56 protein-coding genes, 3 pseudogenes and 1 riboswitch (2 of these 60 cut by a window edge) are annotated in these 57,671 nt (G+C 28.8%); of the genes and pseudogenes, 40 read left to right on the forward strand and 19 right to left on the reverse strand.

Annotated features, from left to right (window positions below):
* Nucleotides 1-125, reverse strand: partial view of an Arm DNA-binding domain-containing protein gene (locus tag IC213_RS21360; RefSeq protein ID WP_413926646.1) — the 5' portion only. Its footprint begins 61 nt before the window's first position; 125 of the gene's 186 nt are visible here — the first part of the coding sequence; its start codon is at nt 123-125; its stop codon lies beyond the left edge, outside the window.
* Nucleotides 126-432: 307 nt separating this feature from the next.
* Between IC213_RS21360 and IC213_RS15255 the strand changes: the two genes are divergently transcribed.
* The 6 genes and pseudogenes from IC213_RS15255 (at nt 433) to IC213_RS15285 (ending at nt 4,298) form a co-directional block, all read left to right on the forward strand.
* Nucleotides 433-675: a hemolysin XhlA family protein gene (locus IC213_RS15255; RefSeq protein WP_227825102.1), complete on the forward strand. Its 243-nt coding sequence runs from the start codon at nt 433-435 to the stop codon at nt 673-675.
* Between the two features lie 3 nt (nt 676-678).
* Nucleotides 679-1,493, forward strand: a pseudogene (locus tag IC213_RS15265) (N-acetylmuramoyl-L-alanine amidase).
* Nucleotides 1,494-1,743: 250 nt separating this feature from the next.
* Nucleotides 1,744-2,844, forward strand: a pseudogene (locus tag IC213_RS21365) (DUF6765 family protein); the annotation flags it as partial.
* Nucleotides 2,845-2,889: 45 nt separating this feature from the next.
* On the forward strand, nt 2,890-3,372 hold the full coding sequence (locus IC213_RS21370) for a jacalin-like lectin (RefSeq protein ID WP_413926650.1): 483 nt from the start codon (nt 2,890-2,892) through the stop codon (nt 3,370-3,372).
* A gap of 294 nt (nt 3,373-3,666) precedes the next feature.
* A complete protein-coding gene (locus tag IC213_RS15280; RefSeq protein ID WP_219674377.1) occupies nt 3,667-3,966 on the forward strand; it encodes a hypothetical protein in 300 nt (99 codons plus the stop codon).
* Between the two features lie 32 nt (nt 3,967-3,998).
* Nucleotides 3,999-4,298 (forward strand): hypothetical protein, encoded by a 300-nt coding sequence (locus IC213_RS15285; RefSeq protein ID WP_227435422.1) that lies wholly within the window; start codon nt 3,999-4,001, stop codon nt 4,296-4,298.
* 245 nt (nt 4,299-4,543) lie between these two features.
* On the opposite strand, the gene IC213_RS15290 is transcribed toward IC213_RS15285, so the two are convergent.
* Nucleotides 4,544-4,744, reverse strand: a complete 201-nt coding sequence (locus tag IC213_RS15290) for a cold-shock protein (protein ID WP_021384215.1) — start codon at nt 4,742-4,744, stop codon at nt 4,544-4,546.
* Nucleotides 4,745-4,970: 226 nt separating this feature from the next.
* Nucleotides 4,971-5,147 (reverse strand): hypothetical protein, encoded by a 177-nt coding sequence (locus tag IC213_RS15295; protein ID WP_227435413.1) that lies wholly within the window; start codon nt 5,145-5,147, stop codon nt 4,971-4,973.
* A 52-nt stretch (nt 5,148-5,199) separates the two neighbouring features.
* A riboswitch (cyclic di-GMP riboswitch) is annotated at nt 5,200-5,296 on the reverse strand.
* Nucleotides 5,297-5,504: 208 nt separating this feature from the next.
* On the opposite strand from IC213_RS15295, the gene IC213_RS15300 reads away from it, so the two are divergent.
* The 11 genes from IC213_RS15300 to IC213_RS15350 all read left to right on the forward strand — a co-directional run bounded on the left by IC213_RS15300 (nt 5,505) and on the right by IC213_RS15350 (nt 13,564).
* Nucleotides 5,505-5,882 carry a BlaI/MecI/CopY family transcriptional regulator gene (locus IC213_RS15300; RefSeq protein ID WP_227863233.1) on the forward strand — a complete coding sequence of 126 codons (378 nt, stop codon included), beginning with the start codon at nt 5,505-5,507 and terminating at the stop codon, nt 5,880-5,882.
* 106 nt (nt 5,883-5,988) lie between these two features.
* On the forward strand, nt 5,989-6,156 hold the full coding sequence (locus IC213_RS15305; protein ID WP_227435400.1) for a BlaI/MecI/CopY family transcriptional regulator: 168 nt from the start codon (nt 5,989-5,991) through the stop codon (nt 6,154-6,156).
* Between the two features lie 661 nt (nt 6,157-6,817).
* The gene (vanR, locus tag IC213_RS15310; protein ID WP_227435395.1) at nt 6,818-7,513 is read left to right on the forward strand and encodes a VanR-ABDEGLN family response regulator transcription factor; all 696 of its coding nucleotides are present in this window, start codon (nt 6,818-6,820) and stop codon (nt 7,511-7,513) included.
* Nucleotides 7,514-7,548: 35 nt separating this feature from the next.
* A complete protein-coding gene (locus IC213_RS15315) occupies nt 7,549-8,064 on the forward strand; it encodes a VanZ family protein (protein ID WP_227435392.1) in 516 nt (171 codons plus the stop codon).
* Nucleotides 8,065-8,092: 28 nt separating this feature from the next.
* Nucleotides 8,093-9,151, forward strand: coding sequence for a sensor histidine kinase (locus tag IC213_RS15320; RefSeq protein ID WP_227435390.1), 1,059 nt, complete (start codon nt 8,093-8,095; stop codon nt 9,149-9,151).
* Nucleotides 9,152-9,284: 133 nt separating this feature from the next.
* Nucleotides 9,285-10,172, forward strand: a complete 888-nt coding sequence (locus IC213_RS15325) for an ABC transporter ATP-binding protein (RefSeq protein ID WP_227435388.1) — start codon at nt 9,285-9,287, stop codon at nt 10,170-10,172.
* Entirely contained in the window at nt 10,173-11,420 is a 1,248-nt protein-coding gene (locus IC213_RS15330) for an ABC transporter permease (RefSeq protein ID WP_255619087.1), read from the forward strand.
* A gap of 339 nt (nt 11,421-11,759) precedes the next feature.
* Nucleotides 11,760-12,131 (forward strand): DUF2089 domain-containing protein, encoded by a 372-nt coding sequence (locus IC213_RS15335; protein ID WP_227435386.1) that lies wholly within the window; start codon nt 11,760-11,762, stop codon nt 12,129-12,131.
* Between the two features lie 61 nt (nt 12,132-12,192).
* Complete coding sequence (locus IC213_RS15340) at nt 12,193-12,654, forward strand: SHOCT-like domain-containing protein (RefSeq protein WP_227435384.1); 462 nt, start codon at nt 12,193-12,195, stop codon at nt 12,652-12,654.
* A gap of 18 nt (nt 12,655-12,672) precedes the next feature.
* Nucleotides 12,673-12,936 carry a hypothetical protein gene (locus IC213_RS15345; RefSeq protein ID WP_227483375.1) on the forward strand — a complete coding sequence of 88 codons (264 nt, stop codon included), beginning with the start codon at nt 12,673-12,675 and terminating at the stop codon, nt 12,934-12,936.
* 163 nt (nt 12,937-13,099) lie between these two features.
* Nucleotides 13,100-13,564: a VOC family protein gene (locus IC213_RS15350; RefSeq protein WP_227483374.1), complete on the forward strand. Its 465-nt coding sequence runs from the start codon at nt 13,100-13,102 to the stop codon at nt 13,562-13,564.
* Between the two features lie 416 nt (nt 13,565-13,980).
* Here the strand turns inward: IC213_RS15350 and IC213_RS15355 are convergent, their stop codons facing one another.
* Nucleotides 13,981-14,673, reverse strand: coding sequence for a FadR/GntR family transcriptional regulator (locus tag IC213_RS15355; RefSeq protein ID WP_227435378.1), 693 nt, complete (start codon nt 14,671-14,673; stop codon nt 13,981-13,983).
* Between the two features lie 24 nt (nt 14,674-14,697).
* Nucleotides 14,698-15,885 carry an MFS transporter gene (locus IC213_RS15360; RefSeq protein ID WP_227863234.1) on the reverse strand — a complete coding sequence of 396 codons (1,188 nt, stop codon included), beginning with the start codon at nt 15,883-15,885 and terminating at the stop codon, nt 14,698-14,700.
* Between the two features lie 341 nt (nt 15,886-16,226).
* On the opposite strand from IC213_RS15360, the gene IC213_RS15365 reads away from it, so the two are divergent.
* The 5 genes from IC213_RS15365 (at nt 16,227) to IC213_RS15385 (ending at nt 22,038) form a co-directional block, all read left to right on the forward strand.
* The gene (locus tag IC213_RS15365; RefSeq protein ID WP_227836359.1) at nt 16,227-18,098 is read left to right on the forward strand and encodes a beta-glucoside-specific PTS transporter subunit IIABC; all 1,872 of its coding nucleotides are present in this window, start codon (nt 16,227-16,229) and stop codon (nt 18,096-18,098) included.
* 85 nt (nt 18,099-18,183) lie between these two features.
* Nucleotides 18,184-19,590, forward strand: a complete 1,407-nt coding sequence (locus IC213_RS15370; protein WP_227863235.1) for a glycoside hydrolase family 1 protein — start codon at nt 18,184-18,186, stop codon at nt 19,588-19,590.
* 24 nt (nt 19,591-19,614) lie between these two features.
* Nucleotides 19,615-20,463: a PRD domain-containing protein gene (locus IC213_RS15375; RefSeq protein ID WP_227825111.1), complete on the forward strand. Its 849-nt coding sequence runs from the start codon at nt 19,615-19,617 to the stop codon at nt 20,461-20,463.
* A 426-nt stretch (nt 20,464-20,889) separates the two neighbouring features.
* Nucleotides 20,890-21,369, forward strand: coding sequence for a GyrI-like domain-containing protein (locus IC213_RS15380; protein ID WP_227483370.1), 480 nt, complete (start codon nt 20,890-20,892; stop codon nt 21,367-21,369).
* A gap of 312 nt (nt 21,370-21,681) precedes the next feature.
* Complete coding sequence (locus IC213_RS15385; RefSeq protein WP_227834825.1) at nt 21,682-22,038, forward strand: VOC family protein; 357 nt, start codon at nt 21,682-21,684, stop codon at nt 22,036-22,038.
* 196 nt (nt 22,039-22,234) lie between these two features.
* On the opposite strand, the gene IC213_RS15390 is transcribed toward IC213_RS15385, so the two are convergent.
* The gene (locus tag IC213_RS15390; protein WP_227863236.1) at nt 22,235-23,566 is read right to left on the reverse strand and encodes an MATE family efflux transporter; all 1,332 of its coding nucleotides are present in this window, start codon (nt 23,564-23,566) and stop codon (nt 22,235-22,237) included.
* 120 nt (nt 23,567-23,686) lie between these two features.
* Here IC213_RS15390 and IC213_RS15395 point away from each other — a divergent pair, with 120 nt between their 5' ends.
* The 4 genes and pseudogenes from IC213_RS15395 to IC213_RS21375 all read left to right on the forward strand — a co-directional run.
* Nucleotides 23,687-24,580, forward strand: coding sequence for a LysR family transcriptional regulator (locus tag IC213_RS15395; RefSeq protein WP_227863237.1), 894 nt, complete (start codon nt 23,687-23,689; stop codon nt 24,578-24,580).
* Nucleotides 24,581-24,916: 336 nt separating this feature from the next.
* Nucleotides 24,917-25,771, forward strand: a complete 855-nt coding sequence (locus IC213_RS15400; protein WP_227863238.1) for a helix-turn-helix domain-containing protein — start codon at nt 24,917-24,919, stop codon at nt 25,769-25,771.
* Between the two features lie 251 nt (nt 25,772-26,022).
* Nucleotides 26,023-28,140 (forward strand): UvrD-helicase domain-containing protein, encoded by a 2,118-nt coding sequence (locus IC213_RS15405; protein WP_227863239.1) that lies wholly within the window; start codon nt 26,023-26,025, stop codon nt 28,138-28,140.
* Nucleotides 28,141-28,260: 120 nt separating this feature from the next.
* A pseudogene (locus IC213_RS21375) lies at nt 28,261-28,533 on the forward strand (DUF4368 domain-containing protein); the annotation flags it as partial.
* A 396-nt stretch (nt 28,534-28,929) separates the two neighbouring features.
* On the opposite strand, the gene IC213_RS15415 reads toward IC213_RS21375, so the two are convergent.
* From IC213_RS15415 to IC213_RS15425, 3 genes are all read right to left on the reverse strand, one after another.
* Complete coding sequence (locus tag IC213_RS15415; RefSeq protein WP_227863240.1) at nt 28,930-29,715, reverse strand: type II CAAX endopeptidase family protein; 786 nt, start codon at nt 29,713-29,715, stop codon at nt 28,930-28,932.
* A gap of 56 nt (nt 29,716-29,771) precedes the next feature.
* On the reverse strand, nt 29,772-30,437 hold the full coding sequence (locus IC213_RS15420) for a TetR/AcrR family transcriptional regulator (protein ID WP_227435338.1): 666 nt from the start codon (nt 30,435-30,437) through the stop codon (nt 29,772-29,774).
* Between the two features lie 167 nt (nt 30,438-30,604).
* On the reverse strand, nt 30,605-32,575 hold the full coding sequence (locus IC213_RS15425; RefSeq protein WP_227863241.1) for an ATP-binding cassette domain-containing protein: 1,971 nt from the start codon (nt 32,573-32,575) through the stop codon (nt 30,605-30,607).
* A gap of 335 nt (nt 32,576-32,910) precedes the next feature.
* Here IC213_RS15425 and IC213_RS15430 point away from each other — a divergent pair, with 335 nt between their 5' ends.
* The 4 genes from IC213_RS15430 to IC213_RS15445 all read left to right on the forward strand — a co-directional run bounded on the left by IC213_RS15430 (nt 32,911) and on the right by IC213_RS15445 (nt 38,226).
* The gene (locus IC213_RS15430; RefSeq protein ID WP_227863242.1) at nt 32,911-33,627 is read left to right on the forward strand and encodes a hypothetical protein; all 717 of its coding nucleotides are present in this window, start codon (nt 32,911-32,913) and stop codon (nt 33,625-33,627) included.
* Between the two features lie 28 nt (nt 33,628-33,655).
* On the forward strand, nt 33,656-34,591 hold the full coding sequence (locus IC213_RS15435; RefSeq protein ID WP_227863243.1) for a penicillin-binding transpeptidase domain-containing protein: 936 nt from the start codon (nt 33,656-33,658) through the stop codon (nt 34,589-34,591).
* A gap of 294 nt (nt 34,592-34,885) precedes the next feature.
* Nucleotides 34,886-35,569 (forward strand): ABC transporter ATP-binding protein, encoded by a 684-nt coding sequence (locus IC213_RS15440; protein ID WP_227435330.1) that lies wholly within the window; start codon nt 34,886-34,888, stop codon nt 35,567-35,569.
* The gene (locus tag IC213_RS15445) at nt 35,566-38,226 is read left to right on the forward strand and encodes an ABC transporter permease (RefSeq protein ID WP_227863244.1); all 2,661 of its coding nucleotides are present in this window, start codon (nt 35,566-35,568) and stop codon (nt 38,224-38,226) included. Before IC213_RS15440 ends, IC213_RS15445 begins: the two co-directional genes overlap by 4 nt.
* A 122-nt stretch (nt 38,227-38,348) precedes the next feature.
* Here IC213_RS15445 and IC213_RS15450 read toward each other — a convergent pair whose 3' ends face one another.
* From IC213_RS15450 to IC213_RS15465, 4 genes are all read right to left on the reverse strand, one after another.
* The gene (locus tag IC213_RS15450) at nt 38,349-39,530 is read right to left on the reverse strand and encodes a sensor histidine kinase (protein WP_227831718.1); all 1,182 of its coding nucleotides are present in this window, start codon (nt 39,528-39,530) and stop codon (nt 38,349-38,351) included.
* Nucleotides 39,530-40,192 (reverse strand): response regulator transcription factor, encoded by a 663-nt coding sequence (locus IC213_RS15455; protein WP_227435324.1) that lies wholly within the window; start codon nt 40,190-40,192, stop codon nt 39,530-39,532. The genes IC213_RS15450 and IC213_RS15455 overlap by 1 nt, the downstream gene beginning before the upstream one ends.
* Before the next feature lie 114 nt (nt 40,193-40,306).
* Nucleotides 40,307-40,504 carry a hypothetical protein gene (locus tag IC213_RS15460; RefSeq protein ID WP_227435321.1) on the reverse strand — a complete coding sequence of 66 codons (198 nt, stop codon included), beginning with the start codon at nt 40,502-40,504 and terminating at the stop codon, nt 40,307-40,309.
* Nucleotides 40,505-40,665: 161 nt separating this feature from the next.
* Nucleotides 40,666-41,304: a TetR/AcrR family transcriptional regulator gene (locus IC213_RS15465; RefSeq protein ID WP_227435320.1), complete on the reverse strand. Its 639-nt coding sequence runs from the start codon at nt 41,302-41,304 to the stop codon at nt 40,666-40,668.
* 167 nt (nt 41,305-41,471) lie between these two features.
* Between IC213_RS15465 and IC213_RS15470 the strand changes: the two genes are divergently transcribed.
* The 5 genes from IC213_RS15470 (at nt 41,472) to IC213_RS15490 (ending at nt 45,565) form a co-directional block, all read left to right on the forward strand.
* On the forward strand, nt 41,472-42,080 hold the full coding sequence (locus tag IC213_RS15470) for an MBL fold metallo-hydrolase (protein WP_227863245.1): 609 nt from the start codon (nt 41,472-41,474) through the stop codon (nt 42,078-42,080).
* A 118-nt stretch (nt 42,081-42,198) separates the two neighbouring features.
* Nucleotides 42,199-42,909: a PadR family transcriptional regulator gene (locus tag IC213_RS15475; protein WP_227863255.1), complete on the forward strand. Its 711-nt coding sequence runs from the start codon at nt 42,199-42,201 to the stop codon at nt 42,907-42,909.
* A 101-nt stretch (nt 42,910-43,010) separates the two neighbouring features.
* Nucleotides 43,011-43,769, forward strand: a complete 759-nt coding sequence (locus tag IC213_RS15480; RefSeq protein ID WP_227863246.1) for an ABC transporter ATP-binding protein — start codon at nt 43,011-43,013, stop codon at nt 43,767-43,769.
* Nucleotides 43,770-43,772: 3 nt separating this feature from the next.
* On the forward strand, nt 43,773-44,513 hold the full coding sequence (locus tag IC213_RS15485; RefSeq protein ID WP_227863247.1) for an ABC transporter permease: 741 nt from the start codon (nt 43,773-43,775) through the stop codon (nt 44,511-44,513).
* A complete protein-coding gene (locus IC213_RS15490) occupies nt 44,513-45,565 on the forward strand; it encodes an ABC transporter permease (RefSeq protein ID WP_227860725.1) in 1,053 nt (350 codons plus the stop codon). Before IC213_RS15485 ends, IC213_RS15490 begins: the two co-directional genes overlap by 1 nt.
* A 129-nt stretch (nt 45,566-45,694) precedes the next feature.
* On the opposite strand, the gene IC213_RS15495 is transcribed toward IC213_RS15490, so the two are convergent.
* Nucleotides 45,695-46,354: a CatA-like O-acetyltransferase gene (locus IC213_RS15495; protein ID WP_227863248.1), complete on the reverse strand. Its 660-nt coding sequence runs from the start codon at nt 46,352-46,354 to the stop codon at nt 45,695-45,697.
* Nucleotides 46,347-46,925 carry a TetR/AcrR family transcriptional regulator gene (locus IC213_RS15500; RefSeq protein ID WP_227851382.1) on the reverse strand — a complete coding sequence of 193 codons (579 nt, stop codon included), beginning with the start codon at nt 46,923-46,925 and terminating at the stop codon, nt 46,347-46,349. The genes IC213_RS15495 and IC213_RS15500 overlap by 8 nt, the downstream gene beginning before the upstream one ends.
* 318 nt (nt 46,926-47,243) lie before the next feature.
* Here IC213_RS15500 and IC213_RS15505 point away from each other — a divergent pair, with 318 nt between their 5' ends.
* Entirely contained in the window at nt 47,244-49,322 is a 2,079-nt protein-coding gene (locus IC213_RS15505; protein ID WP_227863249.1) for a penicillin-binding transpeptidase domain-containing protein, read from the forward strand.
* 428 nt (nt 49,323-49,750) lie between these two features.
* Here the strand turns inward: IC213_RS15505 and IC213_RS15510 are convergent, their stop codons facing one another.
* Both IC213_RS15510 and IC213_RS15515 read right to left on the reverse strand, forming a co-directional pair.
* Nucleotides 49,751-51,553 (reverse strand): BlaR1 family beta-lactam sensor/signal transducer, encoded by a 1,803-nt coding sequence (locus tag IC213_RS15510; protein WP_227483352.1) that lies wholly within the window; start codon nt 51,551-51,553, stop codon nt 49,751-49,753.
* Between the two features lie 2 nt (nt 51,554-51,555).
* Complete coding sequence (locus IC213_RS15515; RefSeq protein WP_227435294.1) at nt 51,556-51,942, reverse strand: BlaI/MecI/CopY family transcriptional regulator; 387 nt, start codon at nt 51,940-51,942, stop codon at nt 51,556-51,558.
* 261 nt (nt 51,943-52,203) lie between these two features.
* On the opposite strand from IC213_RS15515, the gene IC213_RS15520 reads away from it, so the two are divergent.
* From IC213_RS15520 to IC213_RS15530, 3 genes are all read left to right on the forward strand, one after another.
* On the forward strand, nt 52,204-52,881 hold the full coding sequence (locus IC213_RS15520) for a flavodoxin family protein (RefSeq protein WP_227863250.1): 678 nt from the start codon (nt 52,204-52,206) through the stop codon (nt 52,879-52,881).
* A gap of 11 nt (nt 52,882-52,892) precedes the next feature.
* Nucleotides 52,893-53,318 carry a MarR family transcriptional regulator gene (locus IC213_RS15525; RefSeq protein WP_227435289.1) on the forward strand — a complete coding sequence of 142 codons (426 nt, stop codon included), beginning with the start codon at nt 52,893-52,895 and terminating at the stop codon, nt 53,316-53,318.
* A 69-nt stretch (nt 53,319-53,387) separates the two neighbouring features.
* Nucleotides 53,388-54,167 (forward strand): EFR1 family ferrodoxin, encoded by a 780-nt coding sequence (locus IC213_RS15530; protein WP_227863251.1) that lies wholly within the window; start codon nt 53,388-53,390, stop codon nt 54,165-54,167.
* A 155-nt stretch (nt 54,168-54,322) separates the two neighbouring features.
* On the opposite strand, the gene IC213_RS15535 is transcribed toward IC213_RS15530, so the two are convergent.
* Nucleotides 54,323-54,946: a uracil-DNA glycosylase family protein gene (locus IC213_RS15535; protein WP_227435286.1), complete on the reverse strand. Its 624-nt coding sequence runs from the start codon at nt 54,944-54,946 to the stop codon at nt 54,323-54,325.
* A gap of 372 nt (nt 54,947-55,318) precedes the next feature.
* Between IC213_RS15535 and IC213_RS15540 the strand changes: the two genes are divergently transcribed.
* The gene (locus tag IC213_RS15540; protein ID WP_227855842.1) at nt 55,319-55,834 is read left to right on the forward strand and encodes a hypothetical protein; all 516 of its coding nucleotides are present in this window, start codon (nt 55,319-55,321) and stop codon (nt 55,832-55,834) included.
* A gap of 354 nt (nt 55,835-56,188) precedes the next feature.
* Here the strand turns inward: IC213_RS15540 and IC213_RS15545 are convergent, their stop codons facing one another.
* A protein-coding gene (locus IC213_RS15545; protein ID WP_227863252.1) for an FtsX-like permease family protein crosses the window boundary here: on the reverse strand, nt 56,189-57,671 show its 3' portion. 992 nt of this gene lie beyond the right edge of the window; the window shows 1,483 of its 2,475 coding nt (coding positions 993-2,475); its start codon lies off the right edge, out of view — the gene reads right to left on this strand; the stop codon is at nt 56,189-56,191.

Here is a 57,671-nt window from a genome sequence, read left to right on the forward strand (position 1 = left end):
GCTTTTTCGGCTTCTTTTTTAGTTTTGCCACCAACTCTTTCTATCTTTTTTCTTTTACCATTAATAGTCCCTAAGTCAAAGTAATAATACCATTTTTCACCACGTTTTCTTATTCCACCTTTCATAATTTTTTCTCCTCTCAAAATTAAATACTCTAACTATATTAGATCAATTAAATATATTCTAAAAAATATATATTTGAATTGTTCATTGTATTTTAACTAGCATAAATTTTTCTTATTTCTTTTCTCCATTTCTTTTTTACCATAAATATCACATAAGTAAGTAGTATATAGAGTCTATAAATCTAGCAACTAAAGAACTAGTAATAAAGATATGCCAGTCAATTTAAGCAATGAAGAACCAGTGATATTAAAAAAGGACTTAATTAAACCTAAGTCTTTTTTTTATATAAAAAATAAAGAGGCTTACATGAATGAAGAACTTTTCAACGCAGATTTAAAAAGACATGAAACAAGAATAAATAAACATGGTGAAGAAATAGACGAATTAAAGATAGCGAATATAGAATCTAAAGCAGAGTTAAAAGCATTATGTGAGAACTTAAACTTACTTACAAGTATGTTAAAGTGGTTGATTGGGACAATGATTACAACACTTGTAGGGTTCTTTATATTTGCAATACAGAAAGGAATATTTTTAGGAGGAAAATAAATAATGAAAATATGTATTACAGTAGGACACAGTATTTTAAAAAGTGGCGCATGTACTTCTGCTGATGGAGTAGTTAACGAGTATCAATATAATAAATCTCTTGCACCAATATTAGCAGATACATTCAGAAAAGAAGGACATAAGGTGGATGTAATAATCTGCCCCGAAAAGCAGTTTAAAACTAAAACAGAAGAAAAGTCGTATAAAATGTGGGATATGACTTACTCATAGAGTTACATCTAAATGCAAGTAATGGTCAAGGAAAAGGTTCAGAGGTGCTATATTATAGTAATAAAGGTCTAGAGTATGCAACTAGAATATGTAAGAAACTAGGCACAGTATTCAAAAATAGAGGTGCTAAATTAGACAAAGGATTATATATTTTAAATAGCTCCAAGCCTACAGCCATATTAATTGAAAGTTTCTTCTGTGACAATAAAGAGGATTATGAGAAGGCTAAGAAACTTGGGGATGAAGGAATGGCCAAATTAATTGTAGAAGGCGTATTGAATAAAACTATAAATAATGTAGAGGTGGGCAAAATGTATAAACACACAATAGTGTACAGTGGTGATGATAAGGTATCAGCAGACATCTTAGGACTATATTACAAGAGGTCAAAAGAAAGTTATTTAGTAGTAGACATAAAAGACTATAAGCCGCATCAAACACAAAATTTGCATGTAATTGGTGGAGTAACTTGCAATAAGATGAAAGAAATGAGTAAGACCACAGGAGAAAAGTTTACTCAGATATATGACAATGATGTGTGGTCTACAATGGATAAGGCTAGAGAGTTTGTAAAAGAAATATTGTAAGTTTTAAATATTTATTTAAACATGTGTGAGGATAAAAAGAATGTATATCAAAGTTCTTTTTATCTGCTTTTATTATAAATGTATTTATTAAAATTATAAGAATATGTTTTTGGCTATTTATACGCTTTTAATGACCAGTTATGCAAAAAAGTATTGAATATTTATAATATTTTGTATATTGTTGAAGGTAAATCTATATAAATAAATTTACATAGATTTATTTTTAAAAATAAAATTAAGAGGTGATTTTATGAATTTAGATTTTCATTATTATGGGACATATCTTGCAGCCAAGATAACAGGTTATGATGATAATGAGTCAAATACAATCGCTTATGCTGCACAATATGTAGATGAATCGAGTAAAAGTATGATTCTTGATGATGTAAACTTTACATTTCCTACAATACAGACTAATTCAGAATTTGAAAAATATTATGCAGATTTTACTTCATGGGGTTATAAATGGAATATTGACAGTTTGAATTAAATAAAGATAGTGTGGATACCATTTCATTTTTTACCTGGGAATTTAAATAAACAATACAACTATAATGGTGTTAAGGAAAGCAAAGGTCTTACAACAAACTGGAAGTTTAAAGATGGAGATGAACAGAAATTTAGATTGATGTGTTTGCTAAATAGTGAAACTGTGTCAGCTATTATAAATGACCTAATCTATTTTCATAATACTGAAGAATATAAGTTACAATTTATTGGTATGAGAATGCATGTACTTGCTGATACATGGGCACATATGTATTTTATTGGTAAGCCAGAATGGTATATTAATGACGTTAAAGAATTTATTGCTGAAGAGAGCAAATACATAGAAGAAACTAAATGGACTAAAGCAGAAGAGTATCGTAATAATGGTTGGCATTCTATTAATTTCACAGGAACTCCTGATGTTGGTGGATATGAAGGAATTGCATATCTTGGGCATGGAAGAATGGGTCATATACCAGATTATGGATATCTTAATTACAGATATATTCCAAATTGGAGTTGTACTGATGATAAAGTGAAGATACAAAAAAATAATCAAGATAATTTCTTTAAAGCATTTTGTCAAATGGTATATGCACTAAAGTGTATTAAGAATGGTACTGATTTTAGTCTAAATCAATATGAGAGTTTAACAGAAAATCAGAAAACAGAAGTTACAAAAGTAATAATAACTAGAAAAGATGACCAGTCAGATGCATGGGAAAAAGCAATAAAAGCTTTAGGATATAGTTCTTTAGATAAATTTGATAAGAATAAATGGAAAAATGAATTTATAAAATCTTCTAATAAAGAAAAGACAGATTATTATTATTTTAATTTGGTTGCAAAAAAACATGTAGACTATGTAATTGACTTTTTAGAGGAAAAAGAAGTACTGTTAGAAGAAATGTGTAGTAAATATTGTGAATTTAAAACTTTTGATGATACCCAATTTGCTAAAAATAAAAATAGAGTAACAAAAATTATACTTAGAGGAGCTTATATAGCTGATTCTATACAATTTGTATATGATGGAAAATATAAGACGCCAGTACACGGAGAAGCATTAGGAGGAAATGAAACATCTATGGTTTTAGATGCTGATGACTATATAATTAAGATAAGTGGTTCAGTAGGATTATATGAAGGTGGAGAACCGTATCCTAATTCACCAACTAGAACAATCGGAAAAATAACTTTTTTAACCAAAAAAGGAAAAACGATAACAGCAGGGTGTGAAACTATGTTTAAATCATATGGGACTTTTACTCTAGAACCACTTGCAGGTAAACAAATTTTTGCGCTTCAAGGTTCATATTTAATACGTAAATTAGAATCAGAAACTAACAAGCGATATTTAGATTGTTTGGGAATTGCAAGTACAAAATAACTACAGATTAATTAACTGTTGTTATTTTATACTTAAGAAAATAACATAATATTTTACATTTATAATGAGAGTGTTTCCTATATGAGGGTAAATATAAAAATATTACATATATTAGAGTTCTTGTAAGTAATTCATCAAATAAAAAATATAAATATTTTTGTTGTTTTTTTATATAAATAGCATCTATTTGTCCACTTATGCCTTTTCAATGACTAGTTATACAAAAGTATTGAAAATTATGAATATTAATATTATTATGAATATAAGTCGAATATACATATTAGGAGGTTTTTTATGAATACTTTGTGTGGTGGATGGTCAGATTTTAAAGTAGTAGAAAAAGAAAATTTAGAAATATTTAACGAGGCTATAGGAATGTTAAAAGGTGTTGATTATGAACCGCTTATTGTTTCTACTCAAATTGTAGCTGGGATGAATTATAGCTTTATTTGTAATGCTACTTTAGTTACCAAAAATCCAAGAAGTTTTTTAGCAGAGATTGTTGTTTTTAAACCTCTATCTTGCGAAGAAAACAATAAAGCAATAATTACTCATATTAATGAGATACATAATTATACACATACACACAGATAATAAAAAATATTAATCTAGTGAGGAGTCACAAAATGAGACTAAATATAACTCAACAAAATACTATAGAGGTTGAAAATAGTAAAAAAGAAGATGTATATTTTGTAATAGTTGGCGAGGTTTTTTTTGAACGCCATGGTAATACATTCAATAATATCACAAACAACAATGTAGATAATTATGAAGTTGAAGTGTTGCCAACTGATAATATTAATTTAGAACTTAAAATAACATCCTCAAGAAATACAAATCGTGTTTATGTAATTGTTGAGGACAAGCAATACAATCATGGTGCAGTATTTTTAAATCCGACATTAAAAGAGGAAGATAAATAGATTAAATTAAAGTAACTGTGTCTGTAAAATGTAAATTTTATTAATACAGTTACTTTTATGTGATATAATAAAAAAAATAGAAGTGTACTACCAATACACTTCTATAGCTGCAATTAAGCACTCTCATGTTGGGGAGTGCTTTTTTCATTTCTCCAAATAACCTTGTTTTTTTCATCAATAATTATCTTATATATACTAGCAATAAAAAAAGACCCTAAAAGAGTCTTTCCCGAAAAATCTATATATTATAATATAGTTATATTTTCTGCTTGAGGACCTCTAGCACCTTTAACTATATCAAAGCTTACTTGTTGACCTTCTTCTAATGATTTAAATCCTGAAGTTTGTATAGCTGAGAAATGAGCAAATACATCATCTCCACCTTCTATTGATATAAAACCAAATCCTTTTTCATTATTAAACCATTTCACTATTCCATTATTCATTAAAAATACTCCTATTAACCTATATCAAGATATACTTGATTTAATTGTGTATTAACACAAATACTATTGTATCATAGATTAATAGAAATGTCTACTTAATTATATTTTTTAGTTAACATTTTTGGTTATTCTTAATATTAAAAATATATTTGAGCGTTTTATATTGGTATATATTAATAGAAATGTAGATAAAACTAAAAAGGGTTCTCTAGAAAACAAAATCTATTTAATTATACTTACTTACCAATACCATCACTTGATGTAAGCAATTTTCTACTACATTTTCTCCATACTCTAATATAAAATCATCTAACTGTGTATCTATAAAATCACAATAATCATATGAACTACCAATATATGCAGTCAACATGTGTGTACATCTATCCATTTTATCTCTAAACATATATTATTATCCCCCTAAAAAACTTTCATAAAAACAAAAAGAACAATATCTTTTTGGCAACTGGCTGACATAACTTATAAGATATTTTACAAGTCTTAGCCCCTATAGCTTTGCGTCACTAAATTTCTCTAGTTTTGCCTATTTAGTTTTATTCTACAATTTAATAATACAATGTAATTAGTTATTATTCAACATATGTGTTTGAAAATTGAATAAGTTTATAAATATGAATAGTATTTTTTATATATAAAAACAAACTAAAATAGTAGAATATATGTAAAATTTTACCTGTAGTTTTTGTATTAAAAAGCTTCTATTATTAGTTTAAGTTAGACTGAACGAGGGAGCGACATTAAGATGGAAGAAGAAATGTTAATAGAAAAATTATTAAGAGCCGAACTAATAGTAATGGAGTATTTATGGAAAAAAGATTCTGAAATGTCTAAAAAAGAAATTGTAAAAGATATAAAACAGATGTATGTATGGCATAAAAGTACAATAAAAACACTACTAAAAAGATTGGTTGACAAAGGTTATTTGGTTAGAGATATTATAAAGTTTCAATCTCATTATAAAATAATAATAGATAACAAAGAATATTACGCTTTTAAGAAAAAAGTACTAAAATCTAGTAAAAGTAGAAAAATAATGCATTCACTTACTACTACACATAAAACCGTAAGTAAAGAAAAGTTAGATTCACTAGAAGAGTATTATAAAAACTTAAAAGAATAATATGGTAAATTTTGGATGAGAGTATTTGGATAAATTCTCTTGTTTTGAAAACTTTATTGAGATAGAATTTATTTATACATAAGTTGGTAATGGAGGGGTATATAATATGAAAATTAGTAAATTACCAGAAGCAGAGTTAAAAGTTATGAGATATATTTGGGAATCAGATAGAATATTAACATCAAGAGAAATTGTTGAAGCTATGGAAGAAAAATATAAATGGAAAGATACTACTACATTTACAGTATTAAAAAGATTACAAAGAAGAGTTTAGAAACTTAAAAGATGAGGAATAAAAAATGGTGGCAAATTATGTTTTGCCACCATTTTGCCACCGTTTCAAAATAACTTGTTTTTTATTAAAAAGTTTAATATAGTATTATACAGTGCAGTAGTTTCAATTACTGTAAAAATAAGATAGGTTAGATAGTTTCAAGAAATATGCAATAGTTTCAACGTTTCAAGAAACTCTATATTGCGAGACTTTAGTATTGATACAACGAGTTGATATGTAGAAATTCTATGTTTTAGGCAATTTTGCAAGTATATCGTCTTCACAGGTGATGCTGATAAAATCAGAAATAAGGTCATTAAAAACTATATCAATGTTTCTGTGGTGTTGATATAGAGTGTGAGGATACAACGAAATAAAGATGGAGAATCAAAGGAGTACTGTGAAAATGGTACTCCTTTTCTCAGAGGATTTCAGAGCTCAGGGTACAAAAACTCTGTAAAGAAAATGAATACCAAGTATTATACCTTTTAGTCGTATCTGGTGGATATAAAAAGAAGCAGAAAAACCAGAAGATAATCGTAAAAAGTTGTAGAGTTAGGAAATTCTTAATAATTTCTTATGCAGAAAATCATAAATAGTAAAGATTCTTTTGATACAATAATAAAATATCTTGTATATGCGCGAAAGGAGGAAAACAGTTATGAATGATAAAATTCTTGTAGTAGATGATGAACATGATATAGCGGACTTAATAGAGGTCTATCTGCAAAATGAAAACTATATCGTATTTAAGTATTATTCAGCTAAGGAAGCTCTTGCTTGTATAGAAAATACAGAGCTTGACCTTGCTATTTTGGATATTATGATGCCTGATGTAAATGGATTTGATATTTGTCGAAAAATACGTGAGAAGTACAATTTTCCAGTTATTATGCTAACTGCAAAAGATGAGGAAACTGACAAAATCACAGGATTAACTTTAGGAGCTGACGATTATGTCACAAAACCTTTTCGTCCCCTTGAATTAATTGCTAGAGTAAAGGCACAGCTGCGTAGATATAAAAAATACAATCCTATACAAGAAGAATCTGATACAAGTTCTGTTTTATGTTATTTAGGTTTAGAAATTAATACTAAGACATATGATTGTCTAATTGACGGAAATCCTATTTCACTTACACCAACGGAGTATTCCATACTTTGTATTTTGCTACAGAACAAGGGAACTGTTGTTAGTTCAGAGGAATTATTTTATAAAATATGGCAAGATGAGTATTATAGCAAAAGTAACAATACAATCACTGTTCATATACGACATTTGCGTGAAAAAATGGGTGATACTATTGAAAAACCTAAATATATCAAAACTATATGGGGAGTCGGTTATAAAATTTAACTACAACTCACTATGAGGAGAGGAAAAATTACGCTATGAATAAAAAAAAGAAACATTTAAAAATAATTAGTTGTGTATTATTCATACTTTATTTAATTTTATTAGTATGGATTATATTGTTTAAACTACAATTCAGAATAAGCGATATAGGTTACACAAGGAGTATCAACTTGATTCCATTTCATTACTCTACTTCTGTTGGAGAACAGTTTCATTTTGAGGAAGTGAGAGATAATATTTTAATTTTTATTCCTTTCGGAGTTTTACTTTCCATGTTGTCATCAAGAATGAAACTACAAAATAAAGTTCTTATTATTTTTGGAAGCAGTTTTATCCTTGAAATGATTCAGTATATTCTTGCTATCGGAAGTACAGATATTACAGACTTAATCACCAATATGTTTGGTGGAATAATTGGTATTGGTCTATATGCATTACTGCTGAAAATACTAAAAGATAAGCAAAAAACAGATATAGTAATTTCAACTCTAGCTGGAATCTTTGCAGTTCTTTTTTTAGCACTGATGACAGTTCTTCTGTTATCCAATTAATAAATGTATAGATATGGAGGTGATAGCAATGACAAATATTGGTACAGAAAAGAAATTACGTATGAAACTATTTATAAGCTTAATTATATATACCTTAGCTGGGTATATTTTGGTAATATTATTCGATTATGGATTCAGTAGATTTTCAAACACATTTTTTCCGTGGCTACATCTTAGAATTGACTTAATTTATTTTCTATATTTGATTATAGGTTTTTTCTGTATTTTTTATCATTACTGGAAAAAACCATGGGGATATTTGCAGGAAGTCATGAATGCCACTAAAGTAATATATCAACTAAATGACAGCACCATTGAATTATCTGAACCACTCAAAGATATGGAAAAGCAGATGAACCAAATAAAAATGGCTGTTCTACTTAGCCAGCAAGCTGTAAAAGAAGCTGAAAACAAAAAGAATGAATTAGTCATGTATTTAGCTCATGATATTCGCACACCTCTTACCTCTGTAATAGGTTATTTAAGTCTGCTGGATGAAGCACCTGACATGCCTATAGAACAGAAAGCAAAATATGTTGGAATTGCTTTGAAGAAGTCTATGCGTCTGGAAAAGCTTATTGATGAATTTTTTGAAATCACAAGGTACAATACACAGCAAATTCAACTAACAAAAACAAATGTAGATTTATACTATATGCTTGTGCAACTCATTGATGAGTTTTATCCTGTATTATCTGCTAAAGGAAATTCTGTTATACTCAACGCAAATGAGAATTTGATGGTTTATGCTGATTCTGAGAAACTAGCTAGAGTGTTTAACAACATGCTCAAAAATGCTGTTGCATACAGTTATCCTAATACAGAAATTCTTATTTACGTTCAAAAGGAACAGGATAAGATTAAAATTAAATTTGAAAACCAAGGACATACTATTCCACCAGAACAATTATCTACAATTTTTGAAAAATTTAACCGTTTAGATGATGCTCGTAAATCGGACAGTGGTGGTGCAGGTCTTGGGCTTTCTATTGCCAATGAAATTATTCTTTTACATGGTGGAGAAATTTTGGCTCAAAGTGAAAATGATAGGATTATTTTTATTGTATTACTTCCAATTCAATCTTAGGAAAACATTAATTAGATATTAGGATTTTCTTAGGAATTTATCCTGTTAATATTAAAGTTTAAAACGTCCTTGTTTAGTAAAATAAAACTGAACAAGGACGTTTGTCTTTGTATTACAAAAAAGGAGAAAAGACATGGAATTAACAATTACAAATCTTAAAAAAAATTTTAAGAATAAAACCGCAGTTGATGATGTTTGTTTAAATCTTACACCTGGTGTGTGGGGGCTTCTTGGAGCTAATGGTGCTGGTAAGACTACGCTTATGAAAATGATTGCGAATATTCTAAAACCAACTAGTGGAAAAATTGTTTTTGATGGTAAGGATATTCATTCAATGGGAGAAGAATACAGAAATCTATTCGGTTTCTTGCCACAGGATTTTGGTTTCTTTCAAGATTTTACAGTAAAGGACTATTTGGAGTATGTGTCTGCATTAAAGGACGTTCCTGCTAGAGAAACAAGAAAAAAGATTGACAGTCTGCTGCATACACTTACCTTGACTGATGTCAAAAATAAAAAAATTATCAAGTTATCTGGTGGAATGAAACGTCGAGTGGGAATTGCACAAGCAATGTTAAATGACCCGAAACTTCTAATAATGGATGAACCAACAGCTGGACTTGACCCTGGAGAGCGAGTTCGTTTCCGAAACTTTATTTCAGAGTTCTCTCATGACAGGATTGTCCTTATTTCAACTCATATCGTATCTGATATTGAGTATATTGCTACTCAAAATGCCATTATGAAATCAGGAAGAATTCTTGATGTAGGGACAACAGATGAATTGGTCAAACAAGTTACAGGTAAAGTTTGGAATTGTATCATACCTGCTGAAAAGATGCCTATGTATGAAATGCAGCTTCGTATTATTAATCAACGTAGTGAAGGTAATAATCAGGTATCAGTTCGTTATTTGGCAGATGAAGCCAAAACAAGTGACTCAATAATGGCTTCGCCCCGTTTGGAGGACTTATATTTATGGTTATTTCCGCAAGAGGAAATAAGTGAGGAGGGAAAGTAAATGATTCGTATTTATCGTCTTGAAATAAAACGTGTGTTGAAATCACGTCGTTCTATCATTTTATTACTTATTTCACTATTCATGTCTGTTGTGATGGCTTGGCTTCCGGTATTGTATGAGGACATCAATCAATATGATAAAAACGGCAACAAGGTAGCAGAATTAAATGGTCTGGAAGCAATTGCCTATAAAAAATCACTTCGCTCTGAAAATAATGGAGAAGTTACTATGGAAAAACTCAAAGAAGCTTTGAATATCTATCAAAGTGTAGTTTTGCCATATGGAGAAGACAGCCTTAGTAGTGGTGAATTCCCTACAGATATTTATATAAAAAAGGTATTTCCCATTCAATCTCTATTGGCAAGACTGCCAGAAGCCTATTCTAATCCAAAGACTGGTCAGGGAATAAGCTTAATGGATATTTCTCCTAATAAATTAGATGGTTTTTATGAGCAGACTACGCAACATCTTAAAGATATCATGCAGATGGAGCAAAAGAAATATCCAACCGCACAGAAACATGCGATACAAAAATATGTAGAAGTAAATACGCCTTTTCAGCTTTATACTGGATATTCAAGAGATGCATTTGATTATATTATTCTATTTATTTTTCTCCTAGTCATTCTTTGTACAGCGGCTGTGACCCCTACGTTTTCTAATGAATACCAAACGGGTTCAGATAGTATTTTGCGCTGTACAAAACATGGACATTCTCGATTGGCAATTGCAAAGATTATGGCTGCACTTACTATTTTTACTGTAGCATTTGTCATATGTATTTCAATTCATTTGACAATTTCAAATCTAGCATTTGGAACTGAGTGTATGAAAACATCTATGCAGATGCTATTTTCAGTTATCAGTCTGCCTGCACTTAATTTAGGGCAGCTTCAGATTACTTTGGCAATAGGAGGGCTTATTTCACTGCTGGCAACTGTCAGTTTCACACTGTTTTTATCAGCTAAATGCAAGGATTCACTCTCTGTTATCCTAATTGCTATTGTAACATGTTTACTTCCAATATTTACGTATTCGGCTGGAGCCAATTGGCTTACTTTTATCTTACCATCAGCAGGAATAGGTATGCAAAATAGTTTACTGTACCAATTGACTAGCTTTAATTATCTGCATATTGGACAGGCAAGCATCTGGTCACCCTATGTCATAATAGTGGCATCAATAATTGAAATTCCTGTATTTCTTCTTCTTGCTATACGGGCTTATAACAAACATCAGGTTATATAAATCAACATTCTGTGAACAACTGTTTAGTAGTTAAAAACCTTTGTTTAGGAATAGAAATGTTTCATCTTAAATATAGGTGTTAGTAAAATGGTGGCTCTGAAATAAAATCAAAGTAGCCATTTTCTAATGTGTATTTAAAACATATTATCAATGATACAAAAATTAATCGAAAATGAATAGTTCCTCAATTGGTACATCTACTATTCTTGACATATCTATTGCTGATTTTAGATATGTATTAATTATTTTAATATAAATATTAATTATTTTAATGTATATATTGACTTTATTAATTTTTTGATTTATATTATAAACATTAGATAGAAAGAAGGTGATGTGATGTATCAAGTTATCAGCCGCTGTCCTGTCTGCGGAAGAAAACTTAAAGTTGTCAAGCTACAATGTGAAAACTGTGATACAGTGATTGAAAATGATTTCTGCCTCAGTGCATTTGACTATCTATCTGCAGATGATTTATTCTTTGCAGAAACATTTTTAAAATGTCGTGGTAATATAAAAGAAGTGGAAAAAGAACTAAAGATTTCTTATCCAACTGTTCGTTCTAGGTTAGATGATATTATCCAAAAACTAGACGGAAAATCTAATGTGACATCTTCTTCTGATTCACATAAAAAGGAGATTTTAGATGCACTGGAAAAAGGAGAAATCACTCCAGCAGAGGCATTAGAACAAATAAAAGAAAATAAATGAAGCTCTATCTCTATTTCTGACAGTAGTCAGGAGTAGTGACCAAAATATGAGGCTATTTCTGTTGGAATGGATACAGAAGAGCAGAAATGAGGAAAATAATATGGATGAAAAAATGAGGATTTTAACAATGGTAGAGGAGGGAAAGCTTTCTGCCAAAGAGGCAATTGACTTGATTGATGCATTAGATAAAACTACATCTCAAGAGGAGTATACGAATTATTCAGAAGACTTTGATAGTCAAGCTTTTACTAAACAAAGCAGTACTTCATATGAAAATAAGATGTTGAAGATTATTGTGGACACTCCAGATGGTGATAAAGTAAATGTGCAACTTCCTGTAAAGATTATACGTCAAGTGTTGAAAATGACAGGTAAGTTGCCAATTAAGAGTGAAGATTTGCAAGGTATAGACCTAGATGCTCTTACTACCTCTATTCTTGAATGTCTGGATAATGAAACACTTGGCAATATCATAGAGGTTGACTCTGCTGATGGCACTACAGTTAAAGTTTTTATAAAATAATACTAGGAGAATAGGTTTATGCGCATTATTGTCCGCTCAAAAGAAACAAATTTGTGGCTACCCATACCATTGTTTCTAGCAAATACTGCAGTTCTTTTGTTGCCAGAATCGGTTATTGAAGAGATTAAAAAATCACTTCCAGAGCCATATCAGGAAGTCATTAACAAAAAATTTCTACAGGAACTCGTTCGAGAATGTCAGTCTGTTCTTAAGCAGTACAAGGGACTTGAGATTGTTCATGTGGAAACTCAGGATGGCACTTTTGTATCCATTCGCTTATAAAGTAGTGTTTATTTTGTATATTACTATTATTTAGAGAACTTACATTTACTGAGAACACTTATATTTATTGACTTAAAAATGACGAAAACATGTCCGTTTTTTACAATATTTTTTTCTAGTACTAATGTTATAATCTATTTACTAATGTTGATGGAGGTAACTTATGAAATATGCAGGTTGTTTATTTGCAGTAAAAGATATTCAAATTGCTCGTAAATTCTATGAAGAATTATTTGATTTAAAAGTTATTGTTGACTATGGAAAAAACATTGTATTTGAGGGTGGATTGTCATTGCAACAAGATTTTGATTGGTTGACAGGAATCTCGAAAGAAGATATGAAAGACAAAGAGAATAATTGTGAAATATTCTTTGAAGCAGAGTCTTTTGAAGAGTTTCTATCAAAACTAAATGTAAGAAATGATGTTACTTTACTTCGTGATGTAGAAGAAGCACCATGGGGGCAAAAGGTAGTTCGAATTTATGACTTGGATAATCATTTAATTGAAATAGGTGAGTCTATGAAATCAGTAGTTAATAGATTCCAAGAACAAGGTATGAATCTTACAGAAGTGGCGACGAGAATGGATATAACTATTGATGATGTTAATCAAATTTTACAAGGCTAAATTATGGCTGATTAAGTAAATCTCAATATCAAACTAAGTAATTCTAAATATCAAAATATAAAACAGTAAATTCTCATGATTTGCTGTTTTTTATATGCATAATTAAAAAAATGATATGATAATCATTAAAAATACCTAAACTAGGAAAAAAGAAGGCTACCAAATAATGCTTTATAATTGTTTATATTACAGTCAATTTTATTTTTAAGTAACGATTATATACAATCTAATATTAATTATAATACTTAATAAAATAATCTATGAATAGTAAAACAGAGCTTATTTGGACACTATATTTAGTAGTATATTAAAATAAGCTCTTTATAGTACATATTATAAATATTTAGTTCTCATAAGTCTGAACTATTAGACCTATAATTCTCACGAGTTTAACTATAAGACCTACAAATAGAAGTTTAATCACGCTGAAATAACTGAATAACTCCCTCTAAATGGTTATACATTGATGTATAACCCAAATTAGCATCTTTACTATCAAAAGCCATCATTATCTCATTGTGATGACTAATCATATCTTGTAGTGAATTTCTATATTTAAAGCCAAAGTGTTGATTAGAAGACACAGTTTTAGGTATTAATTCATAATACTTTATAAAAATTGGATTATGAGAAGCTAAAATTATTTCTTTGTGAAATTGCAGGTCAGCGTCATAACATTCTTCTATTAAGCCTTGTGAAACTTTGTCTAGTTCTTCTACAGATTTCAAGTAAGCATATCTTATTCTCTGAAGTTCTTCAGAAGTAGCATTTAAAATGGCTAACTTAGTAGCTTCACTTTCTATAAGTTGTCTTGCTCTTAAAGATTCAACGTAAAATTCTTGTATATTATGATTTTTATAAACTTCATTATCAGAAAAAAGGTCAACTTTTTTAAATCCTTCAACTATGGGGCTTGAATAGGGAATAGACCTAAGTATTCCTTCTTTACAAAGTTTGTCTATAGCATTCCTTACAGGAATTCTACTTATATTAAATAGTTCAGCAATCTTTCTTTCACTTGGCAATTTACTATTAATTTTAAAATTTCCATTTAGAATATTTACTTTAATATAATCAATAATTTGTTCAGTGGCACTTAAATTTGTCATAAAAACTCCTAAACATATAATTTTTTATGAGTGTATTATATCACAATTAAGAGGTAAATTTAATTTTTTATAGTATGTATAAGATAATATGGAAGCAATTATAGCAATAAAAGCTAAAGTAAAATAACCATATTGTATTGAAATATAATCTGATATTTTACCCACTAGCATTGGAAATATAGACATTCCTATAGCATAAACTGCTTGAAAAAATCCCATTGCAGTAGATTTTTGATATTTTGGTATATTTTTCATAGACTCACTAGTAAGGTAAGAAAGAAGTATACCTGTAGATATTCCTGGTAACGATTGTAGCATAAATATTATATTAATACTTTTTACTGTTGGAACTAGAAAGCAATAAACTGAAATCAAAAAAAACACTGAGGGAATCCAAAATTTTGGTCCATGCTTTGTACAAAATTTAGTAGAAGCAAATCCAGAAGATACAACAGCACATACCATGTAAAATATAGAAGATAAGCCTATAATGGTAGAGCTAGAGCCTAGTTCTTTAAGAATTTGAGTAGTAAATGACATTGTTGTAGACATTTGGATTCCTTGTTGAATCAATGCCATAAAAGAAAAAAATACAAGTCTTTTGTCTTTGCATATAGATAAATAATTTTTAAGTGGGATTTTTTCGGTTATTTTTCCTGAGTGATGATTTTTTACATTTAAGGCTAGAAGTGTACCAATGATTGAAGATATTACACTCATAATACACAAATTTACCATTCCTAATTTTTCATAAAATAAGGTACTCATGACAAATCCAATTAACATTCCTAGGTTGTTTACCAAAATTATTGTACTTGTAGCTTTTTGTTGATGTTCTATGGAAAAAAAATCAGTGTAGTGAACCATGTAAGAAATCCAAGTTGATGATGCTATTCCAGATAAGATATTAGCTATAAGAAATCCTTCTCCTCCAGAAGAAATAACTCTTATAAGAGATGCCAAACCAGCAAATAAAATTCCACATAGTATAAATATTTTATGTTTGTTTATAGAATCTGCAAAAACCCCAATAGGAAGTCTTAGTAAGCATTGTGAGATTCCATATGAGCCTATTATTATACCAATCATGTTTGTAGATACGTGACATATACTTAAATATGGATTTTGAAAAGGTATGTATACGTATTGTGAAAACCAGAAAAATACAACAATAGAGAGTAAAAGTAATTTTTGATTAAATATTTTTTTCATATTATCCTCCAAATGGTATGTTTATAATGGAAATAATATACCATTTTGTTTAGTAAATCAAGTATTTTAAAATTTTAAAAATAAATTTCGATATAACAATAAGAATTATTTGTTGAAAAATTATATTTTATAGTTGAATTAAGAAAACGCTTATGTTACTATAAAGTTAACAAATTTGAATATTACAGTAGACGTGTTACTGGTGATGCAGGCAAGATCGAATCAATTTTTATAGGTTACCTATATAGTACTATGGGTATAATCTATTTATTTGGTTCGATTTTTTTGTTTAATTGGCCATAAAAACAAAAAGCCTATAATTAAAGATGGAGGATTTATATATGGATTATAAAAAAGTAGCTCAAGAAATTCTACAAAATGTAGGTGGAAAAGAGAATATAAATGAAGTTACTCACTGTATGACGAGACTTAGATTCAAAGTTAAAATTACCTCTAAGGTTAATAAGGATAAGTTAGCCAGAACTGAAGGAGTAATAACTGTTGTAGAGAGTATGGGTCAGATACAAGTTGTAATTGGTAATAAAGTAAAAAAAGTGTATGATGAGATTGTAAAAATGGTACCTCAATCAAGTGAAATAGATAATAAAAATGGAAATGAAGAAAAACAAGGTATCATGAACTCTATATTATCTGCTGTAGCTGGAATATTTACACCTACAATACCTGCTATAGCAGGGGTTGGTATGATTAAAGGTATTTTATCAGTTCTTGCTATGTACTATATGAATAAAAATGGTGTAGATATAAAAGAGACTCAAAGTTATATTATTCTAAATGCTATGGCTGATTCTATATTCTATTTTATGCCTATCATACTAGGATATACTGCGGCTAAAGTGTTTAATGCAAATAAAATAATATCTATGGTATTAGGGGCAACACTTTGTTATCCAGCCTTTACAGCTTTGATGGCAGGGGAAGAAACAGTTAGATTTTTAGGATTAGCAGTAACAAAGGCCACATATACATCATCTGTTATTCCAATAATTATTGCTATATGGGCTCTTTCATATGTTGAAAAAATACTGGAAAAGTATATACCTGAAGTAATTAAAATAATAATGGTTCCAACTTTATCATTAGTTATAATCTTACCTGCAACATTGTTTTTATTTGGACCAATTGGGATATATATAGGAAATGTTATAAACTTTGTTTACAAGTATATTTATGAACTAAGCCCTGCATTGTGTGGAGCATTCATAGGTGGATTATGGTGCGTATTGGTTATATTTGGTGCACATAGAGCACTACTACCAATAGGTATAAGTGATGTTGCTCAAACTGGAAGACAGAATTTATTGGCTTTTGCAGGAGCCGCAAACTTCTCGCAAGCAGGAGCTGCTCTAGGTGTATTCTTTAAAACTAAAAATCAAGGATTAAAGACAATCTCTATGTCTGCAACTATAACGGCACTATTTGGTATAACTGAGCCTGCAATATATGGAGCTAATCTTAGGTTAAAAAAACCAATGGTATGTGCTGTAATATGTGGTGCAATTGGAGGTGGCATAATGGGAATGGGTGGCTCTTATGGTAACGCATTCGCAAACCAAGGTGTTTTAACTATACCTGTATATGCTGAAGCAGGAACGTTAGGTTTTTTAAGTTATCTAGGAGGTTGTGCTATAGCATTTTTTGGTTCAGCTATTTTAACTTATCTGGTTGGGTTTGAAGATTTAGAAGAATCTTCTAAAGGAAATAGCTCTACTATAAAAGTAGAAACAAAAGAGGGCATTGTTGATATAACTTCACCTGTGGAAGGAGATTGTATAGAATTATCAGAAGTAAAAGATGATGTATTTGCATCAAAAGCTATGGGAGAAGGTATAGCTGTATTACCTACAAAAGGAGTAATAGTAGCTCCTACTGATTGTGAAGTAGCTTCTTTATTTCCAACACTACATGCAATAGGATTAAAGCTAGATAATGGAGCAGAAATGTTGATACATGTTGGAATTAATACAGTAGAGTTAAATGGAAAACACTTTGTAAAACATGTTAATCAAGGAGATTTAGTGAAAAAAGGTTCTAAACTGATAACCTTCGATATAGATGAAATAAAAAAAGCTGGATATGATGTAACTACACCAGTTATAGTAAATAATACATTTGATTTTGCACAGGTGATTTCTTGTAAATCCAGTCATGTATCTACAAATGATAAAATAATTTCATTAGTTAATAATTAAATTGATTAGAACTATAAAAATTAGCTTAGTGCAATAAAGCAACAAATAAAACGATTAAAACATTAATATAAAAGGAGTGACACTTATGAATACAGGATTTCCAAAAGATTTTTTATGGGGAGCATCATCTTCAGCATTTCAAGTGGAAGGAGCTTGGGATAAAGATAATAAAGGAAAAACAGTGGCTGATTACAATTCTTTTAAAAAGTCTCACTTGCAAGCAGACACTAAAGTAGCATCAGATTTTTATCATAATTATGAAGAAGATATTGAACTGATGAAAGAATTAGGAATGAAAACTTATCGTTTCTCAATTTCATGGGCAAGGCTAATTCCAGATGGGGAAGGAGAAATAAACCAAAAGGGAATAGATTTTTATAATAAAGTAATAGATAAATTAATAGAGTGTGACATTGAGCCATTTGTAACTTTATATCACTTTGACCTACCTTTTGCACTAGTGGAGAAGTATAATGGTTGGGAAGGTAGAGAGACTGTTTATGCCTTTGAAAGATTTGCCAAAGTATGCTTTGAGCATTTTGGAGATAGAGTGAAATATTGGCAACCTCATAATGAACAGAATTTAATAGTTAGAGTAGAAGAGAGAATTAATATATATAATGAAACAGACCCATGGAAGATAGATAAAATGCGTGCTCAAATGGATTATAATCTTTGTTTAGCTCATGCATTGGCAGTTAATGCATGCCATGAAATGATAGAAGGAAGCAAGATTGGAGCAGCAGTATCATCATCTGTAACATATCCTCTTACATCTAAACCAGAAGATGTATACGCAGCAAGAATGAATGACAACTTTAAAGTGTACTACATGCTTGATATGCATTATTATGGAGAGTATCCAGGGTATTATATGAATTATCTTGAGAAAAGAAATATAGTCCCTCATATGGAAAATGAAGATAAAGAAGTACTTAAAAAAGCTAAAATGGATTTCATAGCTGTAAATTATTATAGAACAAACTGTGCAGAGGCCTTACCTGAGGATTCACAACATCAATTTGGACTAAGAGAAGGAACCGTTGACTTTAGTATGTATGGATTATTTAAGATGTCAATGAATCCTAATCTAAAGGCTTCAGAGTATGGAGCATCAATAGATTCATCAGGACTTAGAGTTGCATTGAATGAATATTGGCAAAGGTATCACTTACCTGTTATAATAACGGAGAATGGTCTTGGAGCTAAAGATGTCCTTGAAGATGGTAAAATTCATGATGACTATCGTATAGATTATTTAAATACTCATATAAATGCATGTAAATTAGCTATTGAAGATGGTGTAGAAATGATGGGATATTGTCTATGGTCATTTACAGACCTTTTAAGTTCTTCACAAGGTTTCAACAAACGTTATGGGCTTGTTTACATAAACAGAACAGACCATGAAACCTTAGATTTAAAAAGAATAAAGAAAGATAGTTTTTATTGGTATAAAGAAGTCATAAAGAGTAATGGAATAACAAAATAAATATAATATATTGAGGTTTTTAGTATGTACATTACAAAGGTATTAAATAATTCGTTGCTACTTGCAAAGGATGATAATGACGAAGAAATAATATTGATGGGAAAAGGAATTGGTCATAATTATAAGATTGGGTCTGAGTTAAATAAAGAAGATATAGAAAAAACTTTCGTTCTTCATGATGAAAATATAAAAAAGAGCATTGTACAACTTGCATCAGAAATAGATGCAGAATACTTTGGTATAGCTCAAATGATAATCTCATATGGAATAGAAAAGTATAATTTAAAACTTATGAACCATATATACTTGGCTTTAACTGACCACATCGCCTTTGCAGTGAGACGCTTTAAAGAAGGTATAATGATTGAGAATTACTATTTGTTTGAAATTAAAGAATTTAATCCAAAAGAATATGATATAGGAAAATATGCGATTACTGTTTTTAAGGAGGTTCTTGGTCTAGACCTACCAGAAGAGGAAATTGGTAATATAGCAGGCCATTTTATAAATGCACAACAAGACAATCCTTATAGTGATAGAAACAAGAGAAGTGCTAAAATTGTGAATGCCATTTTACAAATAGTTCATTATCACTTTTCTATTGTATATAATAAAGAATCATTTTATTATATGAGATTTGTAATGCATCTAAAGGCTTTTTCTCAAAGATTTCTGGCTAATGAACCATCAAAAGAAAAGATAGATTTTATATATAATCAAGTTCGTAAAAATTGTAAGGAAGAATATGAATGTGTAAATAAAATAGGAGCCTATATACACAAGGAATACTCTAGAAAATTACCTCGTCAGGAGGAATTATATTTAATGATTCATATTCATAAGATTCTAGGGGAGCTAGATGAAAACTGTTAAAATGTTTTAGTATATTAGTAACTTGATAATAAAAATAAGAATTAACCAAATTTAAATAATGGAATTATTTTAAGAGATAGCTATTAAACTATCTCTTAATTTTATGCAAAAAATGACTCTAAAAGTAGTAACCTAGAAAATATGTTTAATCCTAATGTTATTTATATATTAGAAGAACTACAAGATTAATATTGATTTTCTTTATGAATTTCAAGGATGAATACTAGTGATTTATAATAAGCAGTACTATTTCTTATTTGAGTTATTCATTATTTTCAATCCATTTGTATTTACTTAAAATAAGAGCACTGTGTGACAAGCATCATAATATTGGTTTTGTTATACTGTTAATATAAAGATGCAACTAAGAATAAAAACTACGAAACAGAGGCTAAGAAATAAAAATAAAGTAATGGAGGATATGAAATGGCTAGAATATCTAATATAACGATGTCTGAACAGCCTTCGTATTGCATTTTAGCAATACGAAAAACTATTGACTTTATGGTAGAATTTTCAGAGTTTTCACAGCAAAGTTTTCGAAAAATTTCCAACTATCTGGAAGAAAAGGGAATATTGTCTGCAGGAGCACCAATTGTATGCTTTCATAACATGGACTTAGAAAAATTAGATGTTGAAGTAGGTTTTCCTGTAGCTAATCATTCTGTATTTAATAATATGGATACAGAAAATGAAATTTTGCAAAAGATTGTTCCAACACAGAAAATAATAACTGCAATTGATTTAGGACCATATGAACTGCAAGACCCTACACTTGAAGAATTATTTTTGTGGGCGAAGGATAGTGGATATGAACTTCATGGAGATATCTATTATCAGTACTTGAATGATTTAAATCGTCCTGAAAGTGAGTATCTCACTAAAATGATGTTACCTATTCTATAAATAACAAAACAGAATAGAAATTCTGTGGATACATAGGCTTAGCTGTAATAAAAAACAAGTTAACTACCATTTTACTATGAATGGTAGTTAACTTGTTTTTTATATGGATTGTTTATGATATGACAGATTGAATTGTTACTTAATGAGTGACTAATAGACGTTTTTATTGAAAGTTACTACCTGTTATGTGATAATAAGGACTTGTTAGGGTAATTATTATAGTTGTAGTTTAATGATTGAGATATTATCATAATATTTGAAAAATGATATAATCGAGAAGAAACAAGACAGATAAATAAAGGAGTAAATAATATGAAGATATATGATGTATTAACACGTTTTTATATTAAGGATATAGAAAATGCAATTCCTTTTTATGAAAATCTTTTAAAAGATAAATGTTCTTTACGTTTTTCTTATAAAGAAGTGGGGTTAGAGTTGGCTCAAGTAGGAAATGTTTTGCTGTTATCTGGTTCTGATACTGCTCTTAAGCCATTTACAGAAACGAAAGCTACTTTTATGGTTGATTCTGTGGATGAATGGAGAAGTCATCTGCTACAAAGTGGAGCAGTAGTAATAAGAGATAAGAAAAAAGTTCCTACAGGATATAATATGACAGTAAAACATCCAGATGGCACAATTATAGAGTATGTTCAGCATACAAAATAAAATTAGCTCAAAATATGGGATTAACTCAAACACAGGATTAACTTTAAAATAGAGTTATTAATAAATAGCTTAGGGTAATATATTATATACTCAAAAGTTTAATTTGTTAATCTTAACTCTGATATATTATAAATTAGATTAATATGTATCAAAATAAAAAAAGTTATTTACATAGAAGGTGAACTTTGGATAGAGTTCACCTTTCTATTTTTTTTGACCTACAAAAAATAATATGCTGAAATGTCACAACAGAAACCCATCCTATGCCAGTAGCAAATGCAATTGTCTTTAAACCAAATTGTTGAATAAACAAATAAGAAATAATAACACGAATTGATATATGTAAGACGGTTCCAATTACAGGAATATTTACTTTTCCACTTCCTCTATACCATCCAACAAATGCACTTCCTATAAAACATAAAACATAGAAAATAGCGATAGTTTTCATGTACTCTATGCCATTTACCATAATTCTATCATTGGCATTATTCATCATAAATTTAATACCAGCCTTAGCAGAAAAATACATTATCAAAGATAATCCAATTCCTAGAAAAACTAGTGTAATCAATCCTGTATAAAATCCTTGCTTTGCTCTTTTTCTATTTTCATTTCCAAGATTTTGTGCGACAAATATAGAGATAGCCTCATCACCACTATCACCAAAAGAATTAGCAAAGCCTTCAATTCTTGTTGTAGCAGTGTATGCTGTAATCATGTCTGCTCCCATTAGATTTACAGCTCCCTGTACTAGTAATTTTCCAATATATAAACTGGATTGATGAAGAGCTGAAATTAGACTATAGGATAGAGTTAATCTTAATAATTTCCATTCAAACTTCATATCTTCCTTTCTAAACAAAAGAAATGGAATGTTTTTTCTTATATAAATAAAACAAAGAATTGATGCAAGAGTCTGTGAAAGTACAGTTGCAGAAGCTGCTCCTTGGATTCCAAAATCACATACTGCAACAAAAACTATATCCAAAACAGTATTTATTATCATTGAAAGCATTAAGATAATTAGGGTAGCTTTAGTATTCCCAACAGCTCTCAAGGCTGCTGATAATAAATTATAAAAATATGTTGCGATAAGTCCACAAAAAATAATATTTAGGTATGGTATCGCGATATTTGAAACTTCTTGTGGTGTATGAATTAGATTTAGTAATGGAGAAAGTATAAATATTGAACATATACTTAATCCTAAAGTTAATATAATGCCAAAGATAGTTGCTAGAAAAGATTCTTTTCTAAATGAAGATAAATCACTAGCTCCATAAAAATGTGCAAATATAATTGATATACCTGTACAACTTCCACTTAGTACAAATATAAAAAGGTTCATAATAGTTCCAGCTACACCTACAGCAGCAAAAGCAGTTTGACTTACAAACCTACCAACTATAATAGCATCAATAGTATTGTAAAGTTGTTGGAGTATATTTCCTAAAAGTAATGGGAACATGAGTATGACCAACTCTTTCTTTATGTAACCTTCTGTTAAGTTAGTTGTATATTTCATAATGGCACCTCGTTAAATTTTAAGATACAATTAGTTTACAGTCAGATTAAATAATTGTAAAATGCTGTTTTTATCCATATAATATAAATAAATATTTATATTATGAATTGGGGTAAGATTATGACAGAACTTGAGATACAAGCTTTTTTGACTATTATAAAGCTGGGAAGCATTTCTGCTGCTGCTGAAAGTTTATATGTTACTCAGCCAGCTTTAAGTAGACGCATATATGCATTAGAAGCTGAATTGGGATACAAATTAATTAATCGAAAAAAGGGAGTACGAATATCAGAGTTGACAGAAGAAGGGAAGGCATTTGTTCCAATTGCGGAAAAATATAAAACTCTCTTACAAGAAGCTAAGTATATAACTAAGATTGATAGAAGTAAAATTATAAATATATCCTCTATAGGAAGTGTTAGCTCATACATACTTCCAGATGTATTTTCCTGTTTTATGAATACATATCCAGAGTATAATGTAAATTTTTATAACTATCATTCTTATGAAGCATATGATTATGTTTCCAAGGGGGAAGTTGATATAGCTCTTATTTCAGATGATATGTTTTTTAATGACATAGAAACAATACCAATATTTAAAGAAGCCATGTTACTGGTAACAAGTTATGGCTCAAAATACAATGGAGAATTGCATCCATCTGTTTTAGATGTTGCCGATGAAATAAGACTTCCATGGAATCCTGAATATGATTTGTGGCATAATTTTTGGTTTCGTTCAACTCTTCAACCTAAAGTATTTTTAGACCAAATGTCTCTTTTAGAGTATTTTATGAGACAAGAAAATGTATGGGCCATTGTGCCAGTATCAGTAGCATATCACCTTAAAGAAATATCTAATATCGAGATACATTACATAAAAGATGCTCCACCAGATAGGTTTATTTATTATTTAGTTAAAGAATCTAATAAACAGGAAATAATAGATAAATTTTTAGATTTATTAAACGAAAAACTATTGAAAATTAAAGGGTTGGAGTCTTTAATTAAATAATAGAAGATAGTAAATCTTAAAGTTAAAAGTTTATTTAGAGTTAAATAAATTAAGTGTATATTTAAAAATAAAGAAATATTTATATAAAGAAGAGTATTTCAAGAGAATATTAAGAATCTCAAATGAAATACTCTATTTTTCTTTTTCAATGATTATATTATATGAAAAAATGGATATTATTAAGTTAGAAATATGTAAGAAAATTGAAAAATAGGTTACAGGATGAGATAAACATATAAAAAATAATTTTCACATTATAAAAAATAGCAAGATTTATTAAATATGACTAAGAAGTAATTGATATAATGTCTCATGGATAAAAGGAGGAGAGCTGCAATGTTTTATAAAATAAATAATGTTATAACTGCTATTGATTATATAGAGGAGCATTTATCAGAAAAGCTGGATTTAGATATAGTTGCTAATGCTGTTCATTATTCAAAATATCATCTACATAGAACTTTTACAACTTCTGTTGGGTTGACAATGCATGATTATATAAAACGAAGAAAACTCACAGAGGCAGCAAAACTATTAGTATTTTCTAAAAAAACAATTATTGAAATTGCATTGATAGCTGGCTATGAAAGTCAACAAGCATTTACTTCTGTATTTAAAGATATGTATAAAAAATCTCCAAATAAATATCGAAAAGAACAAGAATTTTATCCTTTGCAGCTAAGATTTGTTTTGAAAAAAGAAAATCTATTTTCAAAAGATATATCGGAATTAGAAAAAGATATTACACTTGCTAAAATATCTGATATACCATCATGGATGAGTTTAGTGAGATTAGTCATAGATGGATTCCCAAATTTACAGGAGGAAGAATATATCTCTCAATTAAAACAATATATTTTGGAAGAAAGAGCCTTGATATTAAAATTTAATAACATTGCTATTGCAAATATGGTATTTAATAAAGAAACTGGGAGCATTGACTTTTTTGGAATACACCCTCAATATCGTAATTCAGATATTGCACAGGTGTTTCTAAAAAAGGTTATTGAGAATTTTTTGATAGATAAATCTATCTCAATCACAACTTTTAGAGAAGGAGATAAAGCTGATACAGGACATCGGAATATGATAAAGAAGTTAGGTTTTGCAGAAGCTGAATTATTGACTGAATTTGGGTATCCTACTCAAAAATTTATTCTGTCTTCTGAAAATGAAAAAGACACTGAATAGTACTAATAATCTATTGTATTAAAAAATAATTTTACATTTTTAGGTGTATTTATTTTGCTGTCCATGTTTCTCATAACTTTAATTATAAATATAAGAAAATGTATTTTTTATTTAAAAAGAAATATAAATTTTGAGGTTGAAATTTAAAACAAAAACTAAATTTGAATCAAAGAGCAAGAATGATTAAAAAATATAAAATTCAATTCAGTATAATGATTTAAGATAATACTTAATTGGCAAGGAGGATTCAAATGTCTAAAAATCAGCAATTAGAAAGTTGTAATTCTATTACATCCAATCCTAAACATAATATATCTGGACAAGAGATGGAGTTAGCAACATCTTTTCCAGATGAGATTGCATATCTTATAGATATAAATAATAAGCTGGATAATGCTTTGGAGAATGCAGAAAATTCAGTTGATAAACTAGATAAAGATTACATGGATGCTAAATTATATATGGTAAAAAATCGTGGAGAGATAGACCCACATGAAATGTTCCAAAATGAACTGGCACTAAAGCAAATAGATAGTTATGGGGCTTTTATGGTAAAAGTTCGAGACAAGATTGCTAAAATGAAAGATTCGCCATATTTTGCTAGGATAGATTTTCAACTAAAAGATGAAGGTTATGATTCAAAGTATTATATTGGTCGATTTGCATTTGATTATGAAAATGAACTTCTAATACTAGATTGGCGTTCTCCAATGGCCAGTATGTTTTATGATTGTGAGATAGGATCAGCAGGGTATAATGCACCACTTGGATGGATAGATGGAGAAATAACACGTAAACGACAGTTTAAAATTAAAAATGGAACACTGGAGTATGTACTTGAAAGTTCTATGAATATACAAGATGATATTCTTCAGAAGGAACTTAGTAATACTTCAGATGAAAAGATGAAATCCATTATTTCAACAATACAAAAAGAGCAGAATCAAATTATTAGAAATGACAAGGCTGACACCCTCATTATTCAAGGAGTAGCTGGTTCTGGAAAAACATCTATAGCCTTACATCGAATTGCTTTTCTTCTTTATCGATTTAAAGATAAGATATCAGCAAATAATGTAATTATTCTATCACCTAATAAAGTCTTTGGTGACTATATTTCTAATGTACTTCCTGAACTAGGAGAAGAGCCTCTATGTGAATTAAGTTTTGAAGATATAGCAGAAGTTCAATTAGAGAGGATTATTGATTTTGAGGGAGAAAAAGATTCTCTGGAAGTAAATGATGTACAATGGGAAAAAAGAGTGCGTTTCAAGTCTACACTTGATTTTTTAAAGCTTATGGATAAATATATAAAGCAAATGCCAAATATGGTCTTTATTCCTAAAGATTACACTTTTGGAGGTTTTATAGCTAAAAGTGACTGGATACGAAAAAGATTTGATGCATACAATAAATATCCAGTTAAGCGAAGACTGGAGATGGTAGCAGAAGATATTCATTATAGATTTGAATCAGATAATGTTATGGAAGATGACTTACCAAAAGTAAAAAATATACTGAAAAGTTTAAATAGAATGCTAACAATAAAAAATACTCTAACAGTGTATAAGGACTTCTTTAAACAGATGAATATTCAAGATATGTTTGTAATGCCATCAAAGAATACTCTTGAGTGGGCAGATGTGTATCCATTTATATATCTTCATGCTGCATATGAGGGATTACAAGAAGACAAAGTGATAAGACACATTGTTATTGATGAGATGCAGGATTACACTCCTATTCAATATGCTGTAATAAACTTACTTTTCAAATGTAAAAAAACTATTCTTGGAGATTTTGGACAACTAATCAACCCTAATCATTTACATACATTAGATGATATGGTACAGATTTATGATGGTGGAGAGTTAGTAATGTTAAACAAGAGTTATCGTTCTACTTTTGAGATTATTAATTTTGCCAAGAAAATTCAAAATATAACTTCGCTGGAGGCTATTGAAAGACATGGTGAGGAGCCTGTTGTGATTAAATGCAGTAACGAACCAGATGAGATAGAGAAGATAAAAATGGAGATTGAGCAGTTTGAGGAAAGCAACAATGCTACCCTTGGTATTATACTAAAAACCAACAGCAAGGCTAAAGCAATATATGATGTTATTAAGCAAGAATATGATGTTAATTTAATATCTCCTGAAAGTTCTAGTTTTATAAAAGGTGTATCAATTACTTCTATTAAAATGTCAAAGGGGCTAGAGTTTGATGAAGTTGTTATTCCTTCAGTAAATAATAAAACATATTACAATGATTACGACCGTAGTTTATTATATATTGCTTGTACACGGGCTATGCATAAACTTAAGCTTACATACACTGGAAATTTAACACAGTTGATAGAACTTAATTGAGATATATAGTTTACATTGTAAAGATTGATTTTTCTAACTTATTATGAGGTATAACACCTTGACACTCAATTACTTGAAAATCTGATTTCATGTGCTTTTCCGCTTGTACTCTTAATGGGGGAGCTTATTGACCTCATTGACAAATACAAAAACTTTGACACCATGACAACAACTATGCTTAATGAGTTTGTTGAAAAAATCCTTGTTGTGCATGAGCGTTACCGCAAGGGTAGCCAAGAAGGTAGTCCTCCAATCCGAGGATATGGCTGGCTAAGGGCGTATATGCCCTTACCAGAAGTTTATCAAGGCAGGAACCCGTGTCGCCATTATTTGAAAGAAACTGGGGTAGCATTTACGCTTCTCCAGTTTCAGCAATTTATTTTATCGTGTTAATAAGTTTTTTCGTTGATATTATATCTGTTTGAATAATTTGTGCACTGTGCTTGACGTTGCAAATAATATATGTAGGCAAGTCTTGGGATTTCAAAATTTCTATTTGATTTGAAGTACCTATATTGCTTTTTTCAAGATATTCTAATCGTTTTGTAAGAATATCAACTGCTTCTTTTCTATCTAAGAATTTAATAAGAAAAATAGTAATCATAAAAGGAACAAGGTTATAATTAAAATTTTGAATAAATGATACAAGTGTACCTTTCAACTCAATATAACCTGTCTTAGAAAGCTAATAAACGGTTTTGTCAGGTATATTTGTCTCTTCTTTAGCCATATGAACTCCTTACAGTTCAGCAAACTTGCGTTTCGATATGAAGCATTGTATCTTCTGAGTTACTTCCAAGACAAATTCATCTGTATGTAAGCAATCATAGCTAAAATAACTTGGAGACCCAGCAGCACAATTGATTTTGCTTGTATTGGCTGGATAAGAAGGTCCATTGTGAATAGACCACCAATCGCATTGCACCACGCATGAAAACACACACAGATTAGGACACTTCCAGTCAGCCTGTATAAGACTGCCAACATAAAAGACATCGCGATACACCAACACAAAAACGAGATGAAGTTCATGGAGGATTGGTTTGCGTTCTGTAGCAACCAGAGCGGAAGATGCCAAATGGCCCATATCACGCCTGTGAGAAGACATGCAGCAAAAAAAGGGAGTTTTTGCTCTAATGCTGGCTGCAAAAAACCGCGCCAGCCAAGCTCTTCCAATCCGCCGCCTATAATCATGAATGGAAACATAAGGAGTATCGTATACCAAGGCTTTCCTAGATATCGATTGCAAAGGATATTGATCACAATCTGGCTGGCAAAGAAAATAGCAACAATCAGGGCGCGAGAGCTGGATATATGATTGGTTCTGACGATACGTTCACAAAGTTCTTTAATCCCGTGAATCTGTCCGCTTTTTTTAAGAAGAATCGTAACAGCATAAGCTGGAGCAAATCCAATTGAGAAACCAACTAGTAAGTAGTATACGACAGTTCCAATCGGTTCTGCAAACCATTCAAGCCGTTCGCCTATTATGACGATTGTTGTAGCACTCCATGCAATTAAAAATACAAGCAATAAGTATTGTAGTATTGGTTTTTTCTCATAATAATTCCACATCAGCATAACCTCCTCATTGTAAATAAACTATGGACTCATTCTTGTTGTCCTTATTTTCAGACTGACTGGTTACTGCTTCCCAACATGAAAAGGACAGATGTACACAGGCTGAACAGTAATCCATCCGTATTCAACTGAATATATTGCATAGCAGGGTAGCACCTTGTTAGAATCAAGTCTCTTTCGATTCCGCTGAGACATACTGTAATGAAAGAATATATTTCATCTAACGTCTGTTTAGGAGAGAAATAGCCTTTTTGTATTTGCTCTTCAATATATTGATATGCTTGCGTTTGTAAATAATCGCTATGGGATGCAACCTTTACATTTGCCCGAAACCTCTGATAATATTGCTGGTCGCTGGCAAGCGTAGAAAGCATTTCATTTAAAATCTTACCGTACCCAGTGATGCCAATCATAATCGCATCAAAATATAGCGAAAACAGCTGCTTTACAACATCTTCTGGAGAATGTTCTGAGTGCAGTATTTCATCAACTTTAGCAGACACGTCAACAATTGATGTGTCTCTGTTAATGAGGGCAAATAGGATATCCTCCAAATTAGTAAAATAACGATATACAAGCCCGTGACTAAAGCCTGTTTTCTCAATAATATCTTTCATTTTAACTGTATATACTGGCTTGGACATGCAAACATCAAATGCAGCATCCAGTATCTGATCCCGTTTTTCCTCCAAATACTGTTCATTTACTTTTGGCATTACATCAACCTCCCTTAAAATGACTTTATCGTCATTATTATATGATATACTATACTCTCTTTTCTATGTCATGTCAATGTTAAAATGACGAATATGTCATTTTAATGTTGTGGATGTGGTCCAGTCAATCACAGGCAACATAGCTGTTAATAAAACTGCGGCTGGTATCAGGCAGAACGAAGTGGGAATAGGAACCGAAAACGATGTGAAGGCAGATGATTGTGTGGTAAACTAAGTGGCTGACCTAAAGTCATATAAGATAATCCAACATCTTTCATAGTTTGTAATATTTTACAAAGTTTCTTTTCCGTAAAGAATTCAAGTGATTCATCTACTGTCATGGAAAGAACTTCAACTATATTTTTACCCTTATACAATTTTGACAGGACTTCTTCATTATATCGAGTACCTCTACAAGCTTCACATATATTAATAACAGGGTCCATAAATACCAGTTCTGTAACAAGTACTCCTTTTCCATTACAAATAGGACAAGCCCCTTTAGAATTAAAGCTGAATAAACTTTCACCAACATTATTTTCTTTAGCAAAAAGTTTTCTTATTTCATCAAAAAAACCAAGAAATGTAGCTGGCATAGAGCGATTTGTAGTCGTGATAGGGTTTTGGTCAATTTTAATAACATCTTTTTCATATTTTTTTGCAAAAATACTAGAAATCAAAGTACTTTTTCCAGAACCAGCAACTCCAGTAACAACTGTCATGATTCCAACTGGTATATCTATATCAACATTTTTTAGATTATACAAACAAGCTCCTCTAATGGGAAGAAAGTTTTTTGGTTTACGAGTATTAGATTTTAGAGATAATGACAAATTCATAGCTTTTGAAGTAAGTGTATTTGCTAGAAGTAATTGATTATAGGTACCTTGAAATATAATATTTCCCCCATGTTTACCAGCATTTGGACCAATATCTATAATCTCATCTGCTATAGATATGACATCTTTATCATGTTCTACCACCAGAACTGTATTTCCTCTGTCTCTAAGTCTTTTTAATAATTGATTCATACGATGTACATCTCTTGGGTGCATTCCAGTGCTGGGTTCATCAAAAATATAGGTTAGACCTGTGAGGCTACTTCCCATATAGCGTACAAGTTTTAATCTCTGAGCTTCTCCTCCAGATAGAGAAGTTGATTCTCTATTTAGATGTAAATAAGGAAGTCCAATATCAATCATTCTTTTCAAGCCATCAGTAAGAGTATCTACAACAGTTTCAACTCTATCATCATTTATTTGAGAGAGTAAATTGTAAAGTTCAGTAAATTCCATATTACTCATATCTGCTATAGAATACCCTAAAATAGTGCAGTTAAGAGCATCTTTATTTAATCTTTTTCCATGACATTCAGGACATTCCTTATCAGTTATAAGTCTTTCCGACTTTTCTTTGGTGTGTTTGCTCATATTGCTAATATCTCGATTTAGATATGTTTGATTGTATTTATTAAAAATACCTTCAACTTTTGAATTTTCAGGTTTGCTTTTTCCATCTTTTGAGCCATATAGCAATAAATTATATTCCTCCATAGAATAATCCTTCAGAGGTTTATCTAAATCAAATAGTCCAGATTCAGTATACTGTTTCCAATACCATGAATTAGGTTTAAATAGAGAGTCATTTACACAACCTGAATTCCATGAATTTTCAGGATTTAGAATAGACTCAATATTAATCGCTTTGACTCTACCAATTCCAGAACAGTTTTTACACATACCATTTGGGTCATTAAACGAAAAATATGATGTTGTTCCCATATATGGTTTGCCAATTCTAGAAAATAATAATCTTAGTGAAGAATACAAATCGCTTATAGTTCCTACTGTAGAACGTGCATTGCCACCAAGAGGAGACTGGTCCACGATTACAGAAGCAGTTAAATTATCAATCAGTTCTACATGAGGTTTTTTGTATTTTGGAAGTCGACCTCTAATAAATGCTGAATATGTTTCATTCATTTGTCTTTGTGATTCTGCCGCAATTGTGTCAAATACAATACTTGATTTTCCAGAGCCAGAAACTCCAGTAAAGACAATGATTTTGTTTTTTGGAAGTTTAAGTGAGATGTTTTTTAAATTATTATGTGTAAGTCCCTTTATTATGATATCTGACATAAATACTAAGCCCTTTCTTTATATATTTTAGTAGCATAATTATATTATGTAGTTATATTATAATAAGATTAAAATTTATTTTCATGATATATTCTGCTATATTACAGATATTATTTTTAAATTTACTTACAGTGTAAACAGTATTAATTAGTATGCTACATATAAAAACAAAACTCCTATTATAAAACTTATTTAGAATTTAGTAAAAATAAGCTAGTTTAAAAGATTTAAATAACTTGACTTTTAAAACTTACTATTGTAATATTTTAAATATTACAATAGTAAGTTTTAAGTGTATACTCAGACATAATTTTACTACTTGAAAGGAGAGAACAATGTTACTGATAGTTATAATAGCTGTTTTTATAATAGCTTTAATTAACATAATTATATTAGGTAAAGAAAATATAAAAGGAATAATTATTCCTGTAGCTTTATTTCTTGTAAGTGACTTCTTATTTCTTTGTGGAAATATTATATTGAGAGGAGGAGTGATTTTACTATTCATAGGATTATTTGCAATACCATTAATGTTGATTGCTTTCATATGGATTTGTGTACATATTATTAAACTACATCTTAGAAAAGATTTAAATAAAAGAAAAGTAATCGGATGTATAGTTTGTACTTTTATAAGTATATCTACTATATTTCTTCCTGGACCAAGTGAAAGTTTTAGATTCCAACTTTACAAAAAGGATTATATAGAGGTTGCACAAGCAGTTTTAAAAGCATGTGATGAGAAAAAGTTAAATGCTGAATATAATCTAAATATTAAACTTGGCAAAAAGGAGTTAGAAAATATTTTTTCTGAAGAAGTAGTAAATAAAATAAATAAGTTAAATAGAAATGTAGATGTAACTAAGATAGTTGGTAATAAAAAATCAGTTTGTTTTTTCTTTGGAGCTGAATTACAATCTGTTGATGGGATTGTATTCTTTAAAGATTTAAAAGGAAATAAGCCAGAGTTAGATTTTATAAATAAACACATTCAAGCTCCACGTTTAGAGTATATGACAGATGATGTCTATTATTTTAAAGGAGGATTATAAATATACATATATAGGGAAGGAGTAAGATATGAAAAGAAAGACAAGTTTTATTTTAATAATTATTCTATTAATCATTGCATTTATAGCAAAACATTCAATGGAAAGTAATCAAAAGAGTAAAGAACAAAATATTAAGAGTAACAATACAAATTTTAAATCAAATGAATTGGATAGTAAAGATAGTACACAACAGAAAAAAGATAAAGTTAATGTAGTTGATTATAGTAATTGTTTTAAAGATGTTAGTGGAGGAGCTATTTTTTATAGTAGTAAAAATAAAGAATATAATATATACAATAAAGAGTTAATTGAAACAAGGACTTCACCTTGTTCTACTTTTAAAATAATTTCAACATTAATTGGTTTAGAAAAAGGAATAGTAAATTCAAAAGAATCAGTTATGGGGTATAATGGCACAATTTATGAGATTGAAGATTGGAATAGAAATCTTAATTTAGAAGAAGCATTTAAAGTATCTTGTGTTTGGTATCATAGAAAACTGATGAATCAAGTTGATGCTAAATTTGTTCAAAATACACTAGATAATCTAAAATATGGGAATTGTGACATTAGTGAGTGGGAAGGAAATTTAAAAAATGGAAGTAAAGATTTAAATGGGTTCTGGTTAGAATCTTCATTAAAAATCTCTCCCAAAGAGCAAACACAAGTATTAACTAAAATTTTTGAGGGTGATACAAGTTTTAAAAAAGAGAATATTAATCTCTTGAAGGACATTATGAAAATAGATATAAATGATAAGAAAATAAATGTATATGGTAAAACTGGAACAGGATTTGATGAAAAGAAGCAATGTGTTGATGCATGGTTTGTTGGGATGGTAGAAAATGAAGATGATAAATATTACTTTGCTATTAAATCAGATGATTCTAATAAAAAAATCGGAGGACCAAAAGTAAAAGAGATTGCAATTGATATAATTAAGAAATATTACAATACTATATAATAGACATAACTTTATACTAAAATATTAGGTAGATTTAAGGAACTATGCAATGAATTGATAAATATATTGTATAGTTTTTATTTTATTTATATTATTTTAAGTATATGTAAAAGGATATGAGCAAAATTTTAATAAAAAATAATCTTATATTGGTTAAAATTTATAAGGTGTTTATGTAAAGTATCATATTTAATTGAAAAAAGTATTTTGAGAGAGAGTCAACATTTAGTTTGAAGTGTCACTATAATGTCATTTTGGATTGCTAAACTTTAACTATAAAGGAGATGATTATATATGGAAATACTAAAATGTGAAAATTTAACAAAGACATATGGCTCAAATCAAACTATGGTGACGGCTCTTAATAATTTGAATTTATCAGTTCAAAAAGGTGATTTTGTATCCATAGTAGGAGCCTCTGGTTCTGGAAAATCTACATTACTCCATATGCTTGGAGGAGTAGATAGACCTACATCTGGAAAAATTTATATTGAAGATACTGAGATAGCAAGCTTAAAAGAAGAAGCATTGGCAATTTTTCGACGCAGAAAAGTAGGGCTTATATATCAATTTTATAATCTTATACCTACTCTTGATGTTAGAAAAAATATATTATTACCAATGTTACTTGATAAGAGGAAAGTGGATGAAGATAGGTTTTCGGAAATTGTATCTACCTTGGGATTAACTGATAGGCTAAAACATCTTCCAGGTCAACTTTCAGGTGGGCAACAGCAAAGAGTAGCTATAGCTAGAAGTTTAATATATAGACCAGCTATTTTATTAGCAGATGAACCAACAGGTAATCTTGATAGAAAAAATTCTGAAGAAATTGTAGATTTACTAAACTTATCAAATAAACGATTTAATCAAACAATACTTCTTATTACTCATGATGAAAAAATAGCATTAGAAGCAAATCGCATTATAACTATGGAAGATGGTATGATAGTTTCTGAAAAGGTGGTGAAGAAATGAATATTCTTCAAGAATACACCTTAGATTTTGTACGTCGTAATAAGCGTAGTAGTATAGCTATAATGTTGGCTATATTACTTACTACAACTATGATGTCTTCTTTATGTGGATTATTATATACAATGTGGAGTGATTTTATAAGACTTTCAGTTGAGAAAGAAGGTAATTGGCATGGAGAATTATTTGATGAAACTCATGGAAGTGACTTATCATTAATTGAAAATTTCTCTTCAGTTGATGATGTGATGATTAAAGGACCATGGTATGTAGGTAAAATTAATGCTGATAAAAGGGATTACATAATTTATAGAAATGCCACATCAGAATATTGGAATTCTATGCCAGAAAAAGACACTATACTAGAGGGGCGTCGACCAAATAATGCTAATGAAATTGCACTCTCAAAACAATATTTTGAAAGTAATCCAAATGTAAAAGTTGGTGATAAGATTACTATCCCAATAGGAGATAGGGTTTTAAATGGAAATTATATTGTACCTACAGCACCAACAGCAAAAGGTGAAAGTTTTAGAAAGATTTCAGAAACTGTGTTGACAATAGTAGGGAAAATAGATGTTACTACTTCATCAGTTGTACCTGCATATACAGCTCTTGGTTATCTTGATAGAGCAAGTATAAAGCCTAGTGATAATATTACTGTATATTTGCGATTTAAAAATATTAGAGATACATATAAAGAGCTTCCAAAGCTTGCTAAATCATTAGGATGGAAAATGAATGAATATGGAAAATACAATCTTAAGTATAATAGTAATTATCTTTTAAAGATGTTAGTCTTTTCTCCAGAACAGAAAGCATCTATGAACAGTATAGAAAAATTTTCAACACCTCTTATGTATTTAACAATAGCAATCTTTACAGTGGCTGTATTTGTAATGGTGATTTATAATGCTTTTGCATTATCAGCAAATGCTAGACTTACTCAATTGGGCATACTAGCTAGCATTGGAGCATCTCCAAAGCAGATTAAAAAGTCTGTAGTTTTTGAAGGTTTTTTATTGACAATTATCCCTTTACCTATAGGCTTATTTTTAGGGTGGGCATTGTGTAATGGCCTTGTAAGTTATATTAATTCAGTAAATATTAATATTGATAATCAACAGGTAATCTTTACTTATGGTATTCCTGCTTTCTTACCAGCTGTTTTACTTACAATAATAACAGTATGGGTTTCCGCACTGATACCAGCACGTAGAGTATCAAAACTAGCACCTATAGAAGCAATCAGACAAGGTGATAGTGTTAAAATTAAAAGTTCTAATAAATACTCATTAACAAGGTTATTTGGTATAGAAGGAGAACTTGCAGTAAATGCGCTTCGTGCCCGTAAAAAATCTTATCGTACTGCAACAATATCTTTAACACTTTCTTTTTTATTATTGACAAGCTTTCTAAATATAATTGCATGTCAAAAAGGTGCAGAGAGTGTTTATGGTAGTGATATTTATGCGAGTCAAAGGGATATATCATTGTATTTGGAAAATAGTGAACCTACAGAAAAACAGTTTTTAGAGCAATTAAACAATACACAAGGTGTAGAGAGTTCATTATATTATCTAAAAATGTCTGCAGCAACTTGGTTAACTGAAAAAGATGCTTCAAAAGAGCTTGCAAAGAGTGGAGGATTTAAAAATATAGTCTCAGCTAAAAAATATTCTCCTATAGAACGTGATGGTAAGTTTCGTATCACTTCAACTATGATTGGACTTGATGATGAGAGTTTTGCAAAATATTGCAAACAACTTTCTATAGACCCCAAACCATATTATGATACAAAAAATCCAATTTCAATTGTATATAATCGTGAGGAAGATGTTGAGCGTAGTACACGTAGGGATAAAGTATATATAGATTATTTAAATCTTTCTGTAGGAGATAACATTACATTGAATGAAAAAGTATATGATGAAGATGAGGGAAATTATACTTTTAACATGAAAGTAGGAGCTATTACAGATACACTTCCACAAATAGCAGAAAGGCTTGGTAGATACACACTAATTCAAGTAGTACCAATGTCTACAGTACAAGATATGTCTAAAAATTACCATAAAAATCGTAGATTAAAATCAAATAGGATAACAGGGCTATTTAAAATAGATAATCATGATAATATTTCTAAAGTAAGAAAAGAGTTTGAATCTATTTGCAACCAATATTATGGGTCAGGTGATTATAGGATTAATGATGTTGTAGAAAATGAAGAGTTAAGTGATAGTGGACAAATAACTATGAATTTAATAGTAGGATTTATTACAGCATTGTTAGCTGCAATTGGTTTATCAAATGTATGGGCGACTGTTTCAGGGAATCTTAGAAGTAGGCGACAAGAATTTGCTATGTTACGTTCTGCAGGATTGTCTCCAAATGGCATGAAAAAGATGATTATCTTAGAAGGATTATTTTTTGGTCTTACACCATTATTACTCAGTATTCCTGTGCAAATAGCTATATTGTATGCTTTCATCCATATAAATGAAATAAGTTTTATGGAGTACTTATTATTTTCACCAATATCCATAGTGACGAGTTTTACCATATTGATACTTATTGTAGTAATAGCATCGTATATTATGGGATGTAAACAATTAAATAATGAAAACATAGTAGAATCTATAAAAAATGAGACAATATAAACAAGATTTATTTGAATATTTTTTAAAAGCAACTTTAAATAATATTGTGTGTAAGTTATAAATAATGTATAAATAAGATATAATGTAACTGGATTATAGGTGTTTTCCTATAATCCAGTTTTTTATGTATAAAACTTAATTATGAATTTTGCACCACCATGATGACAATTTTCTGCATGTATAGTACCATTTTGATTTTCGATAATAGACTTTGATAGAGCAAGACCTATACCAATGCTGTATTTGCTAGCATTTTTACCACGATAAAATCGATTAAAAATATATGGCAGGTCTTCTTGAGCAAAACCTTTACCATTATCTTCTATAATAATTTCAATGTATAGAGGATTTTTACTATAATAAGCAACAATCTGTCCACCATCTTCTACATGTTCACTACAGTTTTTAAGAATATTTAAAAGAGCTTCCAAAGTCCAGTTAATATCAATGTTAAATTCTACAAACGAAGAGTCTTCAATAAGAAATGTCTGGTTTTTTTCTTTTAAAATTTCTTCTATAGGTTCAACTGCATGAGTAAGAAGAGAATGGACATCTATAAGCTTACTTTCAAATATTAAAGTACTTGCATCTAACTTTGACAAAGTAAGTAAGGATGACACCAATCTTTCTAATCTTAATATTTGATTTGTAAGTCTGTTGAGGTAATCTATTTCTTCCTCGGGACAACTTTCTGCAAGTAACTGTGCCATGAGCGACATAGAAGTAATTGGAGTTTTAAGTTGATGTGCGATATCTGCAAGATTATCTGAAAGAGTTTGTCTTTCTTTTAAAGCAAATTCTTTTGAGCAACGAAGTTCTCCCACAGTTTTGTATATCTCGTCTTCAAGATGTGAAAACTCATCTTCACAACGTAAAAGTACAGATTCTTTTCCTAAATTTACTTCTTCTAAATAGCTCGTAAGCATATTTATTCTATTCATATTTTTTCTTTTTTCTCTATACTGAATTATAAACATAACTATAGCCATTGTTGACACTATAATAAAGGACACTATCATGAAATAAAAAAAGTTTTTATACCAAAATGTATTTTTAGTATAACCATGTTTTAATAAAATCTCATTTCCCACATTAAAGTCATGAGAATCTGAATTTTTTAGTGATTCTAAAATATGTTCTGTAGATTTAGGATTAAGTTGATAGGATGTACCAATGGTTTTAGCTATCATATTATATTCTTCAGAAGAAGTTACAGTTGTTAGAATTATACTTAACAAAATAGTAATAACTAAACAGAATACTATAAAAATAACAGTATTATTGATATATTTTTTTATTTTCACTAGCTGTCCTCCATTCTGTATCCTATACCTCTCAAGGTTTTTATACAGGATGGATTTTTTAGTTTTTCTCTAAGTCGCTTTATTGTAACAGTAAGAGTATTATCATTTACAAAGTTGCCATCTATATCCCAGAGCATTTCTAAGAGTTTTGCACGAGTAAGTGCTTTATTTTTATTCTCCATTAGACTTAGGAGTAGTTTGTATTCTCCTGCTGTCAAAGAGATTTCAATATTGTCCAAATATACTTTGACTTCATCTTTATTCAATCTTATATTTTCACATGTAAGAGTGCTAGTAGTGTTAGAATGAGTACGTCTAAGTACAGCATTAATTCTAGATTGAAGTACTGAAAGTAAGAATGGCTTAACCACATAGTCGTCTGCACCCATATCCAAACCTTGTACAATATCTTTTTCATCATCGCGCACTGTCAAAAATATCACTGGAATATCTCTTATATTTTTAACATATTTACAAAATTCATATCCAATCCCATCAGGTAAATTTAAATCAAGTAGAATTAAATTGATATCTTTGTCAAATTTTTTCTTAGCTTCAGTGATTGTACTATAACAACAAACTACATGGTTTTTCTTTTCTAGGGAAGCTTTTATCCCAAATGCAATTGTATCATCATCTTCTAAAAGAAGTATTTTTGCCATTTATTTTCAGTCCTTTCATTTAAAAGAAATTATAGTGTAAAAATATGGTTATCAGCATAAATAACTAACTGCTTGTGTGATATTGAATATTCAGTTACCAAACTGGAATTTGTTTTAATCTTTACTATTGCTCTTTTCTATAATAGTTCCAAGACCAGCTCCTACTATCATTCCAAATACTAATCCATAACACATAGATATTCCAGTTTTTCCTTGAGAGATACCAATCGCAAAACCGATAGCAATACCAATACCTGCACCTATAAACATAAATAAAGTAACATAACTATTTCTTTTATCTTTTTCTTCCATACACAGTCCTCCAACGTAAATTTCTATTTATACAGATATTATACAGATACACAAAATCATACACAATGGAAATCCTTGTTCTACAACAAAGTTATCATTTTATCCTCTAGATTATCCTGCACAGAAAATAAAATTCCTGTCAAAAAACTTATAAATTAAAACTACGCTTTAAGTGAATCTATCAAAAGACCAAGAGTGGTTTCAATAAATTTTTTTTCTTCTATATTAAAATTGTTGAGATACGATTTTCCTGTTATAGATAATAAATTAAAAAATCCTGTAAGTGTAAATATTGATGAATACATAAGAGTGGGTATCTCAATATCTGACCTAATACTTCCATCAACTTTTCCTATTTCAAATAGTTCTTGTATTTCTTCAAACATAAACTTATTGAAAGAAAAAAACTTTTCTTTAAAAGGTATCTCTAAGTCTGAGTTTTTAGATTGTACAAGTCCAATCATTCCCATTAAAGCTAATAAAGAAGGCTCTTTACAGTAGAATTTATGAAATGCAGAATATGAAAATTTTAATCTTTCAAATCCAGTTTTACCTCTTGAACTTTCTATTTTAACACTATCCCAAAGTCTTTTATACCCTCTTAGTACAACAGCAAAAAACAAATCTTCCTTGCATGAGAAATATTTATATATAGTACGTTTTGTATATTCTGTTTCCTTTGCTAGTTCATTCATAGAGGTGTTATCAAATCCATTAAGACAAAATAATTTTTCTGCTTTGACAACAATTTCATTTTCTCTTTGGATTTTTTCTTTATCTCTTTTTGATAATTCTGGCATATAAAACACTCCTTTTTACTGATTTCATTGATAAAATAGTATACTGATGGTATACTTATATAACGACAGTATACTATTGCGAATAAAATTAATGTAAAGCACTATAATTTATTATAACTTTACTAATTAATTATATAGGTAAAATATAAAAAAAGGGGGATTTATTTATGCAAATAAAAGAAAATATCTTGTTGTTAGATAGTACTCGTGGTGCAAATTGTTTTATTGTGTTTGATGAAGAGATTACATTGATAGATACAGGACTTCCTTTTATGGGGAATGGTATAATTAAAGAATTAAAAACACTTGGGATTCAACTAACTGATATTAAGCATATTTTACTGACTCATCATGATGTTGACCATATGTCTAATATTAAGTTATTGAAAGAATATACAGGAGCAAAAGTGTGGGCTCATATGGAAGATATCCCATTTATTATAGGAGAGAAGGATAGACCTGGATTCAAAAAATTTATTGGAAAGACAATTACAAAAAGAATTATTAAAGATATAGAGCCTTATAGAGACAATATGCAAGTTGGAAATATAAAAATTATTCATACACCAGGACATACACCAGGACATGTTTGTATGCTTTTTGAAGATGTTTTATTTGCAGGAGACTTAGTTAAGAATAAGAACGGAAATATAATTCCATATCCTAATCTGTGGAACTGGGACTCTGAAAAAATGATGAAATCTGTAAATGAGTTAGAAAATTTAAAATACAACTGGATATGTATGTCTCATGGAAGCCCTTGTACTAAAGAATAAAAATAATAACTTATGATACATTATTTAAAATAATAACTATTGACTATATACAACGTTGGTGATAGTATAATATCCAAGATAGAGTATAAGGTGGTGAATTTTTCTGATACGTACTTTAATTTTATATTATTTAAATATTAAGCCAACACATGGATATGAAATTCAAAAATTTTTACAAGTTTCTGGTGCAGATAGATGGAGCAAAATACAATCTGGTTCAATCTACTATGCTTTGACAAAGTTAGAAAAAGATGGATTAGTTAGAGTTTTGAGAGAAGAAAAAAATGGTGCTAGAATTCGTAAGATTTATGAGATTACACAAAGTGGTAAAGTGGAGCTAAGAGAAGAACTACAAAAAGAACTGCAAATGCCTATAGTTCCAATAGGTTCAAATAAGTTTTTGTTGTATAATATTTTAGATGTATTACCAAGAGATACTATACAAACCAATCTTGAAAAGCATATAAAGCATCTGATAGAGCAGAAAAAGTATTGGGAAAACTGGAAAGAAATTAAAAAGATTGATAAAAAAAGCCTTCCAACAGAAAGAATTGCCTTTGATATGACAATAGATAATTTGAATTATCAAATACTATGGCATGAGGAAATACTAAATAATATTGATAAGTACATATCTGTTGGTTATGAAACACAGAACGTCATTAAATCTATAGATTTTTCAAATATAGAAGAAGATTTTTTATTTGCAAATGAGGCAACAAGTGAACTATTAGAGGTTCAAAAACTCAGAGATGAAATAATTAATAATCCAGACAAAGCTATAGAAAATATAGATAAAATAATACTAAAATTACAAAATAAAAAATAAGTTTATTCATAATAACACGGGTCAAAGACTCGTGTTTTAAAAAAACAATATATACAACATTGGATATATAATATTGGTTAAAATATTAGGAGGTTTTATAAATGGAAAATGTACTATTAGAGATTGAAAAGTTATCTAAAAGATATAAAAATAAGGAAGTTGTATCAAGGGAGAGTTTTAAAATACTAGAAGGGGATATTTTAGGTTTTATTGGGCCAAATGGAGCAGGAAAAAGCACCTCTATTAATATGTTTACTACGATTGTATCTCCAGATAGTGGAGATATATATTATAAAGGTAAAAGTATCAAAAATCAGCAAAATGTTTTTAAAAGTGCTATTGGTGTTGTGCCACAAGAACTGGCAATATATGAAGATTTAAGTGCATATGATAATGTTAAATTCTTTTGTTCATTGTATGGTTTTAGAGGAAACGAACTCAAATCTCGAACTAAAGAGGCCTTAGAGTTTGTTGGACTTTGGGGTAGACACAAAGAACTTCCATCAAAATTTTCTGGAGGAATGAAACGCAGATTAAATATAGCTTGTGCAATCGCACATAGTCCTAAAATTCTCATTATGGATGAGCCAACAGTTGGAATTGACCCTCAATCGAGAAATAAAATTATGGAAGCAATTAAAACGATTAATAAGAATGGTACAACAATTATTTACACTAGTCACTATATGGAGGAAATAGAAGCTTTATGTAATAGGATTATTTTAATTGACAAAGGAGTAATTTTAGAAGACTTAGATAAGAGCGTATACAAAGATAAGTATTTAAAACTTGGTTGCAAGACCTTGGAGGATATTTTTTTATATCTTACAGGTACAAATTTGAGAGATTCGGAGGAATAATATATGAGATATTTTTTACCATTGTTTAGATTAGGAATAAAGAGAAGAAGTAAAGATTTTTTTATTTTATTTTATAATATTGTTTTTCCATTAATAATCATAATGTTATTAGGATATTTAACATCAAAATCTTATGGAACAGAATTTACATCATATAACTATTATACTATTGTCACAATACCATTTTGTGTACTTATGGGAATTATTAGTGTTTCATATGCGGCACAAGATGAGAAAATTTCTAGTACATCATATCGTTATATGATTTCTCCTATTTCTATAACAGCACTAGTACTTTCAAAACTTTTTTCTTGTACAATTATACTTTCACTGTGTAATGTAATAACTTTAATGATAATAAAAAGTGTTTTTCAGATAAGTTTTGGTGGAAATTTTTTAGTTATTATTTTTCTTTTAGTGTGTGAATCAACTGTAGTATCAGCTATAGGTTTATTTTTAGGTCTTGCATGCAAAAACTTAGATATACTACGTAATATCATTAATATACCAATAGTGGTTTTTGGTTTCTTAGGAGGAGTATTTTTTCCAGTTAGTTCATTAAACCCAATTGTTTCATTAGCAATTAATATATCACCATTGACTTGGGTCAATAGGAGTATAGTTACTTGTATTTATGATAATAATTTTCAACCTATTTTTTATATATCATCTATATTTGTAATGATAAGTATTTTAATTACAGTACTTACAGTTAAATTTTTTAAAAAGGAGGCATTTATATAGTGAACTTAATAGGTATTTTTAATAATAATTTTAAAAGAAATATAAATAAAAAATCAGGATTTTTAGTAACACTCTTATTTCCAATAATTATAGTAATACTTGGAGTAATGGCAAACTACATAAGTAAACCATCTTTTAATATTGGTATTTTAAGTGAGTATAAAAATGAGCAAGTTTTAAATGAATCTGAAAAGAATATTTATACAGATATGGTTAAGGCATTAAAAAGTACTCAAGGAATTGATGTTGAAACTGCAGATTTTAAAACAGTTAAAACTGATATTATAACTGGAAAATATTCTGCTGTTATATATTTTAATAAGGGTAATTTCGAACTTTATTCTATAAAAGATAAAAGTACAAATAATATATTAGAGTATTTAATAGAATCATATAAAGAAGATTCAACAACTATAAATATAAGTAAACTACAAGAAAACACATTAGGGGTTTTGCAAAGAATAATTGCTTTTATTGTATTATTTTTAATGATAACATCTACTATTACAGCATCAATGATTATTAAAGATAAGAATTCAGGTACATTTACAAGAATATTATATTCACCACAAAATATAAGAGGATATGTGTTAGGGAATATGCTATATAACTTTGCAATCACATATTTTCAATATCTAGTTTCTATAACTATTATTAAATTATTTAATATTGATATTAGTATCAGTTATATAAATTTACTTTTAATGGGTGTATGGATATCGGCTTTGGCAACTTCTTTTGGAACATTTGTATCTTCCTTGTTTAATAAAGAGATGTATGCAAATTTATTTGCTACTGGTATATCTCTTATATTATCACTTGTTGGTGGTTCATTTATTCCAATTGATAAAATGCCTACTATGTTGCAAAATATGAGTATCATAAGTCCCATACGATGGTTTATAAGTATTTCCACTTACATGGAAGATGGGAAAGGATGGTTTTCTAATATGAACTATATTTATATTTTAACAGCAACAATAGTAGCTTTAATTTTGTTAACTGTGGGATGGACTAAAAGAGTAAAATATTTAAATAAAATTGAGAACTAAATAAAATTAAAGAAAAAATAAATAGTTATAATTAAAATAAGTAAACAATCACATTATCCCATTAGTGCAATGTGATTGTTTATCCTAGATTATAAATATTATAATACATGGTTATAATACAGATGTTTTTTAGAATAGCCATGTATCAGTATTAAAGCACATTTTTTGTATATCATCAATAAAACAACTTACATGGTATCCATCAGTAGCTGCATGATGTACTGTTATAGAAAGAGGGAGAAGTATTTTTTCATCTTTTTGATGATACTTACCTGATTCAACTGTAGGGAAAAAATAATTTTCAAGACCATGATTATGTACAGTAAAGCTTTTAAAACTAATCCATGGAAGACATGAAACAGTATAGCAATTTTTTGGAGGATTAGGTTTTGCTAAAAAACCATAATTTTTTCCATATTGTTCAACATCATTTAAGTAACTCTTATAGAATATTGAAAAATCTTTATTGTATTCTGTCCATATTGATGAAAAAGTTTTATTATCATCATGAAAAATTGCATAGAATGGAGTTAAAGTATCCCAATATCCTAGTTCATTTTCATCATATGCAATCTTTAGTTCTTTATATCGATTTAAACAAGTTGTTACTATATATAGATATGCTGGATAAAATTTGATATTTTTCTTTTTTGTTTCATCAAGTAAATGAGTAATATCTATTTCTATAGTTAAATCAAATCCTACATTTGTCATCTTTGAAAAATAATAAAAATGTGTATATCGTTCCCAGTTTTGTAAGTCAATTTTATGGAATTGTTGTTTATTCATATAAAATCACCATATCCTTTATAAGATTTATTTGATTATCAATATCGTTATCTGTAAGTATTAAAACAGGTGCGGATGTCTTCATACTATCAAACAAGAACATTATGTGTGTTGCAAGTATTGTAGAATTACATTTTTTAAATTCATTTTTAGATTGTCCATAATCTATTAACTTCGAAAGCATTGTAATAGCTGAGTTATATCTTTTGTTCATATAATCACGCTGGTCTTTTTCTACAAAAGCAAATTCATGGATTGCAAAATCTAGTCCAGAATATTCACTTTGTATTTCTGACTTTTGTTGATTAAGAAAATACTCTAACATTTGCCTAGCTGATATATTTTCTTTGATACTTTCATCTAATAAATTTTTAGCATTGTCTTTATGAGAATTTAGCATATCAATAAAAATTTCTTTTGTTGAATTAAAATGTCTGTATAGACCACCACGACTTAAATTACATGCTTCACAAACATCTTTCATAGTTACATTACTGTAGCCTTTTTCAGAAAATAACCTTATTGAAGTATCAATAATAAATTGTTTAGTTTGCATTCCTTTTGTTGCCATAGATTTTCCTCCTTTGCGACATGCGTGTCGCTTTGTCAATTTAAATTTATATAGTATAAAACAGTTAGGTGTAAGATAACTTAATTTATTTTAAATTAAGAAAGAAATTTATTAAAGATAGTAATAATAATATTGACTTTTAAAACTTACATATGTAATATATAAATTACTATCAATTATAATATTTAAGATACATATTTTTTATGAGTATATTTAAAAACAATAGACCAATAAAAAAGTATATAATTGATATATTTATGGGCTTATTTTGAATTTAAGGCTTACATATGTAATATATTGAAGAATAAGGGGGTTTGTATGAGAAAAAAGATAAAAACAAAGAAATTACTAATCCTTGGAGCTTTAATCTGTTTAGTTACAGTTATTATTGGTCTTACAATTAATTTTGTATTGAATGGATTTAATAAAATCAAACCAGATGAAGTATTAAAACAGTATATGTCTTTCGCAAATGAAAGACAATATGAAAAAATGTACAATCTATTAGATGAGAAAAGTAAACTAGAAAACAAAAAAGAAGATTTTATCTCTAGAAATAAAAAAATATACGAAGGAATTAGTGCACACAATATAAGTATTGATATTAAGGGCATTAAAAAAGATGAAGATGAAGGTACAAAAATAAATTATGATTCTAAAATAAACACTTTAGCAGGAGAAATCTCATTTTCAAATGAAGTATTGTTGACTAAAGACAAGCAAAAAAACTATAAAATAAGATGGCAGTCAAAAGTTATATTTCCAGAACTTGAAAATGATAATAAGGTTCTAGTATCAACACTTAAAGCTAAAAGAGGAAATATTTTAGATAGAAATGGTGAAGTACTTGCTGGTCAAGGTCTTGCATCTGTTATAGGATTAGTGCCTGGAAAGATGAGTAATAATGTAGAAGACCTAAAAAAACTATCTGATTTACTAGATATACCAGTTGAGAAAATCCAAAAAAAATTAGATGCATCTTGGGTAAAAGAAAACTCAATGGTACCTATAAAAACTATTGAAAAAATAGAAGAAAATCCAGATGGATCTGTAAAAGAAAAAGATAAATCATTACAAGAATCATTACTTAGCATTTCAGGAGTTAAAATATCTAATACAGAGGTAAGAGCATATCCACTAGGTGAAAAAGCTGGTCATTTAACTGGGTATGTTCAAAATGTGAATGCAGAAATATTAAAAGAAAAAAAGGGAAAGAACTACAATGTTAATAGCATAATAGGTAAAATTGGTTTAGAAAGTTTATTGGAAGACAGAATACGTGGTATTGATGGATGTGAGATTATCATAGCTGATAGATATGGAGATAAAAAAGAAACTTTAGCAATTGTTCCAAAGCAAGATGGGGAAGATGTCAAACTGACCATTGATTCGAAGATACAGAGTAAATTATATGACCAGTTGAAAAATGATAAAGGTTGCGCAGTAGTTATGAATCCTAAAACAGGAGAGATTTTATCTCTTGTAAGTAGTCCATCATACAATCCAAATGAATTTATACTAGGTATGTCAGGGGATAGATGGAAGGAACTCAATGAAAATGAAAATAAACCAATGTATAATAGATTTAAAGCCAGACTATGCCCTGGGTCTTCTTTCAAACCAGTTACTGCTGGTATTGGTATAACAACAGGAAAGATTAATCCTAATGAAAATTTTGGACATAGTGGTCTTAGTTGGCAAAAAGATTCTAGTTGGGGAAGTTATAAGGTAACTACGTTAAAGGATTATGGAAATACTGTAAATATGAAAAATGCATTGATTTACTCTGATAATATTTACTTTGCCAAAGCAGCATTAAAAATAGGTGAAAATGTATTATCAAAAGAATTGTTAAAACTGGGATTTGAAGAAAGTATACCATTTGAATTTGGCTTAGCTTCTTCAAAATTTGGTACTGACAATAAATTTGATACAGAAATACAATTAGCAGATAGTGGGTATGGTCAAGGTAAAGTACTTGTAAATCCAGTACATATGGCATCAATATATTCAACTTTTGTCAATGATGGAAGTATGATAAGGCCTTATCTTGAATTTAAAGAAAATCCACAGGCTGAATTCTGGAAAAAAGATGTGTTTTCTAAAGAGTCTGTGAAAATTATTCGTGATGATTTAATTCAAGTTATTGAAAATCCAAATGGAACAGGCCATAGTGCTAAAACTGAAGGAGTTACTATTGCTGGAAAAACTGGTACAGCAGAAATTAAAGCATCAAAAGATGATACTACTGGAATAGAGCTTGGATGGTTTAATGCTTTTACAGTTGATGAAAATAGTGACAAACAGTATTTAGCATTAGCTATGGTTGAAGATGTGAAACATCGTGGAGGAAGCCATTATGTTATACCTATTATAAAATCAGTATTTGAAGATTAATATGATGTATTAGAGATTATATTTTTGGCTTATTTTTAGATAAAAGTCAAACTAATAAGAGACTTCACTATATAGTGAAGTTTTTTATTAGTTCAAAAAATAAAATAGTGGCAACAATTGAGGATGTGAGGGAGAGTTGCCACTATTTGTATAGGGTATTATATTATGTTTTTAAGCTAGTTTTACTATCTTCTATGTTTATATAATAAACCTTGTATATGAATTTTATAGAGAATTAATTTGAATATTGTATGAAGTTTTTAAATCTTAAAGAAAAAGTATTAGGTTTTATGTAAATAAATAAAAACTTACATAAATATTTAAACTATTTATAAATAAAATCACATATTTAGAGTATTTATATAGATATGTGTGAACAAATTACAACCATCAAATTTTTTTATTGTAATTTTAAAAGTATATTTGCATTAATTTGTCTTATATATTTTTTTATCATTTAAAATAGATAATGTTATTTTGGCTGCTGTGATACCATTAGAATAATCTTTACTTTGAATGTTTGTTGCAAATAAATAAGTATTTCCATTTTTTTCTACATAGCCTATAAACCAACCATTTACATCTTTTCCATTTATATTAGCAGTACCAGTTTTTCCATAAAGCGATACTCCAGCTTCTTTAGATATCAATAATGAATCTTTTACAATTTTTATATTGTCATCTTTAAATTCAAATTTATTTGTATAAAAATCTTTAAGTAAATTTACCTGTTCAATAGGTGAGATTTTCAAAGAAGATTCTAACCAATAGTTTGATATCCCAGATGAAACATCACAATTTCCATAGTTAATTTTTTTTAGATAAGTTTGTACTTTCTTCATACCATTTTTTTTGTCTAAATCTTGAAAATACCAGTTAACGGAGTTTTCCATAGCAGAAAATAAGTCATGGTCTTTATTCCAAGAATCATTAGTAGAATACTTCCCATCCCAATGAATGTATGAATTATCTCTTGTTATCACACCATTTTCTAATCCCAACAAAGCACTATAAATTTTATAAGTGGAGTCTGGTGAAATTCTCGTTTTACTTTTTTCTTCATTATAAATATGATACTGATTTGACTCTAAATCATACATTACAAAACTTCCATCAAAACCCTTGAAATACTGACTTAAATCTTCATATAAAGTTTGATTACTTGTAATATTATATTTTTCATTGACATCTGCCATAATGGATAGTGTAGGGCTACTTCCAAATACAATTAAAGCTATTATTGTAAAAATTAAAATACTTTTAAGTTTTAAAGCTTTTGACTCAATTTGGAAATCTGTTATCTTTAATATACGTCTTTTTATTTGCTTTTTTGAACCACCAATATCTGAAGTAAGTGTGAGATTAGATGGTTTTGATAGATTGTCTATAAAATTTATTATGGTATGTCCATATTCTATGTAGCTATTCTCATCAAGTCTTTTTAAAACTGAAATATCACATGCAATCTCACGGTCTAATCTCATTTCTTTAAGTGCATACCAGATAAGAGGATTAAACCAATATAATATTTGGAAAAAACACATTAGATAATTTACTAAAATATCTTTGTTTTTAGAGTGTTGTAATTCATGAAGTAAAATATATCTTATGTCTTTTAAAGATAATTTAGATATAGATTCGCTTGGTAATATAATATGTGGCCTAAAGTATCCAAATGTAATAGGTGTATTTATAATAGATGATTTACATAGTATAAAATTCTTATCTAAACCTATATTTTCTTTACAGTGCTTAAAAAGTGAAAGTATCTCTTCATCTTCTAAAATTTGTACTGATTTTTTTATATTTCCTATTTTAAAATTACAATGAACTGTAATAATTATCATGGTTGTAATTCCAATTATCCATAATGTTAGCAATAAAATATTTAAATTATCGAAATTAGATTGACTCAAAGATACTGAAAAATCTTTTAATGCATTTGAATTATTAATTATACTGTCTGAAGAGTTTTTTACAATAGAAGTATTTGCTGTATTATTTTCAATCTGAGTAAAACTAGATATATAGCTAAATATATTTAAATGATTAATATATTTAAGCGGAATAAATGGGATTATTAACATTATAAGTATCATAAACCCGATATTGTATTGATACATTGCAGAAATATGTTTTTTTAATATTTTTTTAGCAAGCAAAATTATAATAATTAAAAAAGATAAGGTTATTGTGCTAAGCAAGAATCGAATAAAAAATGGAGCATACATACTTACTTATCCTCCTTAGTTTTCCTTTTATCTAAAATATGTCTTAATTCTTCTATATCATCTTCTGATAATTTATCATTCTCTAAAAAATTTAGTACCATAGAATTAAGTGTTCCATTATAAAAGCGATTTAAAAAAGAACTACTTTCTGTAGATACATACTCTTCTTCTTTAACAATTGGAGTATAAACAAAGACTCTACTATTTTTTTCATATGCCAAAGCTCCCTTTTTAACCAAACGCAACAACATTGTCTGAATAGTCTTAGGACTCCACTTACTTGTTTTTACTAGCTTTTCAATCACTTCATTCGTACTAATAGGAGCATATTTCCAAATGATTTTCATTACTTGATATTCTGCTTCTGAAATCTGTGGTAGTTTTTTCATAAGATACCTCCTTATACTTACATTTGTAATACATAAAGTATATTATCATTAGTTCGCTTTGTCAATTTTTTTAAATAGTTCATTTTTAGTCATCTAGAAAGTACATGTATTTAAACATAAATAGTATTAATTAAGCTGTATATCTATGACTAATTAATCTGTATGTATGGTAAAAAATTAAATATAAGGATTATATTGACAGTTAAAAAAATGGTTGATATACTTATTGTTGATATAACAACTAAAATGGAGGTATAAATTATGATAATTACAGTTATAAATGGAAGCCCTAGAAAAAATGGGGCAACATCAAAGGTTTTGACTCAGTTATGCAAAGATATAAAAAAAATTAAACCAAATGTCAAAATCAATTTTTTTAATCTAAGTGAAGTCAATCCATCATATTGCATTGGTTGTTTAAATTGTTATAAAATAGGTAAGTGTATTAATCAAAATGATAAAGTAGAGCATATTCATGATATAATTACTAAGAGTGATGGCGTTATATTTGGTAGTCCAACTTATGGAAGTAGTGTAACTGGTCTTTTTAAGGTGTTTACAGATAGAGCTCATATGATGTTAGAGCGATTATTGTATCATAAACCATGTATAGCAGTTACAACATATGAAAATGCTCGTGGTTCAAAAGCTATTTCTTTTATGAAATCAATGGTTTCAGATTCAGGAGGTTATGTTTGTGGTCATTTATCTGTAAAGGTTGGATTTAATCAAAATCCTATAGTTGAAAGAGTAGAATCAAAGATACAAAAGGTATCTAAAAAATTTGTTTATTGTATAGAGGAAAAGAAAAATCCACCTGTGTTTTCTCAAATCTACGATTTTATTGCTATGAATATTATTTTAAAGCCAATGGCATTTAAAAATATTGAGCAATATAAAGGAATAATTGATAGATGGGAGGCGCAAGGTATTATTTAGATGGAGGTATTATGAGAGATTTTGAGAAATTATATGAAGTTACAAGTAAGTTAATAAGTACTTCATTGAAAGTAAAAGAAGATTTAAAAAAGATGTTTAAGCAAAATGGGTATGATATAACAACTGATCATTATGCTTTATTAAGATTTCTATGGGAACAAGATGGAATTTCTCAAATAGATTTGTGCGAAAAATCATGTAAGGATAAATCTAATACAACAAGAATTTTAGATGTTATGAAAAATAAAGGCTTGATTGTTCGTAAAGTAGATGTTAAAGATAGACGAAAATTTCAAATATTTTTAACAGATGTAGGCAGAGAATTAGAAGAGCCATTAAATAAAATTGCAGATATATATGCAACAGAGACATTTAAAACTATTTCAGATGAGGAGCTGTCTTTATTTACTGAAGCTTTAGATAAACTCAGTAAATAAGTATAAACTATGTTTTAAGAAGTCTTTTTAACTCATTGATGATACAAAACAATAGAAAGAGGGATAGGGATGAGTTCTAAGATTTATTATTTTTCTGGAACAGGAAACTCTTTAGTGGTTTCAAAGACTTTAAAAGAAATGTTAAATGAAAATGGGGAAGTAATACCTTTAGCTATACATAGAAAAGAAAGACATATAGACGTAAATGAAGATATATTGATAATTGTTTTTCCAGTTTATTTCTCTGATGTTCCTGATATAGTAAAGTTTTTTATAGATAAGTTGAATTTTAATAGTAATACTCATATATATGCTATTGCCACTTGCAATGGGGTGGCTGGACACAGTTTATTTACTATAGATAAATTACTTAAGAAAAAGGGTAAAAAATTATCTGCTGGTTTTTTAATTAATATGCCTGGAAATGCTTTGATAACACCTCCAGATGTTGAAGAGGAAAGATTGAGAAGTCAAACTAATAGAGTAGCTGAAGTTGCAAAATGTATCAATAACTTGGAATTTGGAAATATAGAGGGAAAAAACAATTTAAAGTCACATATAGATAGTGTTGTACTTCATCTAGTAGGTAAAAACATGCAGATTGCCACCACTAAATTTTTTGCAGAAGATAATTGTAATGGGTGCGGAACATGCAAAAGAGTTTGTCCATTAGAAAACATAAGTATAGTTGACAGAAAACCAAAGTGGGGTAATGAGTGTGAAAGATGTTTAGCCTGTTTTCATTGGTGTCCAAAAGAGGCTATTAATATAAAAAAATCGTTTTTGACAGATAGAAAGAAGTATCACCATCCAGATGTTACAGTAAAGGATATATTTTTAGAAAAATAGATAAGTTTGATTTGTTCAATGATGGACAATATTAAAGGTTAGTGATAAATAATATTAAATAAAAATTTAAATTTACTATAAAAAAAGTACTATAATTATAACTTATGATTTGAAAAGTAGAGTGCCTCAAAGCGTTTTTATGAGGCACTTTTCTATTATTTTATAAGTTCTATCATTTTTTGAATATCTTCTGAGGCCATTTCGAATTTTGATTTTTCAATCAATAAGTTTCCACCAGTCATAATATATGATGGGAATATTCGTAAATTGTCATAATAAAGTTCATTATTACGAAGTTTGTATGTTGAAATAGAAGGAACTGCATTCTTTTTTGTATGTTTTTTAGTAATCATATTAAAAGATTTTTTTGCTACATCTCCCATTAACATTATTACCTTTAGATTACTGAATAATTTAATTTCTTCTTCTAAAATAGGCATGTGCGATTGAATAGTGTCGCGAGTTATTGTATATTCTGATTTAGGTAATTTTACTGCATTGGTTATATATATGCCTAGATTTAAGATATCGTTTATGCTAGATACTTTTATACCTGCATTTTGGAATAAAGGGATTGTATTTTTTAAGTAGTCAGCATGCTCATCTAAACTATAAAAATCATCATTAGGATTACTTGGTACAACTTCGTTAATCATTATAGTTTTTATAGAGTCTGTATCTATTGTTATATTGGGAAGATATGATAAGACTTCATTATCCTCAAAAAGATTATTATTTTTAATAAATTCATTTAAAGTTGATTTTATATTTATCTTCATATGTTTAAGCTCCTTAATTTTAAGCCTTAAATACTATAAAAAGTAATTGTAAAGCAAAAGAATTTTAAAAACATAATAGCACAATAAACATGACAACATAATGTCATGTTTATTAATTAATAACTTATATAAAGAATATCCTTTGAAAAGTTCAATTCTATTTAAAAACATAAATATGCCCTCCAGAAATAATATTAATCTATTACCATTATAAAAGAAATTAATTCTAAACTGTTATAAACCAAAGATAGTAAAATTACATTGACTTGTAAAGTTTTTAGAAGTACGATGTAAATATTAAAATTAATAAATCAATGTTTTTATAATGAAATGTATTAATAAGATTACATAAAGATTGGATGGAGATTTTATATGAAAAAAATGCCAGAAGGAAAAATAAATATAGATACACAGGAAGTATTACAACAAAAAGTTAAAGAATGGAAAGCTGTATATGAAAAATATAGAAGTACTTTAAATGTAAATGCTAAGTCTATTTTGGAATTAGTAGAATATTTGAAACAAAAGTATACACTAAAAGAAGAAGCTTCGGAAGAATTTAAAAATGTAGTCATTAATAATATTAAGTTAAACAAACCTTTTTCAAAAAAGATACCAAGCAATAGAGAATTAAAACCTATTGTATTTACAATTCAAAATGAAGGAAAAGCAAAGACTTTATATGAAAATCAAGAAGAAGTTTATAGTGGTTGTTCTATTGTTGTAGGTATGGAATTTGAAACAGGTTGTGTTTTTGTGGAAGGTAGTAGTGAACTTGCTGATGAAATAACTGCATTTAAAGGATTAGATGAAGATGATATAAATAATTATTATTTAGTAGCAAATTATGTTAGATGTATAAAGAAATATAATCTTATAGATGAATAAATACTTTAAATTAGGCAAAGTAAATCTAGCTGACATACTGTAGAAAATCAAAAGAAATAGATAACTGTGTATTTAAAAGTCAATTAATGTGATTTTTCTCAAAATCGTTTGATTTTACAAATTGTATTAAACTTATATACTATTTTTGCTAATTTACTACTTTTAAACCATAAAATATATCAAGATACGAGAGTATATGTAAATATACACCAAATGAAAACATAAAAAAAGACCATAAATAAAGGCGATAGCAATATTTGTGGTCATAAAGATATATAATCAAAAAATCTATAGGATTATAGTTTTAAAAAGATAATTTATTATGTTTTATTTATAGATATTAATTTATTATTATCATTCTATAATATCTATACAATCAATAATATCCATTTTTTTAATTCTCCTTAAAGGAATAAGAGTGGCTATAATACATGCAATTATAGAAACAAGTGTAGCTTGTGAAATCGAAACAATTGGGATATTAGTAAAATCAATTTTTTCTATAGTAGCCATGTTTATTATAACAGTACTGGCATATCCTGCAATTGAACCAAATATAGAAGCAGAGATTCCATAATAACAACCTTCCCATAAAAACATTTTGTATAAACTACTGTTACTCATACCAATAGCTCTCTTAACTCCAATTTCATTAATTCTAGTATTAATGTTTGTATGAGTTGTGTTAATAATGTTTAAAGTACCAATCAAACCTACAAATAGTATAATAGTCCATGCTAAAAATTGTATTTGTTTGAAACTTTCTTTAAGTTGGTTGTCTGATTCAATATACGATATCCAACGAGAACCTGGATTGTTTTTGCAAATTTGTTCAATAGATAATTTTATTTCTTCTAAATTTGATTTATCTTTAGCATAAACATTTATCTGACTGAATTTATTTTTATTTGTTAGGGTGTCATATACAGTATCATATACAATAACATCAATACCATTTAACCAACCATTACCCTGCAAATTAATCATTTTATCTACAGTATTGTATACTTTTAATTGTTTTTTATTAATTGTAATATTATCCTTTGGTTTTAGATTTGTAGCCTTAAATTTTGTATCTGATGTAGAAATAGCAATTGGATTTTTTATAAGACATAGAGAGCCATTTTTGAAATCCTCCAATAAAGAATCTTTTACAGAAGGTATTAATTCTTTAAGAGTTTGTTCATCAACTCCAATAACTTTTAACATTTCAGAACCATTTTCAAAGTTAATATCTGTATTTATTTCCCCTTGTTTATATTCAGAGTATTTGATAAAAGAGGTACGATTGATATTTTTCATGTTAACTATTTTATCTAGCGTAGATTTATCAAAGCCAGGCACTTCATTTGTTAAAGAAAAATCTCCTTTTTTTAAGTCACTAACCGATTTGGATACATCTAATACATTAGAAAATTCACTCAGTGCAACAAATACTGTTATACTCATAAATAATGATAGTATAGTTATTATAGTTCTACCTTTATTTCTTTTTAGATTTAGCCATGCTAGATGTCTTTCGAAGTTTTTGATTGGTTTTTCTCGTTTAATCTTAATTTTTCTTTTGATTTTGATAGTGCTACCAGCCATAGCAATTTTAGGAGAAACATGTGAAGCATATATTGCTGATGGTAAAGCCGCAACAAATGAAAATACTAGTGAAATACTAACACTTAATAATAGTGGAATTAAGTATGCTGTTGAATTTCTCTGTATAATCTCAGGCATTTGTTTACTGTCATTTACTAAAAATATATCTGGATTTAAAATATTCGTAACCATCTCAGTTATGCTTTCAGAAGAAACAATTCCAATTATAGCTCCAATAGGTATAGCA

This window comes from Clostridioides sp. ES-S-0049-02 (assembly GCF_020658465.1).
GTDB lineage: Bacteria > Bacillota > Clostridia > Peptostreptococcales > Peptostreptococcaceae > Clostridioides.

What these genes read in the sequence shown, in the direction of transcription:
- IC213_RS15415 (WP_227863240.1), bottom strand. Translation starts at nt 29,715, where the DNA reads ATGTGGAATTATTATGAGAAAAAACCAATACTACAATACTTATTGCTT.
- IC213_RS15505 (WP_227863249.1), top strand. Translation starts at nt 47,244, where the DNA reads ATGAGAAAAAAGATAAAAACAAAGAAATTACTAATCCTTGGAGCTTTA.
- IC213_RS15350 (WP_227483374.1), top strand. Translation starts at nt 13,100, where the DNA reads ATGAAATATGCAGGTTGTTTATTTGCAGTAAAAGATATTCAAATTGCT.
- IC213_RS15385 (WP_227834825.1), top strand. Translation starts at nt 21,682, where the DNA reads ATGAAGATATATGATGTATTAACACGTTTTTATATTAAGGATATAGAA.
- IC213_RS15510 (WP_227483352.1), bottom strand. Translation starts at nt 51,553, where the DNA reads ATGTATGCTCCATTTTTTATTCGATTCTTGCTTAGCACAATAACCTTA.
- IC213_RS15345 (WP_227483375.1), top strand. Translation starts at nt 12,673, where the DNA reads ATGCGCATTATTGTCCGCTCAAAAGAAACAAATTTGTGGCTACCCATA.
- IC213_RS15420 (WP_227435338.1), bottom strand. Translation starts at nt 30,437, where the DNA reads ATGCCAAAAGTAAATGAACAGTATTTGGAGGAAAAACGGGATCAGATA.
- IC213_RS15355 (WP_227435378.1), bottom strand. Translation starts at nt 14,673, where the DNA reads ATGACAAATTTAAGTGCCACTGAACAAATTATTGATTATATTAAAGTA.
- IC213_RS15325 (WP_227435388.1), top strand. Translation starts at nt 9,285, where the DNA reads ATGGAATTAACAATTACAAATCTTAAAAAAAATTTTAAGAATAAAACC.
- IC213_RS21370 (WP_413926650.1), top strand. Translation starts at nt 2,890, where the DNA reads ATGTGTAGTAAATATTGTGAATTTAAAACTTTTGATGATACCCAATTT.
- IC213_RS15375 (WP_227825111.1), top strand. Translation starts at nt 19,615, where the DNA reads ATGTACATTACAAAGGTATTAAATAATTCGTTGCTACTTGCAAAGGAT.
- IC213_RS15395 (WP_227863237.1), top strand. Translation starts at nt 23,687, where the DNA reads ATGACAGAACTTGAGATACAAGCTTTTTTGACTATTATAAAGCTGGGA.
- IC213_RS15445 (WP_227863244.1), top strand. Translation starts at nt 35,566, where the DNA reads ATGAATATTCTTCAAGAATACACCTTAGATTTTGTACGTCGTAATAAG.
- IC213_RS15515 (WP_227435294.1), bottom strand. Translation starts at nt 51,942, where the DNA reads ATGAAAAAACTACCACAGATTTCAGAAGCAGAATATCAAGTAATGAAA.
- IC213_RS15360 (WP_227863234.1), bottom strand. Translation starts at nt 15,885, where the DNA reads ATGAAAAAAATATTTAATCAAAAATTACTTTTACTCTCTATTGTTGTA.
- IC213_RS15365 (WP_227836359.1), top strand. Translation starts at nt 16,227, where the DNA reads ATGGATTATAAAAAAGTAGCTCAAGAAATTCTACAAAATGTAGGTGGA.
- IC213_RS15435 (WP_227863243.1), top strand. Translation starts at nt 33,656, where the DNA reads ATGAAAAGAAAGACAAGTTTTATTTTAATAATTATTCTATTAATCATT.
- IC213_RS15315 (WP_227435392.1), top strand. Translation starts at nt 7,549, where the DNA reads ATGAATAAAAAAAAGAAACATTTAAAAATAATTAGTTGTGTATTATTC.
- IC213_RS15300 (WP_227863233.1), top strand. Translation starts at nt 5,505, where the DNA reads ATGGAAGAAGAAATGTTAATAGAAAAATTATTAAGAGCCGAACTAATA.
- IC213_RS15455 (WP_227435324.1), bottom strand. Translation starts at nt 40,192, where the DNA reads ATGGCAAAAATACTTCTTTTAGAAGATGATGATACAATTGCATTTGGG.
- IC213_RS15330 (WP_255619087.1), top strand. Translation starts at nt 10,173, where the DNA reads ATGATTCGTATTTATCGTCTTGAAATAAAACGTGTGTTGAAATCACGT.
- IC213_RS15440 (WP_227435330.1), top strand. Translation starts at nt 34,886, where the DNA reads ATGGAAATACTAAAATGTGAAAATTTAACAAAGACATATGGCTCAAAT.
- IC213_RS15530 (WP_227863251.1), top strand. Translation starts at nt 53,388, where the DNA reads ATGAGTTCTAAGATTTATTATTTTTCTGGAACAGGAAACTCTTTAGTG.
- IC213_RS15525 (WP_227435289.1), top strand. Translation starts at nt 52,893, where the DNA reads ATGAGAGATTTTGAGAAATTATATGAAGTTACAAGTAAGTTAATAAGT.
- IC213_RS15460 (WP_227435321.1), bottom strand. Translation starts at nt 40,504, where the DNA reads ATGGAAGAAAAAGATAAAAGAAATAGTTATGTTACTTTATTTATGTTT.
- IC213_RS15470 (WP_227863245.1), top strand. Translation starts at nt 41,472, where the DNA reads ATGCAAATAAAAGAAAATATCTTGTTGTTAGATAGTACTCGTGGTGCA.
- IC213_RS15285 (WP_227435422.1), top strand. Translation starts at nt 3,999, where the DNA reads ATGAGACTAAATATAACTCAACAAAATACTATAGAGGTTGAAAATAGT.
- IC213_RS15335 (WP_227435386.1), top strand. Translation starts at nt 11,760, where the DNA reads ATGTATCAAGTTATCAGCCGCTGTCCTGTCTGCGGAAGAAAACTTAAA.
- IC213_RS15380 (WP_227483370.1), top strand. Translation starts at nt 20,890, where the DNA reads ATGGCTAGAATATCTAATATAACGATGTCTGAACAGCCTTCGTATTGC.
- IC213_RS15290 (WP_021384215.1), bottom strand. Translation starts at nt 4,744, where the DNA reads ATGAATAATGGAATAGTGAAATGGTTTAATAATGAAAAAGGATTTGGT.
- IC213_RS15500 (WP_227851382.1), bottom strand. Translation starts at nt 46,925, where the DNA reads ATGGCAACAAAAGGAATGCAAACTAAACAATTTATTATTGATACTTCA.
- IC213_RS15495 (WP_227863248.1), bottom strand. Translation starts at nt 46,354, where the DNA reads ATGAATAAACAACAATTCCATAAAATTGACTTACAAAACTGGGAACGA.
- IC213_RS15370 (WP_227863235.1), top strand. Translation starts at nt 18,184, where the DNA reads ATGAATACAGGATTTCCAAAAGATTTTTTATGGGGAGCATCATCTTCA.
- IC213_RS15405 (WP_227863239.1), top strand. Translation starts at nt 26,023, where the DNA reads ATGTCTAAAAATCAGCAATTAGAAAGTTGTAATTCTATTACATCCAAT.
- IC213_RS15320 (WP_227435390.1), top strand. Translation starts at nt 8,093, where the DNA reads ATGACAAATATTGGTACAGAAAAGAAATTACGTATGAAACTATTTATA.
- IC213_RS15480 (WP_227863246.1), top strand. Translation starts at nt 43,011, where the DNA reads ATGGAAAATGTACTATTAGAGATTGAAAAGTTATCTAAAAGATATAAA.
- IC213_RS15280 (WP_219674377.1), top strand. Translation starts at nt 3,667, where the DNA reads ATGAATACTTTGTGTGGTGGATGGTCAGATTTTAAAGTAGTAGAAAAA.
- IC213_RS15520 (WP_227863250.1), top strand. Translation starts at nt 52,204, where the DNA reads ATGATAATTACAGTTATAAATGGAAGCCCTAGAAAAAATGGGGCAACA.
- IC213_RS15390 (WP_227863236.1), bottom strand. Translation starts at nt 23,566, where the DNA reads ATGAAATATACAACTAACTTAACAGAAGGTTACATAAAGAAAGAGTTG.
- IC213_RS15425 (WP_227863241.1), bottom strand. Translation starts at nt 32,575, where the DNA reads ATGTCAGATATCATAATAAAGGGACTTACACATAATAATTTAAAAAAC.
- IC213_RS15400 (WP_227863238.1), top strand. Translation starts at nt 24,917, where the DNA reads ATGTTTTATAAAATAAATAATGTTATAACTGCTATTGATTATATAGAG.
- IC213_RS15305 (WP_227435400.1), top strand. Translation starts at nt 5,989, where the DNA reads ATGAAAATTAGTAAATTACCAGAAGCAGAGTTAAAAGTTATGAGATAT.
- IC213_RS15535 (WP_227435286.1), bottom strand. Translation starts at nt 54,946, where the DNA reads ATGAAGATAAATATAAAATCAACTTTAAATGAATTTATTAAAAATAAT.
- IC213_RS15465 (WP_227435320.1), bottom strand. Translation starts at nt 41,304, where the DNA reads ATGCCAGAATTATCAAAAAGAGATAAAGAAAAAATCCAAAGAGAAAAT.
- IC213_RS15430 (WP_227863242.1), top strand. Translation starts at nt 32,911, where the DNA reads ATGTTACTGATAGTTATAATAGCTGTTTTTATAATAGCTTTAATTAAC.
- IC213_RS15540 (WP_227855842.1), top strand. Translation starts at nt 55,319, where the DNA reads ATGAAAAAAATGCCAGAAGGAAAAATAAATATAGATACACAGGAAGTA.
- vanR (WP_227435395.1), top strand. Translation starts at nt 6,818, where the DNA reads ATGAATGATAAAATTCTTGTAGTAGATGATGAACATGATATAGCGGAC.
- IC213_RS15255 (WP_227825102.1), top strand. Translation starts at nt 433, where the DNA reads ATGAATGAAGAACTTTTCAACGCAGATTTAAAAAGACATGAAACAAGA.
- IC213_RS15295 (WP_227435413.1), bottom strand. Translation starts at nt 5,147, where the DNA reads ATGTTTAGAGATAAAATGGATAGATGTACACACATGTTGACTGCATAT.
- IC213_RS15485 (WP_227863247.1), top strand. Translation starts at nt 43,773, where the DNA reads ATGAGATATTTTTTACCATTGTTTAGATTAGGAATAAAGAGAAGAAGT.